The organism is Natrinema versiforme JCM 10478 (genome assembly GCF_000337195.1).
GTDB lineage: Archaea > Halobacteriota > Halobacteria > Halobacteriales > Natrialbaceae > Natrinema > Natrinema versiforme.
The window spans coordinates 113,479-155,010 of record NZ_AOID01000013.1 but is presented as its reverse complement, the minus strand read 5'-3'; the positions used below and the strand labels follow the sequence as shown (position 1 = coordinate 155,010).

Genomic DNA, 41,532 nt, shown 5'->3' with positions numbered 1-41,532 from the left:
GTCGCGTTCTATTCTTCTCGAGTCACTCGCGCCGAGTCGACCCGCCGAGCGGTACCAGCGTCGACACCCGTGCGTTCTCCTTGAGGCGGAGGCCGCCGTCGGCCACCGTCAGCGGGATCAGGGGCAGGTGGTCTCGCACCTGCATCGAGGGATGGGACCCGCCGCGGGCCAGCAACTCGTTGCGCGGCTGGAGCTGGACCGCCCCCTCGAGATCGGTGAGAAACTCGTTGTGCTGGATCACGTACTGGCCGCCCTCGAGGTGCCACCAGCCGTACTCGTCGTGGGGGCTCTCGAGTTCCGTCGGGACCGGCTCGAGGTCGGCGTCCGCGAGTTCGTCGCCGCCGAAGTCGAGTCGGCCGGGAGCGGCCACCTCGTAGACGGCGCTGACCGTCAGATCGATCCCGTGGTCGCTGACCTGTACCGGCTCGTACACCAGATTGTCGACGGCGTCGGCGAGTGGGTGTTCGGCGGGCATATCGGTCGACATGACGGTTGCGAGAACAAAAAGAATACCGTCGTCGGCGCGGTTCTCGCTCCCCGAAACCTATGGGCTGGCGGACGTATGCGGGAGTATGACCGACGTTCTGACCGACGAGATCGCCCGCTTCGTTCGCGCGGCCGGCTCGGCCCCCGACGAGACGCTGATCGAGATGGACGAGTTCGCCGCCGCCGAGGGGTTCCCCCACGTCGGCCCCGGCGTCGGCGCGTTCCTCCGCTTCGTCGCCCGTTTGAACGGGGCCGAGCGCGTGTTCGAATTCGGTTCGGGCTACGGCTACTCGGCCTACTGGTTCGCCGAGGCCCTGCCCGACGACGGTGAGATCGTCCTCACCGAAGTCGATGAGGACGAACTCGACCTCGCCCGCGAGTACATGGCCGCGGGCGGCTACGACGATATCGCGCGATACGAACTCGGCGACGCCATGGCGACGATCAACCGCTACGACGGCCCGTTCGACATCGTCCTCATTGACCACCAAAAGGAACGCTACGCGGACGCGTTCGAGGCGGTCCGCGAGATGGTTCCCGTCGGCGGCGTCATCGTCGCGGACAACGCGATCACGGCGAGCGTCGTCGACTTCGACGACTTACTCGAGTGGGCCGAGGGCACCGCGCCGGAAGATGTCAACGGACACACGAAAGGCGTTATCGACTATCTCGAGACGGTTCGAGCCGATCCGGCCTTCGAGACGGTCATCGTCCCGCTGGGCGAGGGAATCGCGGTGAGTTACCGCGTCGAGTGATTCCGACGCCGCGACGAGCGCGGTCTCGAGTCCGTCGGCGGTTCGGCAGCGAGAACCGGTGAGACGCGGTGAGAAACAGCGATTGTCGCTTAGAGCGAGTCCGATGTTTCGCCGTCGAGCATCTGTTCGTCGGCCGGGGCCGGGGAGCCGTACTCCCGAAATCCGAGGAAGATCGTCGCTCCAGCGGCAGTGAGCAGCGTCGCCCACGTGACCGCGGTGAGCGCGACGACGGTTGCCCCCGCAGGGCCCGGTGCGACGGAGCCGATCGTCTCGAGGCCGACGGCGTGCCCGCCGGCGACGCCGAGGAACGCGACCCAGAACCCGAGCGCCGTCCGGGCGAGCGCTCGTCGGGTGACCGTCTGGGCGTAGCGAGCGACACAATAGACGCCAGCGATGGCGATCGCAGTCGCTCCGAGGGTTAATCCGGCTCCGTCGACGGCGGCGTTTGCGACGCCGGCGACGGCGAAACAGGCGAGCGAGGCGACGAGCAGGGATCGATCCGAACCGGGTGTTGTCGGAATCACGTCGTGCACCGCTTTGCCAGGTTGAGTAGGTGGTCGGATATATAGCTGTTGGCTGACTGCAGCGGTTCGAACCGGGCTACGGCTCTCCGTCCGCGCTGTCGGCGGCCGGTAGCGTAAACGAGAACGTGGCTCCCTCGCCGGGGTCGGAGTCGACGCTGATCTCGCCGCCGTGGCGCTCGACGATCCGGTGACAGAGCGCGAGCCCGATCCCCGTCCCGGCGTGTTCCTCGTGGCTGTGCAGGCGCTGGAACACCTGAAAGATCCGCTCCTGATCGTCGGGATCGATGCCGATCCCCTCGTCGCGGACCGAGATCTCCCAGTTCCTGCCGTCGCGCTCGCCCCCGACGTGAATCCGCGGCGGCTCGTCGCCGCTGTACTCGATCGCGTTCGACAGCAGGTTCTGAAACACCTGCCGAAGCTGGCTCGCGTCGCCGGTCACGCGGGGCAGTGCGTCGACCGTTATCTCGGCGTCCGCTTCCTCGATCCTGAACTGCAGGTCCTCGCGGACGTCTTCGATGACCGCGTCGAGGTCGACGGGCTCGAGCGGGTCGCCCTGCGTTTCGACCCGGGAGTACTCGAGGAGCCCGTCGATCATCTCGCGCATGCGCTCGGCCCCGTCGACGGCGTAGTCGATGAACTCCTGCCCGTCGGCGTCGAGGTCGTCGGCGTAGCGGTTCTCGATCAACTGCAGGTAGCTCGTGATCATCCGCAGGGGCTCTTGGAGGTCGTGGGAGGCCGCGTAGGCGAACTGCTCCAAGCGCTCGTTCGATTCCTCGAGTCGGCGCTGGTACTTCGTGCGCTCGGTGATGTCCTGGACGACGAGCATGCCGGCGGTGACCTCGTCGCCGGTCCGAACCGGGAGGGTGTGGGCGCGGAGGTCTCGGCCGTAATACTGCATCTCGAAGGTGCGTTCCTCGCCCTCCAGAGCGGCCTGAAAGTGGGACTCGATATCGGCGACCATGTCGTCGGGATACCGGTCGTGAATCGTCTGCCCGATTGCAGCCTCCTGATCGATGCCGAGGTCGGCGAGGAGTTGCCCGCCCGCGGCCGTGTAGCGCAACTGGTCGTCGAACAGGGCGACGGTCCCGTTCGGGAAGTTCTCGGCGAGCGTGCGATAGCGCTGCTCGCTGGCCTCGAGTTTGCGCTGGCGCTCTCGTCGCTCGGTAATGTCCCGGACGACGCCGATCCGGCCGGACCCGGTCTCGGCGCTCGTAATCGACGTGATCGTCGCCTCGATCGGTCGTTCCTCGCCGGATTTCGTCTCGAGGGTCGTCTCGAGCGTCGGCTCCTCGCTCTCGTCGGTCGCGACCTCCTCGGCGAGGGCCATGATTGGTTCGTCGACGACGATCGACGCGTGGCTGCCGAGCAACTCGTCGCGATCGTAGCCGGTGAGATCGACGTACGCGTCGTTGACCATCGCGAAGCGGTCGGCTTCGTCGAGCGCGTAGATCCCGTCATCGATGGTTTCGATGATCCGCTCGTACTGCTCTAATTGTTGTTCCCGCTGCTTTCGGTCAGAGATGTCCCGGAAGTACACTGACAGCCCCGTCTCGGAGGGGTAGGCCTGAATCTCCATCCAGATGTCCAGCGAGTCGGAGTAGCGCTCCCACGACTGGGGCTGCTGGGTCTCCATCGCCCGCTCGTAGCGGTCGATGAGATCGGACCGCGTTCCGCTGGGGAACCGCTCCCAGATCTTCTCGCCGAGGAGGTCCGCCTCGGAGTGTCCGAGCAGTTCCGTGGCGCGGTCGTTGACGAGGGTGAACCGCCACTCGTCGTCGAGCGCGTAGAACGCGTCGGAGACGCGGCCGAGGATCTCGCTCAGTTCGGTCTCGAGTTCGCGTTTGCGCCGCTCGAGGCGGCGCTCGTGTTCTTTGAGCGCCGTGATGTCCTCGCCGGCGGAGATGACCCGCTCGAGCGCGCCGTCGCGGTCGAAGACGGGGACCGCGGTGATGGAGTACCACGTCTGCGCGCCCGTCTCGTCCTCGAAGACGAGTTCCTCGTCGATGACCGGTTCGCCGGTTTCCCTGACCCGGGCCGAGGGGCCGCGGCCGGGCTCGAGCGGGGTCCCGTCGGCGTCGGTAACGGTCTGCCGTGCGAGCAGTTCGGTCTCGCCGAGCGGCTCGCGATCGCCGAGGCCGAGCGTCGTCTGTGCGTGGCGGTTTGCAAGCACCGTCTTCCCGTCGGCGTCCTCGACCGAGATCGCGACCGGCGCGGTCCGGAGGATGGTTTCGGTCTGGGACCGCTCGCGCTCGAGGGTCCGTTCGTGGCTGATCCGGTCGAAGGTTACCTCTAGACTCGAGGCGACGATCTTCGCGAGCGAGCGGTCGCCGTCGTCGAACGCCGTCCGCTCTTCGGAGCCGATGATGACGATGCCGTGGTCGCCGATCGGCAGACAGATCTCGCTCCGGATCGGCGTGTCGGGGTTGTACACGTCGGAATCGTCAGTGACATCGTCGTAGATCACCGGGTCGCCGGACTCGAAGACGCGCCACGCGATCCCCTCGCCCGCCGCGAACGTGGGGAGATCGTCGAACAGGGCCCCGGCCGGTTCGGACCACGCGACCGGCTCGAGGACCGCCCGCTCCGGATCGTGGAGGAAGACGCCGTTGATCTCGAGATCGAGGATATCGGAGAGGTGCTGACAGGCCCGTTCGGCGGCCGCCTCGCGCGTGTCGGCACCGAGCCACTCGCGGACGGCCTCGTTCAGCCGGCGGAGCTGGTAGGCCCGCCGGTGCTGTTCGGTGACGTCGTAGTAGAGTTCGACGCGGCCGCCAGCGTACGGGCCGGAGTCGATCGGCTTGCTCCGGTGCTCGAGCCAGCGCTCCTCGCGACGTTCGCCCGCCGTGACGTGGCACTCGAAGCGCTCGGAGTCGCTGTTCGTGTCGTAGGTCGACTCGAGGATCCCGGCGAACCGCTCCGGGTCGGCGACCCCCTCGCTGATCGTCTCGTCGATCAGCCGCCGTTTGTTCCGGCCGATCACGTCCCTCGAGTCGAGCCCGAAGTACCGTTCGGCGGCGTCGTTGATCCACGCTACCTCGAACTCGTCGTCGAGGACGAAGACGCCCACGTCGGCCTCCTCGATCACCGCGGTAATCGGTTCGAGCGGTGGCGTGAAGGAGTGTTCCGGCTTCGGTTTCGGGTCCGACTTCGATGCGGTCCGGTCGGCCGCCTTCGTCCCCGTCTCCGGTCCCGTGGCACCCGTCACCGCCTGCGATCCCCGATCACTCTCTCGGGGCTCGAGTTCGCGAACGATGCCGATCGTCCCCTGCTGGCCGTCGGCGGCAGGGACCGTCCCGAGCCGTAGTTCGCAGGGAATCGTCGTGTCTGCAACCGTCCGAATCGATCGCTCGAACGTGGCGACGCCCGATGACGGGGCGCGCTCGAGGGCGTCGACGCCGTCGTCGCCGAGCAGCACCGAGACGTGCTCGCCGCGGAGTGCCTCCCGGCTAGCGGCGGTCAACTCGAGGAGCGCGTCGTCGACCGCGACGATCCGGTCGTCGCCGTCGAGTTGGAAGACGCCGCCCGGAACCGTCTCGACGAGGGTCCGGTACCACTGGCAGGCCGCCCGCTCGTCGCCGTCGTTCCAGGGGGCTAGATCCGCCGGCTCAGCCCGTTCAGTCATTAGAGAGAGGAAGCCGTTCCGACGGATAAGTCCAGCGCCGCCGCTGATTTCGCGTGTGAAGGCGACTGTGCTGTCAAACCGCCGTCTAATCGTCCGTATTAGCCGTCGCCGCTGCCGGAGAGAACGCGCTCTCCGGGCGTCGGTCGACCCGGGTGGATGCCGTACCGGGCGAAACCGTAACAGACGGTCAGCGACACCGCACAGAGGACCGCCGCGACGCGGCCGAGGGGCCAACCGATCGCGGGGGAGATCAGCGCCGCCGATCAACCGCGGCAGGAACCCGGATCGGGTCGCTTTCGATATTGACGCCGCGCGGTGAAAAGGCGGACGATCCGCCGCGTTCGGGTGCTCGATTTTCAGTCGGTCGCGAGCCGAATTCCCGCGGTACGCTATTGGTGGTCCAGACACGACAGATAGGTATGTACCTCGCCGACGAAGCGTGGCCCGACCTCGAGACGTACTTCGACTCGGAATCGCTCGCGCTCGTGCCGCTCGGTTCGACGGAACAGCACGGCCCCCACCTGCCCGAGGCGACCGACCACCTGATCGGAGAGGCGTTCGCCCGGGAGGTCGCCGACCGAACCGGCTACCTCTGTACGCCGACGATCAACGTCGGCGTCAGCGGCCACCACCGGCAGTTCCACGGCACGATGTGGGTCGAACCGCCGGCGTTTCGGTCGTATATGGAGTCGTTGACGCGGAACCTCACGTCCCACGGCATCGACCGGGTGATCTACGTGAACGCCCACGGCGGGAACGTCCCCCACCTTCGGGAAGTGGGAGCCCGGCTCCGGCAGGACGAGGTCGCTTACGCGATCGAGTGGATGTGGGACGAGTCGATCCCGGATCTCGTCGACGACCTCTTCGAGCAAAATGGTCCCCACGGCGGGCCGAAGGAGACCTCGATGATCCAGTACCTCGAGCCGGACCTGGTTCACGACGACCGCCTCGAGGAGGCCAGAGACACCGGGATTCCGAGCGTCGAGGCGGCCGAGACGGTCAAACACGGCTCGCGGACGTTCTACGACGCAGCGGACAACACCGAAAACGGCGTGTTAGGCGACCAGACGGACGCTTCCGCGGAGAAGGGGGAACAGTTGTTCGAGGCGGCGAGCGATCAGCTCGTGCAACTTTGCGAGTGGCTCGCCGCCCAGGAGTTCGCGGACCTGCTCCCGAGAGACCACGTGTAGGATGGCCCGTTCGACACTGACACGGTCGCTCAGGGCAACTCGAAGGCGCTGAGTTCGCCCGAAACGAGGACGAGAATCGCGTCGCGCCGCTCTCGAAGCTCCTCGACCGACGCGTGTTCGGTCTCGAACTCTTGGACGCCGTCGAGTTCACCGGTCGCCCGGTCGAGCCCGTACACCGATTGCTCGCGGTCGGTCACCCAGACGGTCTCGGCGGTCACGGCGGGCTCGAGCGGAGCGCGACCGGCCGCGACGAACCGAGCCCGCCAGTTGCGATCCCCGGTCTCGGCGTCGACCGCGTAGTAGCCGTCGTTCTCGGCGGCGAAGTAGACGGCGTCGCCGGCGACCGTGGGCCGTCGGTTGGCACGACCGAGCGACTCCGCGCGCCAGCGGCGGTCGAACGCGGGGAGGTCCACCGCGTTAATGCCCTCCATTGAGGCCATATACAGTCGATCGCCGTCGATAGTCCATCCGTTCGACGCGGCGCGGAACTCCTCGTCATCGATCGTTCCGTCGTCGATCGAGATCCTGTAGCTTCCGTTCCACCCCGCGACGAAGACCCAGCCGTCGATCGGCGCGGAGGCCGACGAGAGCAACACCGGCGAGTCGTCAATCTCGAGGAAGTCGTCTTTCGTGTTTCGCCACTCGAGGCGTCCCGTGGTTCGGTCGAATGCGGTGACTGCACCGCCTTCGTCGTCCGTCGTGTCCGAGAGCACGATGACGGACTCCGACCCCACCGAGAGGGAAATCGACGCGGTATGGGTCGCCGTGGAGTCCCACAGGGGGGCACCGTCATCGGCGTCGAGAAGTCGAACGGTTCCGGACTCGGTCGCGGCCGCGATGACGTCGCCGGACGGCGACGGTTCGATTGCCCGCCCGTTCGCAAGGGGTGCCTCGAGCGAGCGGGTCCAGCGTCGCGTTCCGCTTGACGGCGAGAGCCGAGCGACGGTGGCCGAATCGCCACCTCCCACGAAGAGCGGTCCGTCCCGACCCGCCTGTGCAATGTCCGTGATCGTACCCGTCTCGAGCGCCGCGCGCCAGCGCTCCTCGAGACCGTACGCGGGGGCCGTCTCCAACGTCGGCCCGTCGGGCTGATCGTCGGTTTCGGTCGTCGGTTCCGTCGCGTTGCCGTCCGACTGGTCGCCCTGCTCGGACTCCTCCCGCAAGTTGAGGCAGCCGGCGAACAGTCCGATCGCCATCGTTCCGAGCGCCGTTCGACGGCGGTACCGATCTCGCACGTCGGATTCGGAATCGTCGTCTGCGTCGCGGTCCGCCGTCATTGCGCTTGCACCTCGTTGTCCCGCGGTACCGCCTGAACTCCGCCGTCGACGTAATAGATCGCGGCGCTGCTGATCGCCGGCGGCCGGGTCTCCATTCGCGGATCCAGCTGCTGCTCGAACAGCGTTCGGCCGTCGTCGGCGTCGTACCCGAGGACGATCAGTCCGTTCGGTGCGACGTAGATCCGTCCGTCGCGATGCCGAACGTCGCTCCCACCGCCGCGAGCCTCCCAGACGACCGCTCCCGTGTCTTGCTCGAGCGCGTACGTCGTCGCGCCAACAGTGAAATAGACGCGCCCTCGAGCGGTGATCGGGGTCTGCGGATGGTTTCCGCTCTTTTCGACGGAGTGTTCCCAGACGACCGCACCCGTCTCCGCGTCGAACCCCGCCACCAACCCGTATCGGCCGGCGACCGTGGCGACGCCGTCACCGAATGCGACCTCGGAGATCAGGGCATCGTTCTCGACCGGCGTTTCCCACAGCACCTCGCCGGACTCGGTGTCGAGTCCGTAAACGGTGCTGACGTCGTTTGGCAACCTGTCAACGTCTCCCTGATCGGTCGTGACAATGATCCCGTCGCGTTCGGCCGCACCGTACCCCAACGTCCCCTTTCCACGGAACGACCACTGCTCGCTCCCGTCACTGCGGTCCAGCGCGTAGAACGTCGAGTCGTCGGCCGCGTAAATCGTGTCGTCGGTCACGACCGGTCGCGACAAGTTGGCACCGACGTCGGCGTGGAACCGTTCCTCCCCGGAGCCGACGTCGAGGCCGTAGACTTCGCGCGAAGTAGTGACGAACACCTCGTCGCCGGCGACGCGGACGAGTCGGGGTTCGCTGCCGACATCGAACGACCACCGTTGTTCGCCGCTAGCAGCGTCGAGCGCGTAGAGCGAGTTATCGACGCTTCCGACAAAAAGCAGTTCGCCGGCCAGCGTGGGCGGTGTCGCCATTCCGGCCCGTCCGCGGAACGTCCACGGGTCCTCGACCGCGGGCGGATCGGTCCGGGTCGGCGGGACCGTGTCGTCCGTCGCTTCCGACGCGTTCGGCGAGTTCGGCTCCCCCAATTCGGGTCTGAGACACCCGCCCGTGGCCGCGGTGATCCCGATCGTCGCGATGGCCTCCCGTCGAGACACTCCCCGTGACATATCATGACGGCTAGAGACAACCGCAATAGCAGTTTCGATTCGGTCAAATTCATCAAACGCGAGCCATGAACTGCCGAAATTCGGGAGAGGGAACCGGCTGTCGAGTCGGATCGCGTTTGCCCAACCGATAGCAATCCTTAATAGATTCTGCCCACCGAGTTATTATATGGCAGTCGTCAGCGTCTCGATGCCGGACGAACTCTTGGAGCGACTCGATCAGTTTTCGGAGGAACACGGCTACACCGGTCGGAGCGAAGTCGTCAGGGAAGCCTCGCGCAACCTCCTCGGGGAGTTCGAGGACACCCGACTCGAGGACCGGGATCTCATGGGGATCGTCACGGTGTTGTTCGACTACGAGACCACGAGCGTCGAAGAGCGGATGATGCACCTGCGCCATCAACACGAGGACCTCGTCGCCTCGAACTTCCACAGCCACGTCGGCGACCACTACTGCATGGAACTGTTCGTCCTCGAGGGCGAACTCGAGGACATCTCGACCTTCGTCGGGAAGATTCGGGCGACCAGGGACGCGCTGACCGTCGACTACTCCGTCATCCCGGTCGACAGCTTCAATCCGCTCGCACAGGAGTAGCGCCGCCGCTCGGTCGAATCTCACGAATCGCAGGTTGCCCGCCGACGAAATACCACGGACCGAAACGGAACGCGTAGTTTTACTGTCGTCCCCCCGAATGGGGACACATGTCATACCGGAAAGTCAACTACGAGGAGGTCGAGCAGGTCTCGAGCGCGATGCACTTTCTCAGCGATCCGCTCGAGACCGAGCAGGTGGGGGTCACGGTGGCTCGGTGTGATCCCGGCTGGAACAGCAAACCCCACGACCACACCGAGAACGCACACGAGGAAGTGTACGTCCTCATCGAGGGCGACGCGACGGTCGTCGTCGACGACGAGCCGGTCGCGATGGAGACCGGCGACGCGCTGTGGATCCCGCCCGAATCGACGCGCCAGATCCGCAACGGCGACCGCGAGAGCGCCTTCGTCCTCGTGAGCGCGCCGAGTATCGCCGACGACGAGGGCGACGGCGACGAGTGGTTGCTCTCCGGGTTCGCCGGCTGATCCGGCGCGGGCTCGAGGCTGTGGTGGGGTGGTTTTCGCGGACGGACGCGATCACTGGCGGATAACTGCTGTCCGCCGAATCGAAAAGCGGCGGGACGGTTTAGTGGAACCGCGTACACGTCGTCCGTAGGTGAGCCCCGATTTACTCGAAACACCACGCGGCCGTGTCGGTCGTCGTCGCCGGACTCCTGACCGCGTCACTCGCTCCGATATCTCTCTTCGGCTACGCCGTCCCCGCCGCGATCGTCGTCGCCTACGGCACCGCAGTCGGCGTCTTCATCGATCTGGATCACTTCCTCATCGCCCGGTTCAAGACCGGTGACTGGGACGCCGTTCGGTTCTGTCTGGCCAATCCCGGCACAGCGGCGACCGATCAGTCCGAAATCTTCGATCCCGGAGACGTCGGCGTCCTCTCGCGACTGCTGAGCCACGTTGTCATCGCCGGGGTCGTTGTCCCGTCGATCGCACTGGCCAGCGTCCCGCTGGCGATCGTGACCGGAGCCGTCCTCTACGTGCACCTCCTGGCCGATCTCGTCTGGGATATCTATCTGCTCGAGGGACACGCCGACGCGGCGGACTCGCTGGCGGAGTTCGTGCGGATGGTTCGATAGCGGCGGGCGGGACAGCGCGGCTCGGCCCGCTGAAGTCCGTCGCGGGTTGCGATATTGTCCCCCGACTATTTCCACCGAGCGTCCGTGAGAGGAGACATGGAACTACTCGACGACAGCATCGTCCCGGAGCACGCACGCGAGATCAAAGCCGAAGCCCGCGAGTTCGCGTGCGAACACATCGAACCCAACGCCCAGGAGTACTTCCAGTCGGGGGAGTATCCGGAGGAGATCCTCGAGGCCGGCCGGGAGGCGAACCTCGTCGCCCAAGACATCCCGGAGGAGTGGGGCGGACGGGGGCTGGACCTGGCCCAGTTGCTCGCGATGACGGAGGAGTTCTACCGGGCCGACGCGGGGATCGCGCTGACCCTGCAGTTGGCGAGTTTCGGCTGCGAGATCACCTACGAGCACGGCACCGACGAGCAGTGTGAGGAGTACATCCGTCCGGTCGCGGAGGGCAAGCAGCGCTCCGGGCTCGCGGTGTCGGAGCCCGATACCGGCAGCGACCTCGCAGGGATGCAGACCACGGCCGAGAAAGACGGCGACGAGTACGTCATCAACGGCGAGAAGTACTGGATCGGCAACGGCGTTGAGGCGGACTGGATCACGCTCTACGCCCGTACCGGCGACGACGAGGACAACCGCTACGGCAATCACTCGATGTTCATCGTGCCGACCGACACCGACGGCTACGAGGCCGAACACATCCCCGAGAAGATGGCGATGCGCGCCTCGAAGCAGGCACACATCGAGTTCGATGACTGCCGGATCCCCGAGGAGAACATAATCGGCAGCGAGGGAGACGGCTTCATGCTGCTGGCGGACTTCTTCAATCACGGCCGCATCGCCGTCGCCGGTCACGGACTGGGCATCGCCGCCGCCGCCATCGAGGAAGCGTGGGAGTTCACCCACGACCGCGAGGAGTTCGGGCGGACGATCAGCGACTTCCAGTCGGTCCAACACGGCCTCGCCGACATGCTGGTCGAGTTCGAGAGCGCTCGGACGCTCACGTGGCGCGCCCGGGAGAAAGTCGCAACCGAGGACAATGCGGGCTACTGGGCCGCGATGGCGAAGACGAAGGCGACCGAGACGGCCGTCGATGTCTCCGAGCAGGGGATGCAGTTCCACGGCGGCCGCTCGGTCTTAGACGAGCGCCGGATCGCTCGCGTCTTCCGCGACGCGCGAATCCCGGTGATCTACGAGGGGGCAAACGAGATCCAGCGCAATCTGATTTACGGACAAGCGCCCTGAACGCCAGAAATCACCGCAGTGGGGACCGTCCACTACGTTCTTCCGTTCGGTACCGGTTGGGCGAAAGAACAATCACTGTTGGTATCGTGTATCCCGATAGACCAATTGTCGCAATGGAGATGTCGGGAATCAGGAGTCGGCCGGTATGAGTCGGCCACGTGTGCTTTGTGTGAGCAGTGATCGCTCGACGCGAGCCTCGATTACGCTGTCGCTGACGGACGCGCCCGTCGATGTCGTCATCGCCCAGCGACCCACCGAGGCGATCGAGCGACTCGAGCGAGAGTCGATCGACGCCGTCATCATCGACGCGAGCGCCGTCGCGGACGTGCCGGCGCTCATCGAGGGCGTCGAACGCGAAACTCCAGGGACGCCGACGATGGCCTACTGGGCGGACGACGGCGAGGAGGGTGCCGTCGTGGGGGACCTCAGTTCTCGAGCGGGCAACACGGACTCCGCGGCGCGGTTGGCAGACGAGATCGTCGAGCGAACCGACGCCGTTCCGAACGCCGCGGTCGCGGCCGGTACCGGCACTGAAACCGCCGCCCTGGGAGCCCGCGCCGAGGGCGCTCACGCTCTCGAGAATCGGTCCGACGACCTCGCGACCCTCGTCAATCGCGTTCGGTGCCGGCTGGTCGACGCCACGTCGCCGCTCACCGTCGAGCGGGTGCTCCGCGAGGAGTTGACCGACGGCGACCGATTCGCGTTCGCGTGGGTCGGCGAGTACGACCGAGGCGAACGCGCGATCATCCCGTGGCTCTCCGATACGGACACCACCGAGTGGCCGCTCCGGCGAACGTTCGATGTCGGCGGCGGCGACCAGCCGCTGCTCGAGCGAGCCATCTGGACCGGAGACATCCACACTACGCAGTATGACGAGGCCGATCGAGACGCCGTTCCGTTCGGCGACCTCGCGTTCGAGCGCGGCGTCCGGTCGGTCGCCGTCGCACCGCTCGCTACGAGCGACGAACCGTACGGGGTAGCCGTCGTCTACGCGACGGATACGATCTCCGAGCGCGAGCGGGATGCGATTCGAGACGCGACCGCGGCGGCGTCCCACGTCCTCGAGACGATCGCCCTCCGCGGCCGGCACGAACAGCAGGAACGAGCGCTCCACCGGTACGAGCGCCTCGTCGAGACGGCTGGCGACGGGATGTACGTCCTCGACGAATCGGGGTACTTCATGACCGTCAACGACGCGCTGGTCGAGATCACCGGCTACAGCCGCGAGGGACTGCTCGGCGAACACGCCTCGATCCTGTTCGACCGCGAGGATGTCACTGCCGGCGAATCGATCATTCGATCGCTTCTCGAGACCGGGAGAAGCACCGATACCCTCGAGTTGACCCTCGAGACGAAACCGGGGGAGACGATCCCCTGCGAGGCCCAGATCGCCGTGCTCGTTCCCGACGGGGAGTTCCTCGGCTCGGTCGGCGTGCTTCGGGACGTGACCGAACGGCAGCGCCGGGAACGCCAACTCCGCGAGCGCAACGAGCGCCTCGACGCCTTCGCGCGGATCGTCAGTCACGACCTCCGCAACCCGCTGAGCGTCGCACAGGGCTATCTCGACCTGTTCGAGGACAGCGGGGACCCCGACCACGCCGCCAAGACCCGCGAGGGACTCGACCGCATGGAGTCGATCATCGACGACGTGCTGGCGATCGCCCGCGAGGGCGAGTGGGCGGCCGACACCGACCCCGTCGACCTCGAGTCGACCGCGCGCGAGGCCTGGGAGCACGTCTCGACGGCCGACGCGACGCTGTCGGTCACGGGCACGAGGACGCTCGAGGCCGATCGATCGCGACTGCTGCGACTCCTCGAGAACTGCTTCCGGAACAGTATCGAACACGGCGAAACCACCGAGACGGTTCGCGTCGGGCCGCTCGAGACGGACGAAAGCGACGCGAACGGCGGTTTCTTCGTGGAAGACGACGGCGAGGGGCTCCCCGATGACCGACGCGGGAACCTCTTCGATCCCTCGGTATCGTCGTCGACGGAGGGGCTGGGGATCGGACTCTGGATCGTCAGAGAAGTAGCTACGGGACACGGGTGGTCGGTCGGCGCGACCGAAAGCGACGACGGAGGGGCCCGCTTCGAGTTCGAGACGACGGATTAGTTCTCGGACTGGAGGTCCTGAAACGCGCCGACGAAGTCGTCGTGAGAGGACATCCCGGAGACCGTTTCGTCGACTCGTTGCTCGAGTTCCTCGACGCGGTCACAGAGGTCTTGGTACTCCTCGTTGTCCGCGAGTTCGCGGTCTGCCTTCTCGGACTCCAGCAGCGCCTTCTTCGAGACAAGCGCGTAGTACTCCTGGATATCCGACTCGTAGTCCGAGCGGTCGGCGACATCGTCGACCATCTCGACGAGTTCGTCCTTCGAGACCGGCTTGACGAGGTAATCGTCAAAGCCCATCTCGATGATATCGAAGTCCGGATCGACCGCCGTTACCATGACGACCCGGGTATCGTACCCATCGTCGCGGATCTGCTCGAGGACTTCGTCGCCGGACAGTCCCGGCATCCGCCGGTCTAACAGAACGACCTCGACGGAGTCGGTCATTTTCTCGAGCGCTTCCTCTCCGTCGTACGCCGTCGCGACGGGACGCTCGTCTTGGAGCCACGCGGCAAACAGGTCCGCGAGACGAGCTTCGTCGTCGACGACGAGCACCTCGGGCCCGTCACTCATCGGGTACCCCCTCCGTTCTCTTCATCGATTACAGCCACGGGACACCAATGGTACCTCTTCGTGATAAATCTCGTGACCAAGTGTCAATAATCCGGTATTCATGTTGTGCCGAATAGCGGATATATGGGGGAGAACAGACACCGAAATTCGAACGCAGTCCAAACGGGTATCCGATCGCTGGGTGCTCAGTTCGACTCGGTTACTGGCCCTCGAACTCCGGCTCCTCGTCTTCCATGAAGGCCGTGATGCCCTCCATCAGGTCGTCGGTCGCCATCAGGTGGCCGAAGGCGGAGGCCTCGTACTCGAGGCCGGCCTCCGTGTCGTCGCGGCCGGCGAGCATCGCGCGCTTGGTGAACGTCTGGGCGATCGGCGGGCCGCCGGCGAGGTCGGTCGCCAGCTCGAGGGCGCGCTCGGTGAGGTCGTCGTTGGCGACGACTTCGTTGACGAAGCCGTAGTCGGCCATCGTCTCGGCGTCGTAGCGCTCGGCGGTGAGGATGATCTCCTTGGCGCGACCCTCGCCGACGATGTGTTTGAGCCGCTGGGTGCCGCCCCACCCCGGAATGAGGCCGAGATCGAGTTCGGGCTGGCCGAACTGGGAGCGCTCGCTGGCGACGCGCATGTCCGCACAGGTCGACAGCTCCATCCCGCCGCCGAGACAGAAGCCGTCGATACCCGCGACGACGGGCATATCGCAGGCCTCGAGGTCGCCGAACGTCTGCTGGCCGAGCCGCGAGAGCTCCTGGCCCTCGATCGGGTCGGCCCCGCTGCCGGCCATACTTTGTACGTCGGCACCGGCCGAGAAGGCCTTCTCGCCCTCGCCGGTGATCAGGAGCGCGCGGACCTCGTCGTCTTCCTCTAACTGCTCGATCGCCGCCGAGAGCTCCTCGAGCAGTTCGTCGCTGATGGTGTTCATCCGGTGTGGCCGATCGAGGACGATGTGGCCGACGTAGTCGCCGGGGTACTCGAGGCGGATCGTCTCGAAGTCGACGCCATCGGCGTCGTCCGCCGACTCGTAGAAGCCGCCCGCGTCGGCTCGCTCGGCGAGGAATTCGTCAGGCGCGTAGCGCTCGTGGCCGGTCGCCTCGTAGGCCTCCTCGAGGGTTTCGTGGAGGGCCGCGAGGCCGTAATCGTCGACCAGTTTGACCGGGCCGTCGGGGAAGCCGGCACCGAGCTGGACGGCCTCGTCGATCGATTCCGGCGGAGCGACGTCACCGCCGATCAGCTTCGCGGCCTCGTTGGCCATCGTCGCGAGGAGCCGCTCTTTGACGAACTCCGACTGTTGGTCGGTCGGGATCTGGACGCCCTCGCCGTCCTCGTAGTCGTAGAAGCCCTTCCCGGTCTTCTTGCCGAGTTCCTCGTTTGCGACTTTCTCCTCGAGCAGCGGGGCTGGCTCGTAGGCCTCGCCCAGTACCTCGTTCATGTACTCGAGGACATGGTAACTGACGTCGTTGCCGACCTGATCGCCGAGTTCGAAGCTGCCCATCGGCAGCCCCATGTCGTACTTCGTCGTCGAGTCGACTTCGGCGATGGTCGCCTTGTCGTTGCTGACCAGCCACGCGGCCTCGTTCATCAGCGGCACCAGAATGCGGTTGACGATGAAGCCCGGCGAGTCCTTGTGGACTCGGACCGGCGTCTTCCCGAGATCCTCGGCGAACGCTTCCGTGACCTCGAGGGTCTCCTCGGCGCTTTCGGCACCCGAAATCACTTCGACCAACTGCATCCGCACCGGCGGGTTGAAGAAATGCATCCCGCAGAACCGCTCCGGTCGCTCCGTGAACCCGGCGAGTTCGGTGATCGAGAGACTCGAGGTGTTCGTCGCGAAAATCGCTCGATCGGGGGCGTGCTCTTCGAGGTCCGTGTACACGTCCTTCTTGATCTCCATCTGCTCGGGGACCGCCTCGATGACGAAATCGGCGTCCGCGACGGCTTCCTCCATGTCGACCAGCGGCGTCACGCGCTCGAGGGCTGCGTCTGCCTCCTCGTCGGTGAGCTGGTCGTTCTCGGCGAGTTTGCCCAGCGACCACTCGATCGATTCGTAGCCGTTCTGGACGAACTCCTCTTTGATGTCGCGCATGTGCACATCGTAGCCAGCCATCGCGGCGACCTCCGCGATCCCGTGGCCCATATTGCCCGCACCCAGAACTGCGACGGTGTTGATATCCTCGAGTTCCATGCCCAATCATCCTATGTGGTCCCGTTTCAACGTTTCCCTCTCCCCTCATAGAAACGATAGTTCTGTTTACCGGCGGTTACAAACTTCTTTATCGCTCCGTTAGTAACGATCGTCCATGGAATTCGGACTCAGCGAAGAACAGCAGCAGATCCGCGACGAGGTCCGTCGGTTCGCCGAAAACGAGATCGTCCCCAACGCCGAGGAGTACGACACCGAGGAGAAGTTCCCCCACGAGATCGTCGACGAAGCCGCCGAGATGGGACTGGTCGGCTCCTCGATCCCCATCGAGTACGGCGGAGCGGGCTACTCCACCCTCGAGTCGGCGCTGATCGCCGAGGAACTGTTCTCCCACGACCCCGGCATCGCACTCTCGATCATGGCCTGTTCGTTCGGGACCGAGGCCATCCGCGAATTCGGGACCGAAGACCAGAAGGAACGCTACTTAGAGCCCGTCGCGCTGGGCGAGAAGATCTCCGGCGCGGCGATTTCGGAACCCGACACCGGCTCGGACGTCTCTTCGGTTTCGACCCGCGCCGAGAAGGACGGCGACGAGTGGGTGATCAACGGCAACAAGATGTGGATCACCAACGGCACCGTCGGCGACTTCTTCGTCGTGCTCTGTAAGACCGATCCCGACGCCGAGAGCCGCTACGACGGCTTCAGCCAGATCATCGTCGAGGCCGATCGCGATGGCTTCTCCGCGGACAAGATCACCGGCAAGCTCGGCATCCGCGCCTCCGACACCGCCGAACTAATCTTCGACGATGTCCGCGTCCCCGAGGAGAACCTCGTCGGCGACCGCGACGCCGCCTTCCTCCAGCAGATGCAGTTCTTCGACGCCACCCGAACCGGCGTCGCCGCGCAGGGACTCGGCATCGCGAGAGGCGCACTCGAGGCCGCGCTGGACTACGCCGAGGACCGCGAGCAGTTCGGCCAGTCCATCTCGGAGTTCCAGGCCATCCAGCACAAACTCGCCGACATGGCGACCAAGACCGAGGCCGCACGCAACCTGACCTACAAGGCCGCCTGGAACGTCGATCAGGGCAACGACATCACGAAACTCGCCTCGATGGCCAAGGAGTACGCCTCCCGCGTCGCCGTCGATGTCTCCAACGAGGCCGTCCAGATCCACGGCGGGGCCGGCTACGTCAACGACTTCCCCGTCGAGCGCTTCTACCGGGACTCGAAGATCACCCAGATCTACGAGGGCACCACAGAGATCCAGAAGAACGTGATTGCGCGGGAGCTCTTAGACGACTAGAACCGAAATTTTACGCTGCGGGCTGCCGAGGGCGGCCCTCGGTAAAATTTCGATCAAAAGCACTCCTCCTTCCTCTCCGCTCGCTGACTCGCGGTTTCACCGCTCGTCTATTCGCGGCGCGTAGCGCCGCGCAACCGCTCGCTCCGAGTCAGTCGTCGGCCCGCTCGCTCAGCCTTCGGCTTCGCTCGCGGTGGGTTTCGGTGAAATGCCTGCCCTCCCCCGGGTTACGCGGTTCGCCGTGAGTGCGGCGAACCGCGTTCCCGGCCAACCGATTTGTGGGTCGTGACGAGCAACGCGATGCGACTGGCGAACCTCGAGCCCGACCTGCCCGACGAGCGACATCGAGAGTAGGGAGACGAGAACCGCCGACACCGACTGATCCGTCGACCGAGACGCCTATCTTTCCCCGGGCCCTTCTCGCGATACCGACACGAATGCTCGAGGAGGCACACACCGAACTGCGTCGAGACCCCGTGATGGCGGAGCTCATCGACCGACACGATCCGTACGTCGAACAGGACTGGGACGAGTACGAGCGGCTCTGTATCTCGATCATCAATCAGCAGTTATCGACGGCGAGCGCCGCCGCCGTCCGCGACCGCGTGTTCGAACTGTTCCGCGGCGAGGTGACGCCCGAAGCGGTGTTAGACGCGGAGGACGAGGCGCTGCTCGGGGCCGGCCTCTCTCGGAGCAAGGTCGAGTACCTGCGCAACGCCGCCCGCGCGTTCCGCGAGAACGATTTCACGCGGGAGGGGCTGGCCGACCACTCGAACGAGGCGGTCGTCGATGCCCTCACCGAAATCAAGGGCATCGGCCCGTGGACGGCGCGCATGTACCTCCTGTTCGTCTTGGAGCGCGAGGACGTGTTGCCCCTCGGCGACCTCGCCGTCCGTCGGGCGATCGAAGGGTTGTACGGCGACGGCGAGGAGATGACTCGAGCGGAGATGCGCGAGGTCGCCGAACAGTGGCGGCCCTACCGCAGCGTCGCCACACGATACCTCTGGGCGGATTACGAGTCCGAGTAGCTCACCCTGCGAGACCGCGATTAACTGGCGGTTCCGGTTCCACGCGACTATCGCGTGTGGGGTAATCCGGTATTGGAGACCGAAAGCCGGGTGCGGAACTGCCGGACACGTTCGCTAATTCGCTATTACACACCCGAGTATGCAGGCCGGAAACGGGGGCTCGAGAAACGAGCTATTGAGCCGACGGGATGGCCCGCCCGACTCAAGTACTGGTCGGTCGGGAGGCCTAGTGAGATGGCAAACGAGACACCACCGACCGATCCGGACACACCCAACCAGCGGCGAATGACCACCGACACCGAACGCATCAGGGAGTGGGCGGAGGCCCGCGACGCCGTCCCGGTCCGAATCCAGGACAGCGAGGATCACGGCCACTCGTTCACCCGTCGAGACGATTTGGGCGAGAGCCACGAGGAGTACTCCTGGGACGAGTTCGAAGAGCGGTTCGACGACGAGGACCTCGTCTTCGTCTACCACGAGGAGGAGCCGACCGGCGAGGGGCTGGGCTTCTTCGAGGTCGTCGAGCGCGAGCAGGCCTTCGAGCGGGCCGACCTCGGCCGGGACGAACTCGAGGAGTCGCTCAAGGAAGGTGAAACGGTGACGACGGAGATCGTCGAGACGCAGGTCGTCGAGACGGAGGTCGTGGAGACGGACACCATCGAGAGCGAGGTCGTCGACACGGACCTGGTCGAACGCGAGATCGTCGACTCCGAGATCGTCGAGCGCGAGATCGTCGAGACCGAGTTCATCTCCGACGACATGATCGAGGTGACCGTCGACCAGACCCGCCTCGACACCATCGAAGAGGTCGAACGTTACGTTGTCGAGAGCGAGGTCGTCGACATCGATATCGAGCAAGATCAGGAGATGGAAAGCGACGTCGTCGAGACGAACATCGAACTCGAGAGCGTCCAGCGATCGATCCTCGATAGCGACGTCGTCCGCTCGAGCGTGACGACCGACGAGGTGATCGAGCGAGAGGTCATCCAGAGCCAGCGCACCGAGGGCGCTACCGTCCAGAGCGAACTCATCGAGCGGCGGCTGATCGAGGAAGAGCTGGACGAGCAACTGCTGCTGACCTACGTCCTCGAGGAGTCCGAACTGATCGAGTCCGAAGTGGTTCGCAGCGACATGCTCGAAGGCGATATCATCGACGTCGAAGAGTACGGAGCCGCGGAAACCGCTGGAATGGAGACCGAGGCCGGCGGTACCATGGGCGGCGAAGCGACGGCGAGTACCGCCACCGAGGCCGGCACAGGAACGACGGACGAGGCGATGGACACGCCGATGGACGCATCGGCGGTCGAACTCTCGCGGGACGATCAGGGGAAAGCCGTCCTCGACGAGTCCGGACAACAGATCGGCATGGTCGCCGAAGTCGAGGACCAGACCGCGTACGTCGATCCGGAGCCCGGACTGACGGATCGGCTCAAGGCACGACTGGACTGGGGCAGCCACGGTGACGACGACTACCCGGTCGAGTCATCACAGATAACCGAAATCACGGACGACGAAGTCGTCATCCGCAGCGAGTAACGCGAAAACCGGTCGAGCGCTCCGACCGGGCGACGGTCGGCCCCAGCGAACGCAGTTTCCAGCCGGCGGTGGGTCAGTGCCGTCGCGACCGCTCAGTGGCTTACTCGAGGTCGAAGCGGTCGTTGGTCATCACTTTGTGCCACGCGTCGACGAAGTCCTCGACGAACGTCTCCTCCTCGCTCGCGTAGACCTCCGCGATGGCACGGAGTCGGGAGTTCGAGCCGAAGATGAGGTCGACGCGGGACCCTTCCCACTCGACCTCACCCGTTTCGCGGTCGCGCAGTTCGTAAATCTCCTCGCCCTCCGAGGCCTGCTCCCACTCGTAGCCCATGTCGAGCAGGTTCACGAAGAAGTCGTTGCTCAGCGTCTCCGGCTCGTCGGTGAAGACGCCGAGGTCGGAGCCCTGGTAGTTCGCGTCGAGGGCGCGCAGGCCGCCGACCAGCACCGTCATTTCCGATGCCGTCAGATCGAGCAGGTCGGCGTGGTCGACCAGCAGGTCCTCGGCCGGCTGGTCGTACTCGCCGCCGAAGTAGTTCCGGAACCCGTCGACGTTCCGTTTGAGCGCCTCGAACGATTCCTCGTCGGTCTGGTCCTGCGAGGCGTCGGTCCGTCCGGGTTCGAACGGAATCTCGACATCGTAGCCGGCGTCGGCCGCGGCCTGTTCGACGGCCGCGTTACCGCCCAGTACGATGAGGTCGGCGAGCGAGACCCGCACGTCGTCGGATCGCGAACCGTTGAACTCCTCCTGGATCCCTTCGTAGGTCTCGAGGACCGTCTCGAGTTCCGCCGGCTCGTTGACTTCCCAGCTGCGCTGGGGCTCGAGGCGGATGCGAGCACCGTTTGCGCCGCCGCGCTTGTCGCTGTCGCGGTAGGTCGAGGCTGCCGCCCACGCAGTCTTGACCAGCTGGGAGCGGGGCAGTTCCGACTCGAGGAGTTCGTCTTTGAGGTCGGCGACCTCGTCCTCGCCGATCAGATCGTAGTCGGCGTCGGGGAGCGGGTCCTGCCAGAGCATCGTCTCCTCGGGGACGTCCGGACCGAGGAACCGTTCCGGCGGGCCCATGTCGCGGTGGATCAGCTTGTACCACGCTCGCGCGAAGGCCTCGAGGAACGCCGGCGGGTTGTCGCGGAAGTTCTCGATGATCTCTTGGAACTCCGGATCCCGCTTGAGGGCGACGTCCGTCGTCATCATCATGGGGGCGTGTTTCTCCGACGGGTCGTGGGCGTCCGGCACGGTGTCGTAGGCTTCCTCCTCGACCGGCTGCCACTGGTTCGCGCCGGCGGGGCTCTCGGTGAGCTCCCACTCGTAGTCGAGCAGGTTGTCGAGATAGGAGGTGTCCCACATGGTCGGCCACGCGTTCCACGCGCCCTCGATGCCGCTGGTGGTCGTCTCGGAGCCCGTGCCGGACTCGGTCCAGCCGAGGCCCTGGGCCTCGATCGGTGCCGCTTCGGGCTCGGGACCCATATCGTCGTCAGTGGCACCGTGGGACTTCCCGAACGTGTGTCCGCCGGCGATGAGGGCGGCCGTCTCCTCGTCGTCCATCGCCATGCGACCGAAGGCCTGTCGGATCCGCGTCGCCGACTTGAGCGGCTCGGGCTCGCCGTTGGGCCCCTCGGGGTCGACGTAAATGAGCCCCATCACGGTGGCACCCAGCGGCTCGTCGAGCTCGTCGTTCTCGTCGATTCGCTGGTCCTGCGGGGCCTCCCACTCGCTTTCGGGACCCCAGTAGACGGCCTCGTCGGGCTCGAACTCGTCCTCGCGGCCGCCGGCCCAGCCGAGCGTCTGCATGCCCATCGACTCGAGGGCAGTGTTGCCCGCGAGCACGATCAGGTCGGCCCACGAGAGCTTGCGGCCGTACTTCTGCTTGATCGGCTCGAGCAGTCGCCGCGCCTTGTCGAGGTTGCCGTTGTCGGGCCAGCTGTTGAGCGGCGCGAAGCGCTGGGTCCCGCCGGAGGCACCGCCGCGGCCGTCGGTGGTGCGGTAGGTCCCGGCGCTGTGCCAGGCCATCCGGATGAAGAGCGGGCCGTAGTGGCCGTAGTCGGCCGGCCACCAGTCCTGGGACGACGTCATCAGGTCTTTGAGATCCGCCTTTACCTCCTCAAGGTCGAGCTTCTCGAACTCCTCGGCGTAATCGAAGTCCTCGTCGTAGGGACCGACGGTCTCGGTGTTCTGATCGAGTACGTCCAGCTTCAACTGGTTCGGCCACCACTCGTGATTTCGCTTCCGTTTGTTGTCGCTCATGGATGGTTCGTACAGGTAGGCAAACGAATTAGAGAATAATATATGTACCGATCGCAACCTCATGTTCGGGTTTCGGTCACTAAATTTTCGATAGTGGAAAACAGCGTGGTGGGTGCGAGCGGTTCGGTGATGGCGGAAATCGATACCGCAGGCTATCGATCATCGAAACTGTCGACTGACCGCTCTTCGACCTCGAGTCTCGGAGCGAGCGGTCGCCATCGATCGAAGACGGGGCGGCCGGCCGTGCCGGTCGACTACCCGTCCGATTCGCGGTCCGTCAGATCGACGATCAGGTAATCGTCGAGATCGCTCATGCGGCTGGCCGGAACGATGAGCTTGCCGTCGTCGTTCCTGCTGAACCCGCGAATATCGTCGTTCGCCGGGGTAACGAGTATCCGCTCGAGCCTGCCGGTCTCGACGTTCATCGTCAGGTTGTAAACCGTGCCGATCTCCGTCCCGTCGGAGCCCAGTACCGGCGTCTCGGAGAGGGTGGAAGCGAGGACCGTTGTCATGCGAGTCACCATTCGGAAAACAGATCAATAAAGTAACCGGAAGTGGCGACGGCGGCTGACAGATTACGGCGTCGCGCTCTCCGTCGACCGCTCGATCGACTACTCCTCTTCCTCTTCGGGCGTATCGGCGGCGTCGCTGTCGATCCGTCGGCTCACATCGACCTGATAGTTCTCGAGGATGTCACGGCCGAGCAGGACCGGGTAGTCCATGTGACTGCGATCCTCGACGCTGGCGGTGACGGTGTGTTGGTTGCCGCCGACGCCGACGACGACATCGACGACGGGGCGGCTCTTGGACTGCTTACTGCTCCCCGATCGGATGCGGGTAATGGACTTGATCGGCCCGGCACCGATGTCCGCGGCGAGGCCGGTATCGATGCTCGTCCGCGTCGCGCCGGTGTCGGACTTCGCGAGGACGGACTTCGAGCCGCTCGTCCCGGAGAGGACGACCTCTTCGGTGTACCCGATGATCGCGGGTTCCGTGTCCGCCGTGATCGCCTCCGGCGGCTGGGCGGCCGGCCGAGAGTCGTCGAGAACGTTCGAGATTTCGCGGACGCGGTCGTCGTCGACCTCGCCGCCAGCGCGCTCGATCGCCAGTTTCGCGATGTAGGGTGCCGGGCTCATCTGGGTCGCCTCGTAGAGCCCCTTGAACCCCGCCGTCGGGTTGACCTCGAGGACGAACCAACCCTCGTCGCCCTCGACGAGGTCGACGCCGGCGTAGTCGAGGTCGATGATATCGGCCGCGCGCTGGGCCATCTCGCGGGCTTCCTCGGGGAGGTCGTCGGTTGCGTCCTCGACGGAGCCGCCCAGCGCGACGTTGGTCCGCCAGTCGTTGTCCGGCGCGTAGCGGTACATCGCGGCGACGACCTCGCCGCCGACGACGTAGACACGCAGGTCTCGGTGACGGACGTCCTCCTGATCGACCAGTTCCTGCAGGAAAGCGTACCGGTTGCCCACCTTCGCGTTGATCGGGTCGTCGGGGCCGACCTTCCACGTGCCGCCGCCGTGGGTCCCGATCGCGGTCTTGTAGACGGCCTCCTCGCCGTAGCGGTCCCGTGCGGCGTTTAACTTATCGCCGCTGAGTGCGAGCGTCACGTCGGGCGTTCGCACATCGTTCGACGCCAGCGCGGCCGCCGTCGAGAGCTTGTGGATGGCGGTCAACACCGAATTCGGCTCGTTGAGTGTCGGTACCAGTTGGGCGAACGTATTTGCAAGCCCGAGTTCCTCGGCGGGCTGTTCGGTGTTCGACAGCAGCATTCGGTTCGCGATCACGTCGACATCCGGCTCGAGAACGGGGCTGCCGTCGCGGACGCTGATCGACGTGTTCTCGGCACGAAGCCACTCGCTGTCGTGGCCGAGATCCTCGACCGCGTTGAGAATTGCTTTCGTTTCCTTGCTCGTATGAAGACTCAATACCCCGACAGTGACGGGATCGGCAACAGCCATACGAAGTAGACGCCGACCCGTCGGATAAGTATTGGCAGTTCATTCAGTCAGATCGGACCAATGGATCGCCGGCAGGGGCGACGATCTCAGCCGATAACCGATCGCACTTGCCCGGGGTCGACCAGCCCGCTCATCACCGCGAGCACCCCCCACGTGATCGCTCCGACGGCAATCGCCCCGAACAGCATGACCAGACTCGAGACCAGCGGGGTCACGAGCAACACGGAGACGGCCATCACGCCCGTGATCACGCAGATGAGGCCGGTCGTGCGGGCGATCCGTGTGACGTTCAGTCCGAGTTCGGTGTGGACGATGTAGAGGTTCACCGCGACGTACACCGAGTGGGTCGCGACCGTCGCGAGCGCGGCACCGACGACCCCGATCGTCGGGATCAGCAGGACGTTCAGCCCGAGGTTGGCGACGGCCGTCCCGCCCTTCGCGATGGCGCGTGATCGGGCGCGGCCGAGGTAATCCAGACTGTCGCTGGTCAGGTTCGTAATCGCCTGCAACACGACGAATCCAGCCAGCACCTGCAGGACGGGGACCGCACCCGCGTACTCGTTCCCGATCACCATCGTCAGGAACGGCTCCGCGACGATCGCGAGGCCGACCGCCGCCGGAATGTAGAGCAACAGGATGTTCGTCAGCGAGGTCTCGTAGATCCGTCTGGCCTCCTCGAGTTGGCCGGCGGCTTTCTGCTCGCCGAAGTTCGGCGAGATGGTAAAGCCGAGCGACTCCGCCGGCGCGAGGACGAAGTCCGTGATCTGCTTTGCGAGGGTGTAGAACGCGACCGCGGCTGGGTTGAGGAAGACGCCGACCAGCACGATGTCGATCTGCTTGTCAATGACGTTCGCGCTCCGGGTCGCCGTCAGCGGGATGCTGTACTCGATCAGTCGGCGCGCGAGGCCGTCCTCGTACTCTTCGGCCGTGTCGTACCGGGCGTAGAAGCCGTGGTAAAGTAGCGCCAATCCGACGGCGGCCGCGATGGCGTAGCCGACGATGTAGCCGAAGAGGGCACCGAGCGCACCGAGTCCCGTGAGGACGAAGGCGACGGCAAAGAGGAACCGACCGGCACCGCTGACCGCCTGAACGATCGCGCTGTAGCCGAGGTGATTGAAGCCCTGTAGCGCGACCTGCGAAAAGGTGCTTCCGGAGAAGACGACGAGATAGAGCACGCCCGCGGCGAGAAACGGGGCCGCGCCCGGATCGCCGAGCGCGATCGCGATCTGCTCGTGAAAGACCAACAGGACGTAGCCGACGACCGTGAGCAGGACGATCTTGGCCGTGATCACCGTCTCGATGAGGTGGGGAATCTGCCCGGGATCCGACTCGCGGTACTCCGAGATGTACCGGGCGACGGACTTGCTGAGTCCGAGATCCGCGAACAGTTGGACGATGGTCAACACCCCGATCGCCCAGTACAGCGCACCGTACCCGTCCGGCTCGAGCAGGTACCGCGACAGGACGAACATTAGCAGCGCGCTCGATCCCATATAGACCGCGCGCGCGACGAGCGTTGCCTTGAAGCCGCTGACGATGTGGTTTTCCCTGTTCATAGTAGATGGAGGCCGACGGGACACTCGCGGCGGTCCGACGCGAAGCGGATAGCGACCAACGTACTCAGTGACTCGAGGGATCGATCAATTGTAATGCGGGGGCAACAGTCCGAAACCGACGGCAACAGCGGCGATAGTGCGAAAATAGTCACCAGATTCCGACGAGGCCGATAGTTCGGCAGTTCGACGGGAACGGGCACGAACCGGACTGTAATGCGACTCAAACGGTCGAAATTCGGCCGTACAGGTAACCGAGCGTGTCACTCCGGCTCGAGTGACTACTGAGGAAAGATGAGATAGCGGTTGAGCAGATACTAGCTTCGAACTGACTCTCCGTGGCTCACAGACAAACGGGCGAGAACGAGAGGCCCATCGCGGTCTCGCAACGGAAGCGACCGCCTCGAGAGAGAGTGAGAGAAAAAGAGCGAGGAAGAACGAGGAAGAGCAAGACAGAGCGAGTGTGTGACGGCTCGAACCGCGATCACTCTTCGACAGGAACCTACAGGTACGAGGCGTCCCACCGGGTCGCTTTCCGTCGGTTACCACAGCTGTTGCATTCGATCCGCCCCATCGCGTCCATCGCGTTGTCGATCGAGTCGCAGTTCCCGCAGAACCACGCGTACCGATCGTGTCGGTCGGCGCTCTTGTAGGCCGTGTAAAACGGCGACCGCGTGCCGCGGGCGGCCTCGCCGTAGCTCACGTAGACCGTCTCCCCGTCGACCGACACCTCGTCGATCGCACCCCACTCGTCGTCGCCCTCGAGGCCGGATTCGACGTAGACGTTCTCGGTGAACGTCTCCGAACCGATCTCGACCTCGCGCTGGCCGGCCCGTTCGAAGCCGTGGGCGCGGTAGAACTCGTTGCCGCCCTCGTTGTCCGCGAGGACGAAACACCGAACGGCGTCGGCCCCCTGCTTGAGTAACGCTTCCCGGGTGCGGACGAGCAGTCGCACGCCCGTCGCGTCGCCGCGGTGGTCCGGGTGGATGTGCAACCAGAGGAGGTGTCCGGTCTTCGACTGCTGGCCGACCACCTCGCTCTGGGAGAAGCCGGCGACCTCCCCGTCGCGTTCGACAACCAAGAAAAGCGCGCGGTCGTCTTCGAGTTCCTCGGTGAGCGAGTCGCCGTACCACTGCTCGATCGCGGCGTCGATGGTCTCCTCCGCGAGGAACGTCGTATACGTGGAGCTGAGCGAGTCGCGGGCGATCGAGCGAATCGCATCGGTGTCCGAACTGGTAGCCTCACGAATCTCCATGCTGTGTCGTACCACGGCCAGATACAAAACGTATGCCCACAGTCCCAGCGACTGATCAGTGGTGTTCGAGCGAAACGCGATGTCGCCGAAAAAAGTGGCACGGAACCGCTCGAGAGCGTAAAACACGGCACCGTTCGGAATCGAAGGGAGAAGATTCACGGTGGTGCCGCCGGAGAACCTGATATGAGCGACGACGTGGCGGCGACCGAACCGCCCGATCAGTCCGGCTCCGACGCGACGGCCGAACCCTTCACGTACAACGGCGGTCGGGTCGATCCCGGCGAGTCGGCGAACATCCGATACGGCATCAGCGAGACGTACCTCGGGGACCCCGTCAGGATTCCCGTCACGGTAATCAACGGCGAGTTGCCGGGCCCGACGGTCTTCCTCTCGGCGGCGGCCCACGGCGACGAACTCAACGGGATCGAGGTCGTCCGCGAGGTCGCCCACGACTGGGACCACTCCGTGCTCCACGGGACGCTGGTCTGTCTGCCCGTGATGAACGTCCCCGGCTTCCTCGCCCAGGAGCGGTACCTACCGATCTACGATCGGGACCTGAACCGGTCGTTTCCCGGCCGCGAGGGGTCGACCAGTGCCAGACGGATGGCCCACCGGATCTTCACGAACTTCATCGAGCCCTGCGACCTCGGGGTCGACTTCCATACGTCGACGCGCGGGCGAACGAACATGCTCCACGTCCGGGCCAACATGGAGCGCTCGGACGTGGGGCGACTCGCCAAGGCCTTCAGTTCTAACGTCATCATCGCGGGGGAGGGTCCCTCGGGCACGCTCCGACGAGAGGCAACCGAAGCCGGAATCCCCGCGATCACCGTCGAGATGGGTGAAGCCCACCGATTCCAACGACGATTGATCGACCGCGCGCTCACCGGCGTCGCGAGCGTGCTGGCCGAGTTCGGTCTCCACCGGGAGTCGTCGGTCCACTGGCCCGGCTGGCGGACCATCATCGACGACGACAACGAGAAGACATGGCTCCGCGCCGACGCCGGCGGCATCGTCGACATGAAACGTGGCCGCGGTGCGCTCGTCGAGAAGGGCGAAGTGATCTGTACCATCACGAACCCGTTCAAGGAAGAGGAAGACATCGTCACCGTCGAGGCCCCCTTTACCGGACTCATCGTCGGCGTCCTCGAGAACCCGGTCGTCTATCCGGGGAACCCGCTCTGTCACCTCGTCGGTCTCTCGGACGACACGCTCACCGCCTTGGAGCGCGAGCGGACGACGGAGAGTTCGCGGTCCGAACTCCGCCGGAACGACTGACCGGCCGGTCGTCAAACAGTCAGCAACCGGGTCCCGAATGGATTCGGGCATCCGCGGCGGAAACAGATTTCGTTCTGAAAATATCGGCTCGTACGGAAGTCGCGACAGGAGAGATAAAAGTAACTTCTATACCCTCACGGTCAAACGGTCCACATGAGCGCATGAGTCAGTCTTACAATCGCGGTCTCATCGAGGACTTCGGTCGCTGGAAGGAGTTCTCGGCCGGCATGTGGGCGTGGATCTTCCACAAGTTCACCGGGTGGATCCTTATCGGCTACCTGTTTACCCACATCGCCGTGTTGAGCACCTCAATCGGCGCAGCGGGGAACGAAGCGGCAATCGCAAACGAGACGGACGTCTACACCACGACGCTCGGCGGGCTCGAGGGGCTGTTCCTCATCCGACTGCTCGAGGTGGGCCTGCTCGCGGTGGCTGTCTTCCACATCCTGAACGGCCTCCGTCTGCTGATGGTCGATCTCGGCATCGGGCTCGAGGCACAGGACAAGAGTTTCTACGCCTCGCTGGTACTGACGGGTGCGATCACCGTCGCGAGCGTCCCGACCTTCCTGACGGGGGTGGGGATCTGATGGCGGAACGATACTCCTCTTTCACGCCCGGCGGAACCGGCTGGTTCCTCCAACGGGTTACGGCGGCGTTTCTCGTCGTCGTTCTCGCCTTCCACTTCTTCCTCCTACACTTCGTCAATCACGCATACGAGATAACCTTCTTGGGCACGCAGGCCCGAATGGAGAATATCGGGTACTTCCTGACGATGGTCCTGTTCCTGATTACCGCCACGTTCCACGGCGTCAACGGCGTCTACAACGCGCTGGTCAATCAGGGCCTCGAGGGAACCCAAAAGAAGGTCGTGCTGGCAGTGCTGGTCATCGCGAGTCTCGCCCTCGTCGCACAGGGCACCTACGTCGCACTCACGATGCGAGGGATGATCTGATATGAGTACACAACAAGCCGAACCCGAAACGCAGGAAGCACCAGAAGATCCGGAGATGAAAGGCGCGGAGTCGCCGGCCGCCGAAGAGCAGAAAGGCGGTGGCATGGTCGACGACCACGCCGAAAAGAAGGCCGAACTCGAGGGGGAGACGGTCCACCTCAAGGTGTTCCGGTACGACCCCGAAGTCGAGGGCAAGCAAGAACCCCGCTTCGACGACTTCCACGTCCCCTTCGAGAAGGGGATGACCGTCCTCGACTCGGTCATGTACGCCCGCGACGAGTACGACTCGTCGCTTACCTTCCGACACTCCTGTCGACAGGCCGTCTGTGGCTCCGACGCCTTCTTCGTCAACGGCAAGCAGCGACTGGGCTGTAAGACACAGATCTCGGACCTCGAGCAGCCGGTTCGCATCGAGCCCCTACCTCATCAGGAGGTCGTCAAGGATCTGGTCGTCGACATGGACCACTTCTACGACCAGATGCACACGGTCGAGCCGTACTTCCAAGACGAGGACACGCCCCCGGTCGACGACCTCGACGAACAGCGCCAGAGCCCGGAAAACCGCGAGAAGATCAAGATGTCCTCGCGGTGTATCTGGTGTGGCGCCTGTATGTCTAGTTGTAACATCGCGGCCGGCGACAACGAGTATCTGGGCCCGGCAGCGATCAACAAGGCCTACAAGTTCGCCATGGACGACCGCGAGGGCGAGGAGATCAAAGAGCACCGACTCCGCATTCTCGAGCAGGAACACGGCGTCTGGCGGTGCCAGACCCAGTTCTCCTGTACCGAGGTGTGTCCGAAGGACATTCCGCTCACCGAGCACATTCAGGAGCTCAAGCGGGAAGCAGTCAAGAAAAACCTGAAATTCTGGTAATCATGTACGAACACGACGTTATCGTGGTCGGCGCGGGCGGTGCCGGCCTCCGAGCCGCGATCGCAGCGCACGAAGCGGGAGCCGACGTGGCGATGGTCTCGAAACTCCACCCCGTCCGCAGCCACACCGGCGCGGCGGAAGGCGGTATCAACGCCGCCCTCCAGGAGGGCGACGACTGGGAACTCCATGCCTACGACACGATGAAGGGGTCGGACTACCTCGGCGACGCGCCGGCGGTCGAGACCCTCGCACAGGACGCCCCCGAGGAGACCATCAACTTAGAGCACTGGGGGATGCCGTTCTCCCGCGAGGAGGACGGCCGGGTCTCCCAGCGTCCGTTCGGCGGACTCTCGTACCCGCGGACCACCTACGCCGGAGCCGAGACGGGTCACCACCTGCTGCACACGATGTACGAGCAGGTCGTCAAACGAGGCATTCAGGTCTACGACGAGTGGTACGTGATGGATCTGGCGACCACCAACGAATCGGACCCGAACGACCGCGAGTGCCACGGCGTCGTCGCCTACGACGTCCAGTCCGGCACTATTGAAGGCTTCAAGGCCGATCAGGGCGTCGTCCTCGCGACCGGCGGCCCCGGGCAGGCCTTCGATCACACCACTAACGCCGTCTCCTGTACCGGTGACGGCCACGCGATGGCATATCGTGCGGGCGCGCCGCTCGAGGACATGGAGTTCATTCAGTTCCACCCGACGTCGCTGCCGTCGACGGGTGTCCTCATTTCCGAGGGTGTCCGCGGCGAAGGCGGTATCCTCTACAACAACGAGGGCGAGCGGTTCATGTTCGAGCACGGCTATGCGAACAACTCCGGCGAGCTCGCCTCGCGGGATGTCGTTGCCCGCGCCGAACTTACCGAGGTCAACGAGGGCCGAGGCGTCGACGACGAGTACGTCCACCTCGACATGCGCCACCTCGGCGAAGAGCGCATCATGGACCGCCTCGAGAACATCCTCCACCTCGCGGAGGACTTCGAGGGCGTCGACGGCCTCGTCGAGCCGATGCCGGTCAAGCCCGGCCAACACTACGCGATGGGCGGCATCGAGGTCGACGAGAACGGCCAGACCTGCGTCAATGGCCTCTACGCCGCCGGCGAGTGTGCCTGCGTCTCCGTCCACGGCGGCAACCGGCTGGGCGGGAACGCCCTGCCGGAACTGATCGTCTTCGGCAAGCGCGCCGGCCGCCACGCCGCCGGCGACGACCTCGGCGAGCCCGAGATCCGGACCGGCTACGGCGACGACGTCGAGGACGAAACCGAGACCGAACTCCCCGTCCAGCCCGGCGACGCGGGACTCGACACGTCCGGCGGCGTCGCCGCGGACGGCGGCGTCACCGCCGACGCCGAGGGCATCCTCGAGCGAAAGGTCGAGACCGCCCGCGAGCGCGTCGACACTCTGATGGACAAGGAAGACGGCGTCCAGCACGCCGAGATCCGCGCCAAACTCCAGAAGGCGATGACCGACTACGTCAACGTCTTCCGGACCGAGGAGGGGGTCAAGAAAGCGCTCGAGATCATCCGCGAGTGTCGACAGGAGTACCAGGACGTCTACGTCGACGACCCGTCGAAGACGTTCAACACGGACCTCCAGCAGACGATCGAGACGCGGAACCTGATCGATGTCGCCGAGACGATCGCACTTGGCGCGCTCGTGCGCAACGAGTTCCGCGGCGCTCACTGGCGACAGGAGAACCAGATCCGCGACGACGAGAACTGGCTCAAGCACACGCTCATCTCGTGGGACGACGGCGAGCCCTCGATCTTCTACCGCCCGGTCATCCTCGAGGGCCAGAACAAGACCTACGAGCCGAAAGAACGCAGCTACTGATCGCAGACCGCAGTCGCAGCGGATTTTTTATCAGTCGGATCGTTCGGTTGACGAGTCGCACGATATCACACGTGAGCCTCAGCTTCCGTTACACGCCGAGTATCTCGAGGAGATTGACGCCGATGTCGAGGTGCTCGATCAGCCGGTAGCCGACGTAGATGCCGATGATGCCCATCATTCCGGGGAGCTCCGGCGGGGCGGGGATCGGAACGTTGAGAGACCCGAACAGGACGCCGGTCAGCAGTCCGGTCAACAGTGCGAGGAGAGTGAGTTGCATCGACATCGGTTTGGTAGTACTCGCGAGGGAGGCCACAAAAGCTGTCCGCCCGAATTCCCGGCTGCAGGAACTCTGTGACGCGGTATCACGAGTCAGTGGTACGACGATCGACTATCGCCGAAATCAGCGACTCGAGCGACTGGCTCGTCACTTCGGCGGGTATTCGACGATCGACGCATCTCGTATCGACAGTAGCAGCAGCCGTCTCGCCACCGTAATTTCGACAATCGTTGTAGATGACGTTTATTATCGTCGAAACACACAGGGTCGTGTATGAACCAAACAGCGACGACGGACCTCGACGTGTCGATCCCAACCGATCTCGATTCCGCGCGTGCGAAGCTGGTCTACCTGTATCTGGCCGCCAGCGACGGCGCGAGCGCTGACGACCTCTGTGACGACCTCGCGGTCACGAAGGGGACGATCCTCTCGATCACCGGAACGCTTCGGGACCGGGGCTACCTCGAACGGCAGGATGGACGGTACGAACTCGCCTAAGTAGATATCGACTGACCTGAATGGCCGGGAGCGAGTTCCGAGCATTGCGAGGAACTCGTGACTCGGGGAAGGGCAGGCAGGTACCCGAAACCCGCCGCGAGCGCCGAAGGCGCTCGCGGGCCGACGACTGATGTGAAGCGAGCACCGCGAGCGAACGGAGGGAGGAGTGCTTTTGGTCCAGCTTTTGCCGAGGGACGCCGCGCTGTGTGACGAAGTCACCAGCGCGGTAGACCGCAGGGCAAAAGGTGGGTCTTAGAGCTCGATCCGCTCGACTAGCTGCTCGCGGTTCTCGTTCGTGTTGAGCGCGACGATCCGGATCTGGTCTTCGAGCCCGGAGTCCTCGAGTTTGGCCTTGAGCAGGTTGTCGACCTGATAGACGCCGGCGGCGTTGGTCATCTCGATCTCGACCATGACGGGCGTGGTGTCGCCCCGCTGGAGCGAGACGCGGCTGATGGCCTGACTCGAGAGGGTGTTGATGCCACGGCCGCCGGACTCGTAGGGGATCCGGGAGCGACCGCGTTCCATGTCGAGGGCGTCGGAGACACGGATGACGCCGGCTTCGGTGGTCAACGGGGTCTCGGCGGTGTGATGACAGAGGATCGCGTGTAGGACCTCGCCTTTCATCCGGACTGCGTCGCCGACGCCGTAGAACTCGGGGAGGATCCGATCGAGGATGTCCGCGGCCAGCGGGATCGAGTAGTAGGCGTGGCTGTCGCGGTGGACGATGTGGCCGACGTCGTGGAGCGTCGCCGCCAGCGCGACGATGACCGATTCGTCCTCCTCGGCCAGTCCCTGCTGGCGCGCGCCGTTGAAATCGACATCGCCCGCCTTGAGCAGGTCGTAGAGACACAACGCCCGATTGCGGACGATCTCGATGTGTTTAGTGCCGTGATCGTTGTACCGCATCCGGTCGACGGCGTTGATGTTCTGGGCCTCGAGATAGGCCGCGATCTCCTCGTCGGTGTCGATGAACTCGAGGACCGAATTTAGTTTCTCGTCGGGAAAGCTGTGATCGTCGTCGGGAGTATAGACGCGACGGGAATCCTCGTCGACAGCGGAGTCGCTCATACCGGTAGGTCGGTTGCGGACTAAAAAAGCCCTGCGACGGTCGCGGTGTCCGTGCAGCGTTAGGAGAGGTCGTCGACTGCGGCCTCGACCTCGTCGTAGTCGGGTTCGACGCCGGGGTCGTCGCTGACCCACGAGTAGGCGACCTCGCCATCGGCGTCGATGACGAAGACGGAGCGCTTGGCGACGCCGTGGACGCCCAGATCGGCGAAGTCCATCGGAATCCCGTAGTCGTCGATGATCTCCTTGTTGTAGTCGCTGATGAGCCCGAACTCGAGGCCGTTCTGCTCGCGGAACTCGTTGAGCGTGAACGGCGAGTCGCGGCTGACGCCGTAGACGGTGGCGTCGAGATCGTTGAACGCGGCCAGGCGGTCCTGGAACGTACACATCTCGGTGGTACAGACACCGGTGAACGCGCCGGGGAAAAAGGCGAGGACGATCGGTGCTTCGTCCTCGAGGCGCTCGGAGAGCGTGAACTCCTCGATGTCGCCGTTTGCGAGCGGTGCGGTAAAGTCGGGTGCGGCGTCTCCAGTTGTTACCATCGTCGGTCCATTGTGTGCAAGCCGGAAAGACAGTTTCGTTCGCGGACCAGTTACCCGGGTGTCGCGTATAACGCATCAGCCACCCGCGTCGAATCGGATACGAACCTGTAGTTCGCCCACTCGATCCTCAAGGTTGCTGCAGGGGCCGAATACGACGTGAGGTGATTGCGATGCGATGTCCGAGAAGGGTGACCGGCTCTCTCCGTTATCCGAATGTCTCTTCAAACGGACTGTCGCGGCTTCTTGGTTACCTAAGTGGTCCAAAAAGGTTATAATTGCCAGCGGGTAAGCAACGCATAGAGATGGTAGCCGAAATTGCACCGCTGTTCATTCCCGGCGGCATGGGGCCTCCGGAACTCGCCATCATTCTTGTCATCGCGGTCTTGCTCTTCGGAGCCAACAAGATTCCGAAGCTGGCACGATCGACTGGTGAGGCGATGGGTGAGTTCCAGAAGGGGCGCGAGAAGGTCGAAACGGAACTCGAGGAAATGCGCGAAACCGGCGAGTACGACGGTGACGCGAGCGACTCCGACCTCGAGGAAGACGAGGACTTCGTCGACACGGAACCCGTCGCCACCGACGAGGAGACCGAGACGGAGCCCGAAACGGAAACCAACTAAGTTCTTTTCGCGCCGGGGCGTGTGGCCTAGCGGATAGGGCAGGAGGTTCCTAACCTTCTGATCGTGGGTTCGAATCCCGCCACGCCCGTTCTGCGAGGAGCGGACGCGACGAGCGAACGGGCACGGGATTCGAAGCAGGGAGCAGCTTCGCTGCGACCGTGGTTCGAATCCCACTGGGTCGTTGCCGAGAAGGCCACATTCGAGATACGACACGAAACTCGGAAAGACTAGCGACCGACAGGACTCAAAGCGGTAGCGGAGTGATCTCGAGCAACGCCGATCGTTCCACACTCGTTCTAGCCGATCGTTCCATGCGAACGGAAGACAGCCGGCACGGACAACAACCAGCACGGAAACGACCGACAGCGAGCGCGTCGTCAGTGGTTGGCGCGTCGGTCTCGGTTCGGGTCGCCAAAGCGGGTGAGCGGCTCGAGTTCCTCTGTGGGAACGTCCTCGAAGGCCGCGCGGGCGATGACCCGCCGGTGGACCTCGTCGGCACCGTCGACGATGCGGAACTGGCGGACCGATTCGTAGAAGTCCGAGAGCGGGAGGTCCTTCCCGATGCCGTTGGCACCGCAACACTGCACCGCGAGGTCGATCGCGTCCTGCGTGGCGTTTGCGGTGTAGACCTTACACATCGAGACGGGGACGCGGGCCTCCTCGCCGGCGGCGATCCGGTCGGCGGCGTCGCGGATGCCGGTCCGGGCCATGTGGAGTTTCGTTTCGGCGTCGGCGATCCGGTGGCGAAGCGATTGCTTGTCCGAGAGGGTGGAGTCGAACCCCTCGCGTTCGCTCACGTAGGCCTTCGCGATGTCGAGCGAGCGCTGGGCCATCCCCGAATAGCGCATGCAGTGAGTCAGCCGGGCGGGGCCGAGTCGCTCTTGGGCGTGGGTAAAGCCCTGGTTCAGTTCGCCGAGCAGGTGTTCGTCGGGCACGCGGACGTTCTCGTAGCGAATTTCGGCGTGAGACGCGCCGCGATTACCGCCGCCCATGTGGGGGACATCGCGGATGACCTCGACGCCGTCGGCGTCGGCCGGGACGAGAAAGAGCGAACAGCCCTCGTAGGGGTGGGCCTCGAGATCGGTTCGGGCGAGCACGATCAGGATATCGGCCTCGACGCCCTGTGTTGTCCACCACTTGTGGCCGTCGATGACCCACTCGTTGCCGTCTTTCTCCCCGGTGGTTTGGATCATCTTCGGATCCGACCCCGCGCCCTGCATCGGCTCGGTCATCGAGAAGCCGGACTTGAGCTCGCCCGCGACCAGCGGCTCGAGGTAGGTCTCCTTTTGCAGCTCGTCGCCGGCCAACTCGAGGAGGTGCATGTTCCCCTCGTCGGGGGCATCGACGCGCATCGCGACCTGTCCGAGCAGGCTGCGGCCGGCCTCCTCGAAGGCCGGCAGCGACTCCCGGAAGGACAGTCCCATCCCGCCGTACTCCTCGGGAATCTGCGGGGCGTAGACATCGTACTCGCGGGCGGCCTCGCGGAGTTCCGCGATGGTGCCGCTCGAGACGGCCATTCCGCCGGCTCGCTCGCGTTCGACCGGCAGGACGACTTCTTCTAGCAAGGCGTTGGCGCGATCGGCGACCTCGCGCGCTCGGTCGCTGTCATTGTATCGCATAGTGGTGGTAGCTCGGAGCAGCGGCTAAGGGTTGGGAGAACTACCACATGGTCACAACAACCACTACGATTTTTGCTGATGGAACGGCGCGGCCGAACCTGATCGGTTCGAGCCGGGCCATCATCGTCGAGTGTCAGTCACGCGGTCGTCCCGAACCCCGGGTAGGAACTCAGCGCGCCGTCCAGCCGCCGTCGGCCGCGAGCACGGACCCGGTCACGTAACTCGAGGCTTCGCTCGCGAGGAAGACGACCGGGCCGGCGATCTCTTCGGGCTCGGCGAACCGCTCCAGCGGCGTGCGATCGATGATCGACTGGCGCAGTCGCTCGTTGCCCTCGAGGTCGTCGGTGAGTTCCGTCGAGACGTACCCCGGTGCGACGGCGTTGACTCGGACTTCCGGTGCCCAGTCCAAGGACATGCTCTTGGTGAGTCCGACGAGTCCGTGCTTCGAGGCGACGTAGGGGTGCTGGCGCGGCAGCCCGACCAGTCCGCCGACGCTGGCGACGTTGATGACCGAGCCGCCGTCGCTCTCGTGGAGGTGATCGGCGGCGGCGTGGGTGACCTCGTAGGCCCCGTTCAGATTGACGTCCAGCACCCGATCGAGGCTCTCGGTCTCGACATCTTCGGGTCGGCCCAACGCATCGTCGGGATTGAAGCCGGCGTTGTTGACGACGACGTCGACGCCGCCGAACTCGGCGGCCGCGCGGTCGATCACGTCTCCCACGGCGTCAGGATCGGTCACGTCCGCGGGAACGGCGACGGCGTCGCCGCCCGCGGCCTCGATGTCCGCGGCGACGGCCTCGATCTCGTCCGTCGAGCGGGCGCTCGGAACGACCGCCGCACCCGCGTTCGCCAGTTCGACGGCGATCGCGCGGCCGATACCGCGGCCGCCGCCCGTTACCACTGCGACTCGTCCCTCGAGATCGAACAGATCGCTCATCGGTCCTCCATTTCGTCGTCGCCCACGTCAAGCTTTTCGCGCAGTCCTTTCTTGTCGAACTTCCCAGTCGCCGTCTTGGGAATCCGTTCGACGACGCGGGTTTCGTCGGGATGCCACCAGCCGGGTCGCATGGATCCGTCTACTAGCTAGTTAATGTAGACTAAGAACCATGTTATACAAAACCTGTTCGTGTGTACACGAAATCGCCCGGCGCAGGATTATCAGAAATGGTAATGGGCGGATGAATTTTTTGAAGGGTGAGCGTTCGTGTAGACGCAATGGCTATTGACGAGGCCGACCAATCGGATGCCGGGGACTTTTCTGAGGGGGAGGCATCCGACGCTGCGTCGGAAGACGAGCGGTCTCATGGGGCTGGCCCGATATCGGATTCGGCGGTCAGCGTCGGCGAGTACACGTGGGAAGAGTTCATGGACGAGTACGGGCACGGCGACGAGATCGCCGACCTGTACCCGGACGACCCGATCGCAACGGACGATCAACTCGGGCTCGATACCGACGAGAACGTCGGCTCGAGGGTGCCGACCGGGGACGACTGGAATCAGGTCGAGTTCGATCCGGCATCGTATCTCGGCCACCACCCCGACGACCTCACGGATCACGTCTTGCCCACCGCCGGCGACGACGCCGACACGCTCTGGGAGATTTTCTGCGAGTATGTCGATCCGGAGACGACGCCGGTCGTCAAGGACACCTGGACCTGGGAACACTACAAGTGGGAGTACTACTACGACGAGGACGGCAGTCGCCCGCGCGACGGTGACGGCGAGATCGTTCGTCACGACGAGGAGGAGGCCCTCGGCTTCGATCCCGACACGGTAGAGTCACGTCTCGCGGCCGGCAACGACGCCGCGTTGGAACTCGACGAGATCGTCGAGGAACGAACAGTCAACATTCAAGAAGATATCGAGGAAGACGAGTTCTTCTCGACGGCCGCGGGCAACACGACCGTCTCCAATCGCTACGACCTCGAGAAGGCCGTTCCGTTCGAGAAGAAGACTCACTTTCAGGAAGTCGAGCGCTACTGGGTGAACAAGCCCTACGCCTACGTCGTCATTTTCCACTCGGAGAAGGAAAACGAGAAGAAGTACTACATGATCGAGCCCTACCGGAACGAGATCGAGATCGAACTTCAAGAGTTCCTCTCGGGCAAACTCCGGAAGGCGATCAAGTACTCCGAGGACGGTGTCAAGGAACAATCGACCGAGGACGGCCGCCGGACGGTTATCGAGGACGAGACTCGACGGCTGTTAAAGCGATATGATCTCTTCGAAGCGACCTCCGGCGAGACGGCCGAGGGAATCCTCGAGACGCTCCGTGGACTGCTCGACGACGACGAAACGGAAGTCGAGGACGCCGGACCGAGTCAACTCGAGGGGCTCTCCGTCCGTCCCGAGCCGGCGGTCCTCGCGGACGATCCGGACACGCTGAGCGAGTATCAAGTCGAGAAGCTGCTCTACCTGCTCAAACGGGACTTCATCGGCTACGAGCGCATCGACGGGATCAAACACGACATCAATGTCGAGGACATCTCCGTCGACGGCTACAACTCGCCGGTGTTCGTCTACCACTCCGAGTACGAGCAGATCATCACGAACATCTACCATGGCGAGGACGAACTCGACGACTTCGTCGTCAAACTCGCCCAGCGCTCGGGCAAGGGGATCAGCAAGCGGCTCCCGCAGGTCGACGCGACCCTGCCCGACGGTTCTCGCGCCCAGCTCACGCTCGGAGAGGAAGTGTCCGACCACGGGACCAACTACACGATCCGACAGTTCAAGGATGTCCCGTTCACGCCGATCGACCTCATCAACTGGAACACGTTCAGCCTGGACGAGATGGCCTTCCTCTGGCTCGCCATCGAGAACCACAAGAGCCTGATCTTCGCGGGCGGTACTGCATCCGGGAAGACGACATCGCTGAACGCCGTCTCGCTGTTTATCCCCTCGAGTGCGAAGATCGTCTCGATCGAGGACACCCGGGAGGTCGAACTGCCGCAGCGAAACTGGATCGCGAGCGTCACGCGACCGTCGTTCTCCGACGATGAACAGGGCGACGTCGACGAGTTCGACCTGCTCGAAGCCGCGCTGCGCCAGCGGCCCGACTACATCGTGATGGGCGAGATCCGTGGCGAGGAAGGCCGGACACTGTTTCAGGTCATGTCGACCGGTCACACCACCTACACCACCTTCCACGCCGACTCCGTCGACGAGGTCCTCAAGCGATTCACGACGGACCCGATCAACGTCTCGAAGACAATGTTCACGGCGCTGGATCTGGTCTCGATCCAGACCCAGACCCGGGTCCAAGGGCGGAAGGTCCGCCGGAACAAGTCCCTGACCGAGATTAACCACTACGAGGCCGAACACGACGAGATCAACGTCCAGGACGTCTACCAGTGGCAAGCCGAAACCGACGAGTACCTCAAGATGGGGGACTCGAACACGTTAGAGGAGATCCAGTTCGACCGCGGGTGGAGCAACGAAAAGCTCGAGGAGGAACTGTTCAAGCGGGAGGTCATCCTCGCATACCTCATTAAGAACGAGCTGAACACGTACGCGCAGGTCGCCGCGACGGTCCAGGCCTTCATCAACGACCCCGATACGATCCTCACGCTCATCGCGAACGGCCAACTCGAGGACAGCCTCGAGGACCTCCGCGAGATGGAGAGCGTGCTGATCGACGTCGATCCCGAAAAAGAGGAACTCGTGCCCCGGCCCGAGTCGACCAGCGAGACGTACAACCTCTCGATGGATATCTTGGAGCGGGCCGAGGAATCGGTCTTCGAGGAGTTCCGCGGCGAAGTACCGAGCGGGCTCGCGAGCGCGCTCGGTGATGTCGAGGAAGAGAGCACGATCGACGTCGACCGCGCCGACAGCGAGGAGTTCGAGTTCGGCGGCAACGTCGACGAGACCGTCGACGAGGACGCCTGGGAGTTAGGCGACAGTTCGGCCGAGTTCGCGATCGACGGCGACGACGGGGGCGACGAGCCGGCGTGGCTGAGCGAAGACTCCGGGTTCGATGTCGAACCGACTGACGGCGAGCCCGAGGATGCGACTGCCGCGACGGACAGTGGCACGTCCACTGACGAACTGGCCGCCGCCGACGCCAGTACCGACCGCCAAGATGTCTCGAGTAGCGAACCGCAGGAGGGCCCGGCTGCCGACGCTGGGGCGACCGCGGAACCGGAGACGGAGCTGCCGACCCGACCGGACACGGAAGTCGATGCGAGTCCCTCGAGTGCGACGAGTCCGGCGGCTGAACCGGGTGAGAGCGGTACGAACGGAACGTCGGCCACGAGTTCGGACGGGCCAGACAGTTTTGACAGCTCGAGCAGTCCGGACGATTCGGGTGAGTCGGCGGTTCTCCCACATGACGACGCCGAAGACGGGGATCT

Annotated in this window: 36 protein-coding genes, 1 tRNA gene and 1 pseudogene (1 of these 38 only partly in view); 19 read left to right on the top strand and 19 right to left on the bottom strand. The window is 64.5% G+C overall.

All coding sequences use genetic code 11. The annotated features are described in order from the left end of the window. Positions 1 to 22: 22 nt before the first annotated feature. Positions 23 to 475: a dCTP deaminase/dUTPase family protein gene (locus C489_RS03865; RefSeq protein ID WP_049890578.1), complete on the bottom strand. Its 453-nt coding sequence runs from the start codon at positions 473 to 475 to the stop codon at positions 23 to 25. 97 nt (positions 476 to 572) lie between these two features. On the opposite strand from C489_RS03865, the gene C489_RS03860 reads away from it, so the two are divergent. Further along, positions 573 to 1,241 carry an O-methyltransferase gene (locus C489_RS03860; RefSeq protein WP_006429832.1) on the top strand — a complete coding sequence of 223 codons (669 nt, stop codon included), beginning with the start codon at positions 573 to 575 and terminating at the stop codon, positions 1,239 to 1,241. Positions 1,242 to 1,330: 89 nt separating this feature from the next. On the opposite strand, the gene C489_RS03855 is transcribed toward C489_RS03860, so the two are convergent. From C489_RS03855 to C489_RS22525, 3 genes and pseudogenes are all read right to left on the bottom strand, one after another. Next, complete coding sequence (locus C489_RS03855; protein WP_006429831.1) at positions 1,331 to 1,774, bottom strand: hypothetical protein; 444 nt, start codon at positions 1,772 to 1,774, stop codon at positions 1,331 to 1,333. 67 nt (positions 1,775 to 1,841) lie between these two features. After that, complete coding sequence (locus C489_RS03850) at positions 1,842 to 5,387, bottom strand: PAS domain S-box protein (protein ID WP_006429830.1); 3,546 nt, start codon at positions 5,385 to 5,387, stop codon at positions 1,842 to 1,844. Positions 5,388 to 5,485: 98 nt separating this feature from the next. Next, positions 5,486 to 5,602: pseudogene (locus C489_RS22525) on the bottom strand (DUF1467 domain-containing protein); the annotation flags it as partial. 204 nt (positions 5,603 to 5,806) lie between these two features. Between C489_RS22525 and C489_RS03845 the strand changes: the two are divergent. Then, on the top strand, positions 5,807 to 6,577 hold the full coding sequence (locus C489_RS03845) for a creatininase family protein (protein ID WP_006429828.1): 771 nt from the start codon (positions 5,807 to 5,809) through the stop codon (positions 6,575 to 6,577). Between the two features lie 29 nt (positions 6,578 to 6,606). On the opposite strand, the gene C489_RS03840 is transcribed toward C489_RS03845, so the two are convergent. Together C489_RS03840 and C489_RS03835 are read right to left on the bottom strand one after the other, a co-directional pair. After that, on the bottom strand, positions 6,607 to 7,854 hold the full coding sequence (locus C489_RS03840; protein WP_006429827.1) for a PQQ-binding-like beta-propeller repeat protein: 1,248 nt from the start codon (positions 7,852 to 7,854) through the stop codon (positions 6,607 to 6,609). Then, complete coding sequence (locus C489_RS03835; RefSeq protein ID WP_049890567.1) at positions 7,851 to 8,996, bottom strand: outer membrane protein assembly factor BamB family protein; 1,146 nt, start codon at positions 8,994 to 8,996, stop codon at positions 7,851 to 7,853. Before C489_RS03835 ends, C489_RS03840 begins: the two co-directional genes overlap by 4 nt. 166 nt (positions 8,997 to 9,162) lie before the next feature. On the opposite strand from C489_RS03835, the gene nikR reads away from it, so the two are divergent. The 5 genes from nikR to C489_RS03810 all read left to right on the top strand — a co-directional run bounded on the left by nikR (position 9,163) and on the right by C489_RS03810 (position 14,045). Continuing rightward, positions 9,163 to 9,588, top strand: a complete 426-nt coding sequence (gene nikR / locus C489_RS03830) for a nickel-responsive transcriptional regulator NikR (RefSeq protein WP_006429825.1) — start codon at positions 9,163 to 9,165, stop codon at positions 9,586 to 9,588. Positions 9,589 to 9,695: 107 nt separating this feature from the next. Beyond that, positions 9,696 to 10,073 carry a cupin domain-containing protein gene (locus C489_RS03825; RefSeq protein WP_006429824.1) on the top strand — a complete coding sequence of 126 codons (378 nt, stop codon included), beginning with the start codon at positions 9,696 to 9,698 and terminating at the stop codon, positions 10,071 to 10,073. A 164-nt stretch (positions 10,074 to 10,237) separates the two neighbouring features. Continuing rightward, on the top strand, positions 10,238 to 10,684 hold the full coding sequence (locus C489_RS03820; RefSeq protein ID WP_006429823.1) for a hypothetical protein: 447 nt from the start codon (positions 10,238 to 10,240) through the stop codon (positions 10,682 to 10,684). A 96-nt stretch (positions 10,685 to 10,780) separates the two neighbouring features. Next, complete coding sequence (locus C489_RS03815) at positions 10,781 to 11,932, top strand: acyl-CoA dehydrogenase family protein (protein ID WP_006429822.1); 1,152 nt, start codon at positions 10,781 to 10,783, stop codon at positions 11,930 to 11,932. Between the two features lie 145 nt (positions 11,933 to 12,077). After that, positions 12,078 to 14,045: a receiver/sensor box histidine kinase gene (locus C489_RS03810; protein WP_049890564.1), complete on the top strand. Its 1,968-nt coding sequence runs from the start codon at positions 12,078 to 12,080 to the stop codon at positions 14,043 to 14,045. Here the strand turns inward: C489_RS03810 and C489_RS03805 are convergent. After that, positions 14,042 to 14,614, bottom strand: a complete 573-nt coding sequence (locus C489_RS03805) for a HalX domain-containing protein (protein ID WP_006429820.1) — start codon at positions 14,612 to 14,614, stop codon at positions 14,042 to 14,044. The two genes, C489_RS03810 and C489_RS03805, sit on opposite strands and share 4 nt — an antisense overlap. A gap of 199 nt (positions 14,615 to 14,813) precedes the next feature. Beyond that, positions 14,814 to 16,787 carry a 3-hydroxyacyl-CoA dehydrogenase/enoyl-CoA hydratase family protein gene (locus C489_RS03800; RefSeq protein WP_006429819.1) on the bottom strand — a complete coding sequence of 658 codons (1,974 nt, stop codon included), beginning with the start codon at positions 16,785 to 16,787 and terminating at the stop codon, positions 14,814 to 14,816. 115 nt (positions 16,788 to 16,902) lie between these two features. Here C489_RS03800 and C489_RS03795 point away from each other — a divergent pair, with 115 nt between their 5' ends. From C489_RS03795 to C489_RS03785, 3 genes are all read left to right on the top strand, one after another. Continuing rightward, positions 16,903 to 18,048, top strand: coding sequence for an acyl-CoA dehydrogenase family protein (locus C489_RS03795; protein ID WP_006429818.1), 1,146 nt, complete (start codon positions 16,903 to 16,905; stop codon positions 18,046 to 18,048). A gap of 434 nt (positions 18,049 to 18,482) precedes the next feature. After that, the gene (locus C489_RS03790) at positions 18,483 to 19,073 is read left to right on the top strand and encodes a DNA-3-methyladenine glycosylase family protein (protein WP_006429817.1); all 591 of its coding nucleotides are present in this window, start codon (positions 18,483 to 18,485) and stop codon (positions 19,071 to 19,073) included. 234 nt (positions 19,074 to 19,307) lie between these two features. Further along, positions 19,308 to 20,609 carry a hypothetical protein gene (locus C489_RS03785; RefSeq protein ID WP_006429816.1) on the top strand — a complete coding sequence of 434 codons (1,302 nt, stop codon included), beginning with the start codon at positions 19,308 to 19,310 and terminating at the stop codon, positions 20,607 to 20,609. Positions 20,610 to 20,709: 100 nt separating this feature from the next. On the opposite strand, the gene katG is transcribed toward C489_RS03785, so the two are convergent. From katG to C489_RS03760, 5 genes are all read right to left on the bottom strand, one after another. Next, positions 20,710 to 22,848 (bottom strand): catalase/peroxidase HPI, encoded by a 2,139-nt coding sequence (katG, locus tag C489_RS03780; protein ID WP_006429815.1) that lies wholly within the window; start codon positions 22,846 to 22,848, stop codon positions 20,710 to 20,712. Positions 22,849 to 23,102: 254 nt separating this feature from the next. After that, positions 23,103 to 23,360, bottom strand: a complete 258-nt coding sequence (locus C489_RS03775) for a PRC-barrel domain-containing protein (protein WP_006429814.1) — start codon at positions 23,358 to 23,360, stop codon at positions 23,103 to 23,105. 99 nt (positions 23,361 to 23,459) lie between these two features. Then, entirely contained in the window at positions 23,460 to 24,806 is a 1,347-nt protein-coding gene (locus C489_RS03770) for a RimK family alpha-L-glutamate ligase (protein ID WP_006429813.1), read from the bottom strand. A gap of 86 nt (positions 24,807 to 24,892) precedes the next feature. After that, the gene (locus C489_RS03765) at positions 24,893 to 26,362 is read right to left on the bottom strand and encodes a flippase (protein ID WP_006429812.1); all 1,470 of its coding nucleotides are present in this window, start codon (positions 26,360 to 26,362) and stop codon (positions 24,893 to 24,895) included. 499 nt (positions 26,363 to 26,861) lie between these two features. Then, on the bottom strand, positions 26,862 to 27,614 hold the full coding sequence (locus C489_RS03760; RefSeq protein WP_049890562.1) for a GNAT family N-acetyltransferase: 753 nt from the start codon (positions 27,612 to 27,614) through the stop codon (positions 26,862 to 26,864). Positions 27,615 to 27,797: 183 nt separating this feature from the next. Between C489_RS03760 and C489_RS03755 the strand changes: the two genes are divergently transcribed. From C489_RS03755 to C489_RS03735, 5 genes are all read left to right on the top strand, one after another. Continuing rightward, on the top strand, positions 27,798 to 28,892 hold the full coding sequence (locus tag C489_RS03755; RefSeq protein ID WP_006429810.1) for a succinylglutamate desuccinylase/aspartoacylase family protein: 1,095 nt from the start codon (positions 27,798 to 27,800) through the stop codon (positions 28,890 to 28,892). Between the two features lie 161 nt (positions 28,893 to 29,053). Then, positions 29,054 to 29,479, top strand: coding sequence for a succinate dehydrogenase, cytochrome b556 subunit (gene sdhC, locus C489_RS03750; RefSeq protein ID WP_006429809.1), 426 nt, complete (start codon positions 29,054 to 29,056; stop codon positions 29,477 to 29,479). Beyond that, a complete protein-coding gene (locus C489_RS03745) occupies positions 29,479 to 29,844 on the top strand; it encodes a succinate dehydrogenase hydrophobic membrane anchor subunit (RefSeq protein WP_006429808.1) in 366 nt (121 codons plus the stop codon). The genes sdhC and C489_RS03745 overlap by 1 nt, the downstream gene beginning before the upstream one ends. A 1-nt stretch (position 29,845) precedes the next feature. After that, on the top strand, positions 29,846 to 30,718 hold the full coding sequence (locus tag C489_RS03740; protein WP_006429807.1) for a succinate dehydrogenase/fumarate reductase iron-sulfur subunit: 873 nt from the start codon (positions 29,846 to 29,848) through the stop codon (positions 30,716 to 30,718). 2 nt (positions 30,719 to 30,720) lie between these two features. Continuing rightward, entirely contained in the window at positions 30,721 to 32,559 is a 1,839-nt protein-coding gene (locus C489_RS03735; protein WP_006429806.1) for an FAD-binding protein, read from the top strand. Between the two features lie 88 nt (positions 32,560 to 32,647). Here C489_RS03735 and C489_RS03730 read toward each other — a convergent pair whose 3' ends face one another. Next, positions 32,648 to 32,842 (bottom strand): XapX domain-containing protein, encoded by a 195-nt coding sequence (locus C489_RS03730; RefSeq protein WP_049890560.1) that lies wholly within the window; start codon positions 32,840 to 32,842, stop codon positions 32,648 to 32,650. Positions 32,843 to 33,109: 267 nt separating this feature from the next. Between C489_RS03730 and C489_RS03725 the strand changes: the two genes are divergently transcribed. Next, positions 33,110 to 33,334 carry a helix-turn-helix domain-containing protein gene (locus C489_RS03725; protein WP_006429804.1) on the top strand — a complete coding sequence of 75 codons (225 nt, stop codon included), beginning with the start codon at positions 33,110 to 33,112 and terminating at the stop codon, positions 33,332 to 33,334. Between the two features lie 252 nt (positions 33,335 to 33,586). Here C489_RS03725 and C489_RS03720 read toward each other — a convergent pair whose 3' ends face one another. Both C489_RS03720 and C489_RS03715 read right to left on the bottom strand, forming a co-directional pair. Further along, a complete protein-coding gene (locus C489_RS03720) occupies positions 33,587 to 34,402 on the bottom strand; it encodes an HD domain-containing protein (RefSeq protein ID WP_006429803.1) in 816 nt (271 codons plus the stop codon). A 59-nt stretch (positions 34,403 to 34,461) separates the two neighbouring features. Beyond that, on the bottom strand, positions 34,462 to 34,941 hold the full coding sequence (locus C489_RS03715) for a redoxin domain-containing protein (protein ID WP_006429802.1): 480 nt from the start codon (positions 34,939 to 34,941) through the stop codon (positions 34,462 to 34,464). A 302-nt stretch (positions 34,942 to 35,243) separates the two neighbouring features. Here C489_RS03715 and C489_RS03710 point away from each other — a divergent pair, with 302 nt between their 5' ends. Together C489_RS03710 and C489_RS03705 are read left to right on the top strand one after the other, a co-directional pair. Further along, the gene (locus C489_RS03710; protein ID WP_006429801.1) at positions 35,244 to 35,561 is read left to right on the top strand and encodes a Sec-independent protein translocase subunit TatA/TatB; all 318 of its coding nucleotides are present in this window, start codon (positions 35,244 to 35,246) and stop codon (positions 35,559 to 35,561) included. Between the two features lie 15 nt (positions 35,562 to 35,576). After that, positions 35,577 to 35,649 (top strand) — tRNA-Arg (locus C489_RS03705). 289 nt (positions 35,650 to 35,938) lie between these two features. Here C489_RS03705 and C489_RS03700 read toward each other — a convergent pair. The 3 genes from C489_RS03700 to C489_RS20650 all read right to left on the bottom strand — a co-directional run bounded on the left by C489_RS03700 (position 35,939) and on the right by C489_RS20650 (position 38,248). Further along, positions 35,939 to 37,180, bottom strand: a complete 1,242-nt coding sequence (locus C489_RS03700) for an acyl-CoA dehydrogenase family protein (RefSeq protein WP_006429800.1) — start codon at positions 37,178 to 37,180, stop codon at positions 35,939 to 35,941. Positions 37,181 to 37,349: 169 nt separating this feature from the next. Then, the gene (locus C489_RS03695; RefSeq protein ID WP_006429799.1) at positions 37,350 to 38,117 is read right to left on the bottom strand and encodes an SDR family NAD(P)-dependent oxidoreductase; all 768 of its coding nucleotides are present in this window, start codon (positions 38,115 to 38,117) and stop codon (positions 37,350 to 37,352) included. Continuing rightward, the gene (locus C489_RS20650; protein WP_006429798.1) at positions 38,114 to 38,248 is read right to left on the bottom strand and encodes a hypothetical protein; all 135 of its coding nucleotides are present in this window, start codon (positions 38,246 to 38,248) and stop codon (positions 38,114 to 38,116) included. Before C489_RS20650 ends, C489_RS03695 begins: the two co-directional genes overlap by 4 nt. Positions 38,249 to 38,395: 147 nt before the next feature. Here C489_RS20650 and C489_RS03690 point away from each other — a divergent pair, with 147 nt between their 5' ends. After that, positions 38,396 to 41,532: the 5' portion of an ATPase, T2SS/T4P/T4SS family gene (locus C489_RS03690; protein ID WP_006429797.1), read on the top strand. The gene runs 781 nt beyond the window's last position; 3,137 of the gene's 3,918 nt are visible here — the first part of the coding sequence; it begins with the start codon at positions 38,396 to 38,398; its stop codon lies off the right edge, out of view.

Bases quoted from the DNA above. Each gene is read 5' to 3' on its own strand.
- C489_RS03865 (WP_049890578.1), bottom strand. From the start codon at position 475: ATGCCCGCCGAACACCCACTCGCCGACGCCGTCGACAATCTGGTGTAC.
- C489_RS03860 (WP_006429832.1), top strand. From the start codon at position 573: ATGACCGACGTTCTGACCGACGAGATCGCCCGCTTCGTTCGCGCGGCC.
- C489_RS03850 (WP_006429830.1), bottom strand. From the start codon at position 5,387: ATGACTGAACGGGCTGAGCCGGCGGATCTAGCCCCCTGGAACGACGGC.
- C489_RS03845 (WP_006429828.1), top strand. From the start codon at position 5,807: ATGTACCTCGCCGACGAAGCGTGGCCCGACCTCGAGACGTACTTCGAC.
- C489_RS03840 (WP_006429827.1), bottom strand. From the start codon at position 7,854: ATGACGGCGGACCGCGACGCAGACGACGATTCCGAATCCGACGTGCGA.
- C489_RS03835 (WP_049890567.1), bottom strand. From the start codon at position 8,996: ATGTCACGGGGAGTGTCTCGACGGGAGGCCATCGCGACGATCGGGATC.
- nikR (WP_006429825.1), top strand. From the start codon at position 9,163: ATGGCAGTCGTCAGCGTCTCGATGCCGGACGAACTCTTGGAGCGACTC.
- C489_RS03825 (WP_006429824.1), top strand. From the start codon at position 9,696: ATGTCATACCGGAAAGTCAACTACGAGGAGGTCGAGCAGGTCTCGAGC.
- C489_RS03815 (WP_006429822.1), top strand. From the start codon at position 10,781: ATGGAACTACTCGACGACAGCATCGTCCCGGAGCACGCACGCGAGATC.
- C489_RS03810 (WP_049890564.1), top strand. From the start codon at position 12,078: ATGAGTCGGCCACGTGTGCTTTGTGTGAGCAGTGATCGCTCGACGCGA.
- C489_RS03805 (WP_006429820.1), bottom strand. From the start codon at position 14,614: ATGAGTGACGGGCCCGAGGTGCTCGTCGTCGACGACGAAGCTCGTCTC.
- C489_RS03800 (WP_006429819.1), bottom strand. From the start codon at position 16,787: ATGGAACTCGAGGATATCAACACCGTCGCAGTTCTGGGTGCGGGCAAT.
- C489_RS03795 (WP_006429818.1), top strand. From the start codon at position 16,903: ATGGAATTCGGACTCAGCGAAGAACAGCAGCAGATCCGCGACGAGGTC.
- C489_RS03790 (WP_006429817.1), top strand. From the start codon at position 18,483: ATGCTCGAGGAGGCACACACCGAACTGCGTCGAGACCCCGTGATGGCG.
- C489_RS03785 (WP_006429816.1), top strand. From the start codon at position 19,308: ATGGCAAACGAGACACCACCGACCGATCCGGACACACCCAACCAGCGG.
- katG (WP_006429815.1), bottom strand. From the start codon at position 22,848: ATGAGCGACAACAAACGGAAGCGAAATCACGAGTGGTGGCCGAACCAG.
- C489_RS03775 (WP_006429814.1), bottom strand. From the start codon at position 23,360: ATGACAACGGTCCTCGCTTCCACCCTCTCCGAGACGCCGGTACTGGGC.
- C489_RS03770 (WP_006429813.1), bottom strand. From the start codon at position 24,806: ATGGCTGTTGCCGATCCCGTCACTGTCGGGGTATTGAGTCTTCATACG.
- C489_RS03765 (WP_006429812.1), bottom strand. From the start codon at position 26,362: ATGAACAGGGAAAACCACATCGTCAGCGGCTTCAAGGCAACGCTCGTC.
- C489_RS03760 (WP_049890562.1), bottom strand. From the start codon at position 27,614: ATGGAGATTCGTGAGGCTACCAGTTCGGACACCGATGCGATTCGCTCG.
- C489_RS03755 (WP_006429810.1), top strand. From the start codon at position 27,798: ATGAGCGACGACGTGGCGGCGACCGAACCGCCCGATCAGTCCGGCTCC.
- sdhC (WP_006429809.1), top strand. From the start codon at position 29,054: ATGAGTCAGTCTTACAATCGCGGTCTCATCGAGGACTTCGGTCGCTGG.
- C489_RS03745 (WP_006429808.1), top strand. From the start codon at position 29,479: ATGGCGGAACGATACTCCTCTTTCACGCCCGGCGGAACCGGCTGGTTC.
- C489_RS03740 (WP_006429807.1), top strand. From the start codon at position 29,846: ATGAGTACACAACAAGCCGAACCCGAAACGCAGGAAGCACCAGAAGAT.
- C489_RS03735 (WP_006429806.1), top strand. From the start codon at position 30,721: ATGTACGAACACGACGTTATCGTGGTCGGCGCGGGCGGTGCCGGCCTC.
- C489_RS03730 (WP_049890560.1), bottom strand. From the start codon at position 32,842: ATGTCGATGCAACTCACTCTCCTCGCACTGTTGACCGGACTGCTGACC.
- C489_RS03725 (WP_006429804.1), top strand. From the start codon at position 33,110: ATGAACCAAACAGCGACGACGGACCTCGACGTGTCGATCCCAACCGAT.
- C489_RS03720 (WP_006429803.1), bottom strand. From the start codon at position 34,402: ATGAGCGACTCCGCTGTCGACGAGGATTCCCGTCGCGTCTATACTCCC.
- C489_RS03715 (WP_006429802.1), bottom strand. From the start codon at position 34,941: ATGGTAACAACTGGAGACGCCGCACCCGACTTTACCGCACCGCTCGCA.
- C489_RS03710 (WP_006429801.1), top strand. From the start codon at position 35,244: ATGGTAGCCGAAATTGCACCGCTGTTCATTCCCGGCGGCATGGGGCCT.
- C489_RS03700 (WP_006429800.1), bottom strand. From the start codon at position 37,180: ATGCGATACAATGACAGCGACCGAGCGCGCGAGGTCGCCGATCGCGCC.
- C489_RS03695 (WP_006429799.1), bottom strand. From the start codon at position 38,117: ATGAGCGATCTGTTCGATCTCGAGGGACGAGTCGCAGTGGTAACGGGC.
- C489_RS20650 (WP_006429798.1), bottom strand. From the start codon at position 38,248: ATGCGACCCGGCTGGTGGCATCCCGACGAAACCCGCGTCGTCGAACGG.